At 50.8% G+C, this 57671-nt stretch carries 54 protein-coding genes (2 of these 54 cut by a window edge); 34 read left to right on the top strand and 20 right to left on the bottom strand.

What is annotated here, in order from left to right:
• From C5610_RS00550 to tmpT, 6 genes are all read left to right on the top strand, one after another.
• Nucleotides 1-3680, top strand: the 3' portion of a protein-coding gene (locus C5610_RS00550) for a nitrate reductase subunit alpha (RefSeq protein WP_105305395.1). Its footprint begins 40 nt before the window's first position; the window shows 3680 of its 3720 coding nt (coding positions 41-3720); the start codon falls outside the window, past its left edge; it ends in the stop codon at nt 3678-3680.
• Between the two features lie 20 nt (nt 3681-3700).
• Nucleotides 3701-5236 carry a nitrate reductase subunit beta gene (narH, locus tag C5610_RS00555; RefSeq protein WP_105305396.1) on the top strand — a complete coding sequence of 512 codons (1536 nt, stop codon included), beginning with the start codon at nt 3701-3703 and terminating at the stop codon, nt 5234-5236.
• 4 nt (nt 5237-5240) lie between these two features.
• Nucleotides 5241-5984, top strand: coding sequence for a nitrate reductase molybdenum cofactor assembly chaperone (gene narJ / locus C5610_RS00560; protein WP_105305397.1), 744 nt, complete (start codon nt 5241-5243; stop codon nt 5982-5984).
• 10 nt (nt 5985-5994) lie between these two features.
• The gene (gene narI, locus C5610_RS00565) at nt 5995-6711 is read left to right on the top strand and encodes a respiratory nitrate reductase subunit gamma (RefSeq protein WP_105305398.1); all 717 of its coding nucleotides are present in this window, start codon (nt 5995-5997) and stop codon (nt 6709-6711) included.
• A 45-nt stretch (nt 6712-6756) separates the two neighbouring features.
• Complete coding sequence (locus C5610_RS00570) at nt 6757-7524, top strand: peptidylprolyl isomerase (protein ID WP_105305399.1); 768 nt, start codon at nt 6757-6759, stop codon at nt 7522-7524.
• Between the two features lie 79 nt (nt 7525-7603).
• A complete protein-coding gene (tmpT, locus tag C5610_RS00575; protein WP_105305400.1) occupies nt 7604-8242 on the top strand; it encodes a thiopurine S-methyltransferase in 639 nt (212 codons plus the stop codon).
• On the opposite strand, the gene C5610_RS00580 is transcribed toward tmpT, so the two are convergent.
• Genes C5610_RS00580 through C5610_RS00590 form a run of 3 tightly spaced genes read right to left on the bottom strand, consistent with a single transcriptional unit; the run spans nt 8239 to nt 11921 of the window.
• On the bottom strand, nt 8239-8514 hold the full coding sequence (locus tag C5610_RS00580; RefSeq protein WP_105305401.1) for a hypothetical protein: 276 nt from the start codon (nt 8512-8514) through the stop codon (nt 8239-8241). The genes tmpT and C5610_RS00580 overlap by 4 nt on opposite strands.
• Complete coding sequence (locus C5610_RS00585) at nt 8511-9620, bottom strand: methyl-accepting chemotaxis protein (protein WP_105305402.1); 1110 nt, start codon at nt 9618-9620, stop codon at nt 8511-8513. Before C5610_RS00585 ends, C5610_RS00580 begins: the two co-directional genes overlap by 4 nt.
• A gap of 60 nt (nt 9621-9680) precedes the next feature.
• The gene (locus C5610_RS00590) at nt 9681-11921 is read right to left on the bottom strand and encodes a nitric-oxide reductase large subunit (RefSeq protein WP_105305403.1); all 2241 of its coding nucleotides are present in this window, start codon (nt 11919-11921) and stop codon (nt 9681-9683) included.
• A gap of 316 nt (nt 11922-12237) precedes the next feature.
• Here C5610_RS00590 and nrdG point away from each other — a divergent pair, with 316 nt between their 5' ends.
• From nrdG to nhaD, 4 genes are all read left to right on the top strand, one after another.
• The gene (gene nrdG / locus C5610_RS00595; RefSeq protein WP_105305404.1) at nt 12238-12696 is read left to right on the top strand and encodes an anaerobic ribonucleoside-triphosphate reductase activating protein; all 459 of its coding nucleotides are present in this window, start codon (nt 12238-12240) and stop codon (nt 12694-12696) included.
• A gap of 11 nt (nt 12697-12707) precedes the next feature.
• Complete coding sequence (gene nrdD / locus C5610_RS00600; protein WP_105305405.1) at nt 12708-14546, top strand: anaerobic ribonucleoside-triphosphate reductase; 1839 nt, start codon at nt 12708-12710, stop codon at nt 14544-14546.
• A gap of 107 nt (nt 14547-14653) precedes the next feature.
• Nucleotides 14654-15058 carry a ribonucleotide reductase subunit alpha gene (locus tag C5610_RS00605; RefSeq protein ID WP_105305406.1) on the top strand — a complete coding sequence of 135 codons (405 nt, stop codon included), beginning with the start codon at nt 14654-14656 and terminating at the stop codon, nt 15056-15058.
• A 28-nt stretch (nt 15059-15086) separates the two neighbouring features.
• Entirely contained in the window at nt 15087-16514 is a 1428-nt protein-coding gene (nhaD, locus tag C5610_RS00610; RefSeq protein WP_105305407.1) for a sodium:proton antiporter NhaD, read from the top strand.
• A 408-nt stretch (nt 16515-16922) separates the two neighbouring features.
• On the opposite strand, the gene hemN is transcribed toward nhaD, so the two are convergent.
• Together hemN and C5610_RS00620 are read right to left on the bottom strand one after the other, a co-directional pair.
• A complete protein-coding gene (gene hemN / locus C5610_RS00615) occupies nt 16923-18284 on the bottom strand; it encodes an oxygen-independent coproporphyrinogen III oxidase (RefSeq protein ID WP_105305408.1) in 1362 nt (453 codons plus the stop codon).
• 34 nt (nt 18285-18318) lie between these two features.
• Nucleotides 18319-18816, bottom strand: a complete 498-nt coding sequence (locus C5610_RS00620) for an SCP2 domain-containing protein (RefSeq protein WP_105305409.1) — start codon at nt 18814-18816, stop codon at nt 18319-18321.
• A gap of 110 nt (nt 18817-18926) precedes the next feature.
• Between C5610_RS00620 and C5610_RS00625 the strand changes: the two genes are divergently transcribed.
• Genes C5610_RS00625 through mog form a run of 3 tightly spaced genes read left to right on the top strand, consistent with a single transcriptional unit; the run spans nt 18927 to nt 21352 of the window.
• Nucleotides 18927-19919 carry a peptidase U32 family protein gene (locus C5610_RS00625; protein ID WP_105305410.1) on the top strand — a complete coding sequence of 331 codons (993 nt, stop codon included), beginning with the start codon at nt 18927-18929 and terminating at the stop codon, nt 19917-19919.
• 3 nt (nt 19920-19922) lie between these two features.
• A complete protein-coding gene (locus C5610_RS00630) occupies nt 19923-20798 on the top strand; it encodes a U32 family peptidase (RefSeq protein ID WP_105305411.1) in 876 nt (291 codons plus the stop codon).
• Between the two features lie 23 nt (nt 20799-20821).
• Nucleotides 20822-21352, top strand: coding sequence for a molybdopterin adenylyltransferase (gene mog / locus C5610_RS00635; protein ID WP_105305412.1), 531 nt, complete (start codon nt 20822-20824; stop codon nt 21350-21352).
• A 68-nt stretch (nt 21353-21420) separates the two neighbouring features.
• Here the strand turns inward: mog and C5610_RS13775 are convergent, their stop codons facing one another.
• Together C5610_RS13775 and C5610_RS13780 are read right to left on the bottom strand one after the other, a co-directional pair.
• Entirely contained in the window at nt 21421-21828 is a 408-nt protein-coding gene (locus C5610_RS13775; protein ID WP_316042258.1) for a hypothetical protein, read from the bottom strand.
• On the bottom strand, nt 21828-24089 hold the full coding sequence (locus C5610_RS13780; protein WP_316042259.1) for an MFS transporter: 2262 nt from the start codon (nt 24087-24089) through the stop codon (nt 21828-21830). Before C5610_RS13780 ends, C5610_RS13775 begins: the two co-directional genes overlap by 1 nt.
• Before the next feature lie 304 nt (nt 24090-24393).
• On the opposite strand from C5610_RS13780, the gene C5610_RS00645 reads away from it, so the two are divergent.
• Complete coding sequence (locus C5610_RS00645) at nt 24394-25596, top strand: NnrS family protein (RefSeq protein ID WP_105305413.1); 1203 nt, start codon at nt 24394-24396, stop codon at nt 25594-25596.
• Here C5610_RS00645 and C5610_RS00650 read toward each other — a convergent pair.
• From C5610_RS00650 to norR, 3 genes are read right to left on the bottom strand one after another with little or no spacing between them, the layout of a single operon-like run.
• Nucleotides 25593-26339: a HesA/MoeB/ThiF family protein gene (locus C5610_RS00650; protein ID WP_222843000.1), complete on the bottom strand. Its 747-nt coding sequence runs from the start codon at nt 26337-26339 to the stop codon at nt 25593-25595. The genes C5610_RS00645 and C5610_RS00650 overlap by 4 nt on opposite strands.
• Nucleotides 26320-26730, bottom strand: a complete 411-nt coding sequence (locus C5610_RS00655; RefSeq protein ID WP_222843001.1) for a YbaN family protein — start codon at nt 26728-26730, stop codon at nt 26320-26322. Before C5610_RS00655 ends, C5610_RS00650 begins: the two co-directional genes overlap by 20 nt.
• 2 nt (nt 26731-26732) lie before the next feature.
• Nucleotides 26733-28268 carry a nitric oxide reductase transcriptional regulator NorR gene (gene norR / locus C5610_RS00660; protein WP_105305415.1) on the bottom strand — a complete coding sequence of 512 codons (1536 nt, stop codon included), beginning with the start codon at nt 28266-28268 and terminating at the stop codon, nt 26733-26735.
• Between the two features lie 155 nt (nt 28269-28423).
• Between norR and C5610_RS00665 the strand changes: the two genes are divergently transcribed.
• Nucleotides 28424-28942, top strand: a complete 519-nt coding sequence (locus C5610_RS00665) for a hemerythrin domain-containing protein (RefSeq protein ID WP_105305416.1) — start codon at nt 28424-28426, stop codon at nt 28940-28942.
• A 45-nt stretch (nt 28943-28987) separates the two neighbouring features.
• Here C5610_RS00665 and C5610_RS00670 read toward each other — a convergent pair whose 3' ends face one another.
• Complete coding sequence (locus C5610_RS00670; RefSeq protein WP_105305417.1) at nt 28988-29350, bottom strand: DUF4870 domain-containing protein; 363 nt, start codon at nt 29348-29350, stop codon at nt 28988-28990.
• Nucleotides 29351-29450: 100 nt separating this feature from the next.
• Between C5610_RS00670 and C5610_RS00675 the strand changes: the two genes are divergently transcribed.
• Genes C5610_RS00675 through C5610_RS00700 form a run of 6 tightly spaced genes read left to right on the top strand, consistent with a single transcriptional unit; the run spans nt 29451 to nt 37573 of the window.
• Nucleotides 29451-32123: a M14 metallopeptidase family protein gene (locus tag C5610_RS00675; protein WP_262339931.1), complete on the top strand. Its 2673-nt coding sequence runs from the start codon at nt 29451-29453 to the stop codon at nt 32121-32123.
• Nucleotides 32124-32140: 17 nt separating this feature from the next.
• Nucleotides 32141-33163, top strand: a complete 1023-nt coding sequence (locus C5610_RS00680; protein WP_105305418.1) for a GGDEF domain-containing protein — start codon at nt 32141-32143, stop codon at nt 33161-33163.
• 12 nt (nt 33164-33175) lie between these two features.
• Complete coding sequence (locus C5610_RS00685) at nt 33176-33829, top strand: potassium channel family protein (protein ID WP_105305419.1); 654 nt, start codon at nt 33176-33178, stop codon at nt 33827-33829.
• 3 nt (nt 33830-33832) lie between these two features.
• The gene (locus C5610_RS00690) at nt 33833-35203 is read left to right on the top strand and encodes a TrkH family potassium uptake protein (RefSeq protein WP_105305420.1); all 1371 of its coding nucleotides are present in this window, start codon (nt 33833-33835) and stop codon (nt 35201-35203) included.
• 20 nt (nt 35204-35223) lie between these two features.
• Nucleotides 35224-37116, top strand: a complete 1893-nt coding sequence (locus tag C5610_RS00695) for a methyl-accepting chemotaxis protein (RefSeq protein WP_105305421.1) — start codon at nt 35224-35226, stop codon at nt 37114-37116.
• 19 nt (nt 37117-37135) lie between these two features.
• Complete coding sequence (locus tag C5610_RS00700; RefSeq protein WP_105305422.1) at nt 37136-37573, top strand: DUF4399 domain-containing protein; 438 nt, start codon at nt 37136-37138, stop codon at nt 37571-37573.
• On the opposite strand, the gene dinB is transcribed toward C5610_RS00700, so the two are convergent.
• The gene (gene dinB, locus C5610_RS00705) at nt 37570-38640 is read right to left on the bottom strand and encodes a DNA polymerase IV (RefSeq protein WP_105307654.1); all 1071 of its coding nucleotides are present in this window, start codon (nt 38638-38640) and stop codon (nt 37570-37572) included. The genes C5610_RS00700 and dinB overlap by 4 nt on opposite strands.
• An 81-nt stretch (nt 38641-38721) precedes the next feature.
• Between dinB and C5610_RS00710 the strand changes: the two genes are divergently transcribed.
• Nucleotides 38722-39150, top strand: a complete 429-nt coding sequence (locus tag C5610_RS00710) for a c-type cytochrome (RefSeq protein WP_262339932.1) — start codon at nt 38722-38724, stop codon at nt 39148-39150.
• Nucleotides 39151-39527: 377 nt separating this feature from the next.
• Complete coding sequence (locus tag C5610_RS00715; RefSeq protein WP_262339933.1) at nt 39528-41948, top strand: EAL domain-containing protein; 2421 nt, start codon at nt 39528-39530, stop codon at nt 41946-41948.
• On the opposite strand, the gene rep is transcribed toward C5610_RS00715, so the two are convergent.
• Nucleotides 41945-43963 (bottom strand): DNA helicase Rep, encoded by a 2019-nt coding sequence (gene rep / locus C5610_RS00720; protein ID WP_105305424.1) that lies wholly within the window; start codon nt 43961-43963, stop codon nt 41945-41947. The two genes, C5610_RS00715 and rep, sit on opposite strands and share 4 nt — an antisense overlap.
• 64 nt (nt 43964-44027) lie before the next feature.
• On the opposite strand from rep, the gene C5610_RS00725 reads away from it, so the two are divergent.
• Entirely contained in the window at nt 44028-44276 is a 249-nt protein-coding gene (locus tag C5610_RS00725; protein ID WP_105305425.1) for an accessory factor UbiK family protein, read from the top strand.
• A gap of 6 nt (nt 44277-44282) precedes the next feature.
• Nucleotides 44283-45023, top strand: coding sequence for a ferredoxin--NADP reductase (locus C5610_RS00730; protein WP_105307656.1), 741 nt, complete (start codon nt 44283-44285; stop codon nt 45021-45023).
• Nucleotides 45024-45050: 27 nt separating this feature from the next.
• Here the strand turns inward: C5610_RS00730 and C5610_RS00735 are convergent, their stop codons facing one another.
• Nucleotides 45051-45326, bottom strand: coding sequence for a YebG family protein (locus C5610_RS00735; RefSeq protein ID WP_105305426.1), 276 nt, complete (start codon nt 45324-45326; stop codon nt 45051-45053).
• 158 nt (nt 45327-45484) lie between these two features.
• Between C5610_RS00735 and C5610_RS00740 the strand changes: the two genes are divergently transcribed.
• Nucleotides 45485-47017, top strand: coding sequence for a YifB family Mg chelatase-like AAA ATPase (locus C5610_RS00740; protein ID WP_105305427.1), 1533 nt, complete (start codon nt 45485-45487; stop codon nt 47015-47017).
• On the opposite strand, the gene C5610_RS00745 is transcribed toward C5610_RS00740, so the two are convergent.
• The 4 genes from C5610_RS00745 to ltaE form a co-directional block, all read right to left on the bottom strand.
• Nucleotides 46999-47760 (bottom strand): DUF2063 domain-containing protein, encoded by a 762-nt coding sequence (locus tag C5610_RS00745; RefSeq protein ID WP_105305428.1) that lies wholly within the window; start codon nt 47758-47760, stop codon nt 46999-47001. The genes C5610_RS00740 and C5610_RS00745 overlap by 19 nt on opposite strands.
• A complete protein-coding gene (locus C5610_RS00750) occupies nt 47744-48529 on the bottom strand; it encodes a DUF692 domain-containing protein (protein ID WP_105307657.1) in 786 nt (261 codons plus the stop codon). Before C5610_RS00750 ends, C5610_RS00745 begins: the two co-directional genes overlap by 17 nt.
• Nucleotides 48530-48563: 34 nt before the next feature.
• Nucleotides 48564-49076, bottom strand: coding sequence for a hypothetical protein (locus tag C5610_RS00755; protein WP_105305429.1), 513 nt, complete (start codon nt 49074-49076; stop codon nt 48564-48566).
• Nucleotides 49077-49143: 67 nt separating this feature from the next.
• Nucleotides 49144-50112 (bottom strand): low-specificity L-threonine aldolase, encoded by a 969-nt coding sequence (gene ltaE / locus C5610_RS00760; RefSeq protein ID WP_262340062.1) that lies wholly within the window; start codon nt 50110-50112, stop codon nt 49144-49146.
• A gap of 180 nt (nt 50113-50292) precedes the next feature.
• Here ltaE and C5610_RS00765 point away from each other — a divergent pair, with 180 nt between their 5' ends.
• The 5 genes from C5610_RS00765 to C5610_RS00785 all read left to right on the top strand — a co-directional run bounded on the left by C5610_RS00765 (nt 50293) and on the right by C5610_RS00785 (nt 53930).
• Complete coding sequence (locus C5610_RS00765) at nt 50293-51258, top strand: PLP-dependent cysteine synthase family protein (RefSeq protein ID WP_105305431.1); 966 nt, start codon at nt 50293-50295, stop codon at nt 51256-51258.
• Between the two features lie 12 nt (nt 51259-51270).
• Nucleotides 51271-52443 (top strand): cystathionine gamma-synthase, encoded by a 1173-nt coding sequence (locus C5610_RS00770; protein WP_105305432.1) that lies wholly within the window; start codon nt 51271-51273, stop codon nt 52441-52443.
• 195 nt (nt 52444-52638) lie between these two features.
• Entirely contained in the window at nt 52639-52875 is a 237-nt protein-coding gene (locus C5610_RS00775) for a hypothetical protein (RefSeq protein ID WP_105305433.1), read from the top strand.
• A gap of 14 nt (nt 52876-52889) precedes the next feature.
• Nucleotides 52890-53312 (top strand): VOC family protein, encoded by a 423-nt coding sequence (locus tag C5610_RS00780; RefSeq protein WP_105305434.1) that lies wholly within the window; start codon nt 52890-52892, stop codon nt 53310-53312.
• Nucleotides 53313-53324: 12 nt separating this feature from the next.
• Nucleotides 53325-53930: a YjaG family protein gene (locus C5610_RS00785; RefSeq protein WP_105305435.1), complete on the top strand. Its 606-nt coding sequence runs from the start codon at nt 53325-53327 to the stop codon at nt 53928-53930.
• Here C5610_RS00785 and C5610_RS00790 read toward each other — a convergent pair.
• Complete coding sequence (locus C5610_RS00790; protein WP_105305436.1) at nt 53912-54205, bottom strand: DUF1145 domain-containing protein; 294 nt, start codon at nt 54203-54205, stop codon at nt 53912-53914. The two genes, C5610_RS00785 and C5610_RS00790, sit on opposite strands and share 19 nt — an antisense overlap.
• A gap of 4 nt (nt 54206-54209) precedes the next feature.
• Nucleotides 54210-54776: a 16S rRNA (guanine(966)-N(2))-methyltransferase RsmD gene (rsmD, locus tag C5610_RS00795; protein WP_105305437.1), complete on the bottom strand. Its 567-nt coding sequence runs from the start codon at nt 54774-54776 to the stop codon at nt 54210-54212.
• A 134-nt stretch (nt 54777-54910) separates the two neighbouring features.
• Between rsmD and ftsY the strand changes: the two genes are divergently transcribed.
• The 3 genes in view from ftsY to ftsX are tightly spaced (at most 3 nt apart) and all read left to right on the top strand, a layout consistent with a single transcriptional unit that may run on beyond the window.
• Nucleotides 54911-56128: a signal recognition particle-docking protein FtsY gene (ftsY, locus tag C5610_RS00800; protein WP_105305438.1), complete on the top strand. Its 1218-nt coding sequence runs from the start codon at nt 54911-54913 to the stop codon at nt 56126-56128.
• Nucleotides 56129-56131: 3 nt separating this feature from the next.
• The gene (ftsE, locus tag C5610_RS00805) at nt 56132-56812 is read left to right on the top strand and encodes a cell division ATP-binding protein FtsE (protein WP_105305439.1); all 681 of its coding nucleotides are present in this window, start codon (nt 56132-56134) and stop codon (nt 56810-56812) included.
• Nucleotides 56809-57671, top strand: the 5' portion of a protein-coding gene (ftsX, locus tag C5610_RS00810; RefSeq protein ID WP_105305440.1) for a permease-like cell division protein FtsX. 127 nt of this gene lie beyond the right edge of the window; only the first 863 of its 990 coding nucleotides appear in the window; it begins with the start codon at nt 56809-56811; its stop codon lies beyond the right edge, outside the window. The genes ftsE and ftsX overlap by 4 nt, the downstream gene beginning before the upstream one ends.

Here is a 57671-nt window from a genome sequence, read left to right on the forward strand (position 1 = left end):
ATAAAGAATCTTTTTCTGATGGTCACGGTGTGACTACGGATGAAGACCGTACGTGGGAACAAGGGTACCGCAAGCGTTGGCAGCACGACAAAATCGTGCGCTCTACCCATGGCGTTAACTGTACCGGTTCCTGTAGTTGGAAAATCTATGTCAAAGACGGACTGGTCACCTGGGAAACTCAGCAAACCGACTATCCGCGGACGCGTCCTGACCTGCCGAACCATGAGCCGCGGGGCTGTCCTCGTGGGGCAAGTTATTCTTGGTATATCTACAGTGCCAACCGTCTGAAATACCCTAAAGTACGTCAGCAACTGATGACGCTATGGCGTGAGGCCAAAGAAAAGCATAAGGATCCGGTAAAAGCCTGGGAATCCATTGTCACCGATCCGAAAAAAGCGAAAAGTTATAAGCAAGCCCGTGGTATGGGTGGTTTTGTTCGTGCTGACTGGAAAGAAGTGAATGAAATCATCGCCGCGTCGAACGTTTACACCGCCAAAACCTACGGACCAGACCGTATCAGCGGCTTCTCACCGATCCCGGCGATGTCGATGGTGTCTTACGCTGCCGGCGCACGTTATTTGTCATTGATCGGTGGTAACTGCCTGAGTTTCTACGATTGGTACTGTGACTTACCGCCAGCTTCACCGCAAGTATGGGGTGAGCAGACGGACGTACCGGAATCCGCTGACTGGTATAACTCAAACTACATTATTGTCTGGGGTTCGAACGTCCCTCAAACACGTACACCGGACGCGCACTTCTTAACGGAAGTTCGTTATAAAGGCACCAAAACCTGTGTCATCACGTCGGATTACTCGGAAGCATCAAAATTTGGTGATACCTGGTTAGCACCGCGTCAGGGTACGGACTCGGCACTGGCAATGGCATTTGGTCACGTTATTCTGAAAGAGTTTTACGTGAATAAGCAAAGCCAGTATTTCCACGACTACGTCACTCGCTACACCGACATGCCGATGTTGGTGATGCTGGAGCCGGGTGAAAAAGTTCTGAATCAGGGCCGTTTCCTACGTGCTGCTGACTTGGTTGACAATTTGGGCGAAGAAAACAACCCAGACTGGAAAACCATTGCCATAAACAGCAAAGACCAACGTCTGACCAGCCCGAACGGTTCGATTGGCTATCGCTGGGGCGAGAAAGGTAAGTGGAACCTGGAGCAGAAAGACAAACAAGGTGAGCTGGATCTGCAATTGTCGTTGAAAGACAACCATGACGAAGTGGTTGAAGTCGGCTTCCCATACTTCGGCAGTGCGCCGCACGAGTATGAGTACTTCCAGCACACCGAACATGACGAAGTTCAGGTACGCAAAATTCCGGCTAAAAAAGTTGAGCTGGCCAACGGCGAAACCGCATATGTCGCGACGGTATTTGACCTGATGTTGGCGCAGTATGGCGTTGATAACGGCATTAACGATGAAAATCGCGCCAAAGATTACAGCGATAACGTACCTTACACGCCGGCATGGCAGGAGCACATCACTGGCGTTAAACCAGAAGATGTCATCCGTGTGGCGACAGAGTTCGGCCGCAACGCCGATAAGACCAAAGGCCGTTCCATGGTGATTGTCGGTGCAGCAATCAACCACTGGTATCACATGGACATGAGCTATCGTGGCCTGATCAATATGTTGATGATGTGTGGTTGTATCGGTCAATCCGGTGGTGGCTGGGCACACTATGTTGGCCAGGAAAAACTGCGTCCGCAAACCGGCTGGCAGCCGCTGGCCTTTGGATTGGACTGGCAGCGTCCGCCGCGCCACATGAACGGCACCTCGTTCTTCTACAACCACTCAGATCAGTGGCGCTACGAAAAGCTTGATATGAGCGAAGTGGTATCACCGCTGGCCAATAAGGATAAGTGGAACAGCACTATTCTTGATTACAACACCCGTGCTGAACGTATGGGCTGGCTACCGTCGGCACCGCAGTTGGGAACCAACCCCCTGGGTCTGGTTAAGGCTGCCGAGAAAGCGGGCATGGATGTTAAAGACTACATCGTCGATCAGTTGAAGAAAGGTGACCTTAAGTTTGCCTGTGAGCAACCGGACGATCCGAAGAACTTCCCGCGCAACCTGTTTATCTGGCGTTCAAACCTGCTCGGTTCATCCGGTAAAGGGCATGAGTACATGCTGAAGCACTTACTGGGTACTAAGCACGGTCTGCTGGGCAAAGACCTCGGTGATTTTGGCGGTAAGAAGCCGGAAGACGTGGAATGGGTTGATGAAGCGCCGGAAGGAAAAATCGATCTACTGACCACACTGGATTTCCGTATGTCGACCACGTGTTTGTATTCAGACATCGTGTTGCCGACGGCAACCTGGTACGAAAAAGACGACATGAATACCTCGGATATGCATCCGTTTATTCACCCGTTAACGGCGGCCGTTGATCCGGTTTGGGAAGCACAGTCGGACTGGGACATCTTTAAAGGTATTGCCAAAGACTTTTCGCGCATCAGTCAGGGGCACCTGGGTGTTGAGCAGGATGTTGTGACCGTACCGTTACAACATGACTCGCCGGGTGAGCTGGCACAGCCATACGGTGGTAAAGCATGGTGGAAAGGTGAAGTCGAAGCCATTCCGGGTAAAACCATGCCAAACATTACTGTGGTTGAGCGTGACTATCCGAACACTTATCACCGTTTCACCTCGTTGGGTCCGTTGATGGACGAACTGGGTAACGGCGGTAAAGGCATTAACTGGGATACCAAAGAAGAAGTGGCGTTCCTGGGCAAGCTGAACCGCACGCACGTTGAAGAAGGTGTCAACAAAGGTCGTCCGAAGATCGAAACGGCGATTGATGCCTGTGAAACCATCTTGTCACTGGCACCGGAAACGAACGGTCACGTTGCCGTAAAAGCATGGGCTGCACTGGGCGAACTGACAGGACGCGATCACACTCATTTGGCGAAGCCGAAAGAGGAAGAAAAGATCCGCTTCCGCGATATCGTGGCGCAACCGCGTAAGATCATTTCGTCACCGACCTGGTCAGGTCTGGAAGATGAACATGTCTCTTATAACGCCGGTTACACCAACGTACACGAGCTGATTCCATGGCGCACCATCACCGGACGTCAACAGTTCTATCAGGATCACGAGTGGATGCGTGACTTTGGTGAAACGCTGTGTGCGTACAAGCCACCGATTAACCTGAAAACAGTGGCTCCGGTGCTGAACAAGCGCCAGAACGGCAATAAAGAGATTGTACTGAACTGGATCACGCCGCACCAGAAGTGGGGTATCCACAGTACTTACTCCGACAACCTGTTAATGCAAACCCTATCGCGGGGTGGCCCTATTGTGTGGCTGAGTGAGATCGATGCGAAGGCAGCGGGTGTTGAGGATAACGACTGGATCGAAATCTTTAACGTTAACGGTTCAATATGTGCCCGAGCGGTTGTATCTCAGCGTGTACCAGAAGGTATGAGCATGATGTACCACGCTCAGGAACGTATCTTGAACATGCCTGGATCTGAGCTGACCGGTACCCGTGGTGGTATCCACAACTCAGTAACGCGTGTCGTGATGAAGCCAACCCACATGATCGGTGGTTATGCACAACAGGCATACGGCTTTAACTACTACGGGACAGTAGGCTGTAACCGCGATGAATTCGTGGTGGTCCGCAAGATGGACAAAGTCGACTTCCTGGATACTGAATAAATCGGAGTGAGGACAACACGATGAAAGTAAGAGCTCAAATTGGCATGGTGCTGAATTTGGACAAGTGTATCGGCTGTCATACTTGCTCCATCACCTGCAAAAACGTCTGGACCTCGCGTGAAGGGGTCGAGTATGCCTGGTTCAACAACGTTGAAACCAAGCCGGGTATCGGTTTCCCGAAAGAATGGGAAAACCAGGATAAATGGAACGGCGGTTGGTCGCGCAATAAAAAGGGCAACCTGGAACTTAAGATTGGTAGCAAACGCCGAGTGCTGGCGAACATCTTTGGTAATCCGGACTTACCTGAAATTGACGACTATTACGAGCCGTTTGATTTTGATTATCAACACTTACACACGGCAAAACCGAGTAAACATCAGCCGACCGCCCGCCCGCGGTCACTGATCACCGGTAAACGCATGGAAAAAATCGAATGGGGTCCTAACTGGGAAGAAATTCTTGGCACCGAATTCGAAAAGCGTAAAAAAGATAAAAACTTCGATGACGTTGTACAGAAGGATATTTACGGCCAGTTCGAAAAAACCTTCATGATGTACTTACCACGTCTGTGTGAGCACTGTCTGAACCCTGCGTGTGTCGCAGCTTGTCCATCCGGTGCCATTTACAAGCGTGAAGAAGACGGCATTGTATTGATTGATCAGGACAAGTGTCGTGGCTGGCGGATGTGTGTATCAGGCTGCCCATACAAGAAAATTTACTATAACTGGAAAACCGGTAAGTCCGAAAAGTGTACGTTCTGCTACCCGCGTATCGAAGCCGGTCAGCCGACCACCTGTTCAGAAACGTGTGTTGGCCGTATCCGTTACTTAGGCGTGTTGCTTTACGATGCCGACCGAATCGAAGAGGCGGCAAATACACCAAACGAGCAGGATCTGTACGAAGAACAGTTAGGTATCTTCCTTGACCCGCACGATCCGGAAGTGCATGAAGCGGCGCGTAAAGAAGGTATTGCTGAAAACTGGATTAAAGCGGCACAGCGCTCGCCGGTTTACATGATGGCGATGCAGTGGAAAGTCGCACTGCCATTGCACCCCGAATACCGGACCTTGCCAATGGTTTGGTATGTACCGCCGCTGTCGCCGATTCAAAGCGCAGTAGAAGCCGGTCATGTGGGCATGGACGGAGAAATTCCGGATCTGAAGTCGCTGCGTATTCCGCTGCGTTACCTGGCCAACTTGCTGACGGCGGGCGACGAGAAACCGATCATTCGGGCGCTGGAACGCATGATTGCTATGCGCTCCTACATGCGCTCACACCATGTTGATGGCGTCGAAGACCTGAATGTGCTGAAACAAGTCGGCTTGAGTAAAAATCAGGTTGAAGAAATGTACCGTTACATGGCTTTGGCTGATTACGAAGATCGTTTTGTGATTCCGACCAGCCACCGCGCATACGCCGAAAATGCGTACGACATGAAAGGCGGCTGCGGCTTCAGCTTCGGCAACGGCTGTAGCGATGGCAATAACGGTGTGAACTTGTTTGGCGCGAAGAAGCAAACCGTCCGCCAGGTCATCCCTGTAACGATGAAGGAGTAATCAGATGCAAGTTTTACAGGTTATTTCTTTATTACTGGACTACCCGAAACCCGAGCTGATTGAGGCTCGGGCAGAACTTGAAGGGTTGATTGAGCAGTCCACTCTGGCCGCTAACGACAAAGCCGCGCTATTGGAATTTTTACACAGTCGCTGCGAGATGCGGTTGATGGACTGGCAGTCGGAATACGACAGCTTGTTTGAGCGCGGCCGGGCATTGTCATTGTTGCTGTTCGAACACGTCCATGGTGAATCCCGTGACCGTGGTCAGGCGATGGTTGATTTAAACAATCAATACAAACAGGCCGGGTTGGAATTGGGCGTTAAGGAACTGCCCGATTATATCCCGCTGTACCTGGAGTTTTTATCAACACAAGGCGACGACAACGCGCGTCTGGGTCTGGAAGAAGTGGCACATATTTTGGCACTACTTACGGCTCGTCTGGAACAGCGTGGCAGTAACTACTCACTGTTGTTTGAAGTGCTGTTGCATGCGTCAGGCATCGACATCGATCTCGATGATGTGCGCCGCCAAATTGCGGATGAAAAACGTGACGATACGGCGAAAGCGTTGGACAAAGTCTGGGAAGAGGAAGCGGTTACCTTTACCGGTACGGATCAAACCCAGGGGTGCCCAACCGCACAACATCGTCCGTCAGAAAGCCAGCGCCGCGATCAGTTTGTGCCGTTGAATACGGATGAGCTGTTGCAGTCAGGCAACGCACAGCCACGCAAAGTTTCAGGGATTTAAGGAGAGCATCATGGATTACATTAATATGTTGGCCTTCGGCGTATATCCTTATATTGCCCTGGCTGTATTTTTTATCGGAACCTGGATTCGCTACGACCGCGAACAATATACGTGGAAGACCAGCTCCAGCCAGATTTTGGAAAGTAAACAGCTGCGCAAAGGCAGTCTGCCGTTTCACATCGGTATCATCGGTATTTTCTTTGGTCACCTGGTCGGCTTGCTGACCCCTAAACCAATCTGGCATATGCTGGGCGTAACCAATGAGATGAAACAGTGGGTTGCTATCATTATGGGTGGCATCTTTGGTCTGATCTGCTTGTATGGCTTAGCAATTCTTGTCAACCGTCGCATGAACAACACGCGGGTTCGTGCCAACAGCTCGACCATGGATATTCTGCTGTTGTGGATTTTGCTGGCGCAACTGGTATTGGGTCTGGTGTCGATTTTCTACTCTATCAGCCACGTCACTTACGGTGCTGAAGGTGAGAAAGCAGCGGTTATGGTGGCCTTAATGACCTGGGCTCAGAACATCGTCACCCTGGATCCGGTTGATGCCGTGGCAGCGATCGCCAATACGCCGGTGGATTGGGTGTTCAAGCTGCACGTGGTGTTGGGGATGACCATTTTCCTTATCTTCCCATTTTCGCGACTGGTGCATATGTTCAGCGTACCGGTGCAGTATGTTGCGCGTCAGCACCAAGTGGTGCGGAAAAAGTTCGCCCGCTAAGATTTATGCAGTAGAGGGGACAACAGTCCCCTCAAGGACAGTATTATGATTCAAGTTAATCACGTTGAAATTCCGGAAAAAGCAATCCTGGAAGAAATGCAATATCACCCTGCCGATACTCGCGAAGAAGCGATGAGTAAAGCAGCAGAAGCCCTGGTTATTGGGGAATTGTTTAAACAGCGGGCAAAGGAGCTCGGTATCGAAGTGCTTGATGATGCCGCACAGGGCGCCGAAGATGACTTTATTGAAGTGCTGATTGAACGCGAGGTTGCCCGGCCAAGTGCGGATGAGCAGGCGTGTCGCCAGTATTTTGAGCAAAACCCTGAACGCTTTAAAACGTCACCCATTGTGGAAGCACGGCATATTTTGCTGGCTGCAGCACCGGATGATGATCTCGAACGGGTGAATGCTAAGCGCATGGCCGAGCAGTTAATCGAACAACTGAATCAAGGCGATGATTTTGCTCAGCTTGCACGCCAATACTCATCCTGTCCATCGAAGGAAACCGATGGTAATTTGGGTCAATTGAGCAAAGGGCAAACGGTTCCAGAGTTTGAGCGTCAGTTGTTTACGGCTGACACCGGTATCATGAAATACCCGGTGGAAACCCGCTATGGCTTCCATGTAGTGTCGGTGGATCATAAAATTGAAGGCAAGGCGCTTCCGTACGAAGCGGTACGTGAAAAAGTGGCGGAGTATCTTGAAGAGAAAGTACACCGCAAAGCCGTATCACAATACATTCAGGCACTGGCAAATGAGGCGGAGATTAAAGGTTTCGATTTTGCCAGTACAGGATCGCCGCTGTTGCAATAAAATAGCATCGAACTTGACTGGATCTTTTACACAGTAAAAGGCACCCTTTGCGGGTGCTTTTTTAGTTTAGGAGTAATACATGGAAGCCAGCTTTTGGCATGAACGTTGGCAAAACCAACAGATAGGTTTTCATCGTCCGCAGCCGCATGACATGCTTTGTCGCTATTTTAAAACCTTCGCTAAGCCTGGATCATTGGTATTCGTCCCCTTATGTGGCAAGTCCAACGATCTAATTTGGTTGATGGCTCAGGGCTATCGCGTTTTTGGCGTTGAACTCAGTGAGCTGGCCGTCGCTCAACTGTTCGAGGAAAACGGTCTGACCGCTGAGATCACTCAGCAAGGCGTGTTTAAGCAGTACGCGTGTGGGCAACTGGTGGTCTGGGTTGGTGATTTTTTTGCGTTAACTGCGCAGGACCTTGCTGAGGTTGATGTCTGGTATGATCGTGCCGCCATGATAGCGTTGCCGCCGGAAATGCGCAGCCGTTACGTTAAGCAGTTAAGTGAACAATTACCGCCCGCAGCGCAGGGGTTGTTGATTACACTGCAATACCCGGTTGGTTTTCGGCAGGGGCCACCGTTTTCAGTCACCGAAGGTGAGGTGGAATCCGGTTTTGGCCAGCGCTTCAGTATTGAACAGTTGGAGTCCGACGAAGGCGTGATCAACGGTACCTCAACCGAGGAAAACCCCGTAACTGAACACGTTTATCTACTCAGTTAGTTCATCAAATGATTACGCTGTAAGATTTTTTTTGTGCGGCGTGCCAGTTTTTCCATAAACACCAGGTCAGCCAGGGTCGGTTCAGCCAAGTCGTTATCGAGATCGGCTTGCCACTGGCTGACTTCGGCATCAAGCATTTCCATCATTTTTTTCGAACACCCGCGGCAAATGCCCTGGCACATATCCGCCTCTTTTAAACCGAATGGAATGTGTTCGCGAATGGTATCCAGTAGCTGGTACATGGCTGTTTTGGTATTTGGTTTACGGCTCATACCTCCTCCAGTAAGTTCTCCGACATCGTCTGGATGTGTTCATTAACCTCGCGATTGTATTGCTCCATTTCAGCGAGTTTTTGTTGTGCAAGCGGGCGATTGTTCGTTTGTACGGCGTCGACTACCGCTTGAGCGCATTGATGCACTTGATCATGCGGGGCTTCGATGGCCTGATAGCTGTGATGAGATTTAAACCGTTGTCGAAACAGCTCAGAATAGTACCACCGGCCAATACCGCAGGCGTTTGAGTCGACCACATCACACTGTTCCGCCGCGAGGGTGCCGAGATAGACCCGGTAGACGTCCATTCTTAACTGCATTTCTTCAATATTCGCCAGTTCAATTTGAGCCAGTAAGGCGCTATTGGAAATGCTGCCGCTCAGCTGTTTAATGTGCTGATTTTCTTCTGCTAACGAAGCCAGATAGTGCTTTGTGGACGCAATATTGTCGCGCGTCGTTTGCATCGCCTCAATACTGCGGCTATGACTTGCATCAACCCCCAGCACAATTTGTCCGACTTTGTCGTTAATGCGGTCGGTGAGCTCCGTGGTGCGTTGTGATAAAGCTCTTACCTCGTTTGCGACGACGGTAAAGCCGCGACCATGTTCGCCGGCACGTGCCGCTTCGATGTTGGCGTTCAAACTCAGTAAGTTGGTGGTCTCGGCAACGCCTCTGACGTCGGCGCTGGTTTTTTCAATTTCCTGAGTGTGATGTTTCAATGCAGAAACGCTTTCTGAGGTGGCTTCAATGTCATCGACAATGGCGCTCAGGTTGCCTACCACAGCAGACATGGTTGACTCCCCGGTCTGATTATTCTGATCAATGGTCAGCAGCGTTTCGCGTTCGCGTTGCAACAATTCACTTAGCCGCGAAAAGGTATTCTGGTAGCCGGCTAATGACTGCGTGAAATTTTCGATGAATGCAAATCGCTGGTGAACGTCAGCGAGTTCTTGCTGCTGTCTGGATACGATGGTGTTAGCGGACTCAAGTTCAGATCTCAGCTGTTGGTTGTCTGACTCAAGCTGAGCGATACGCTGGGTTAAATCCTGTTGTTTGCTGGAACATTGTAGGCGGTTTACGTAACCCAACTTTTCGATTAACTGCATGGCTCCTCCTAAAGTGCATAAGCGGGTTTCCGCGGAGGGCGGAAACCCGGCCGTATGAGGTTAAGCGGACTTGTGCTTCAAGCCTTTAACCACTTGCCAGCTGATGGCTAGCGCACCGACGATGAAGATCATATCGCCAACGGTACGGAACCAACGCAGGCCTTGCAGTAGCGGTTGTTGCATGAAGGCTTCGCTACGTGCATACCAGAGACCTTCGGTCGCGGCGGCGTAGAACTGAATGAAGCCAACCGGCAACAAACTGGTGAAGAGCATCAGGCACAAGCCGATGTTCATGGTCCAGAACGCCATTTTCATGAGCTTGTCGTCAAACTGAAGAGTTGGACGAATGTAGCGCAGTACCAGTAGCACAAAGCCCAGTGCCAGGAAGCCGTAGACCCCGAACAGCGCTGCGTGCGCGTGGGTTGGCGTGGTGTTCAGGCCTTGGACGTAATAGAGCGAGATCGGTGGGTTGATCATGAAACCAAGCACACCGGCGCCGAGCATATTCCAGAAGGCAACCGCGACGAAGCACATGAGTGGCCATTTGAGGCGTTGCATCCAGTCGGCTTTTTTCTGCAGGCTGTAGTTTTCCCAGGCTTCCCAGCCCAGCACAATCAACGGTACCACTTCCAGCGCTGAGAACGTCGCACCAACGGCCATGACCGGCGTGGTGGTGCCAGAGAAGTACAAGTGGTGGAAGGTACCGGGAACGCCACCAAGCATGAACAGCGATGCTGAAGCCAGTGAAGCCACGGTCGCCATACGGCGTGATACCAGCCCCATATTGTGGAAGATGAACGCGAGTGCGGCGGTGGCGAAAACTTCAAAGAATCCTTCTACCCACAGGTGGACAATCCACCAGCGCCAGTATTCCATGATAGAAATATGGGTACGTTCACCGTAGAAGAAACCAGCGCCGTAGAACAGCCCGATGGCAACCACGGAAGCGGTGAATAACGCCAATAGGTTCTTATCGCCTTTTACCTTGAACGCACCGGCAACGCCGCGCATCATCAGTACCAGCCAGAAGACGATGCCAAGGAATTTACCAATCTGCCATAGACGTCCCAGATCGACGTATTCATAACCTTGGTGGCCGAGCCAGAAGTTCAAATGCTCAGGCATGATCTGTGCGATGGCAAGATAGTTACCGATAAAGGTACCGGCGACCACCAGCACTAATGCCCAGAATAAGATGTCGACGCCCAGTTTCTGGTATTTCGGATCTTTGCCACCGTTAATGATGGGGGCCAAAAATAAACCTGCCGCCAGGAATCCCGTCGCGATCCAGAACAGCGCGGCTTGAATGTGCCAGGTTCTGACCAATGAATACGGGAACCACTGTGATACGTCGATGCCATAAAACTCCTGGCCTTCAACCGTATAGTGCGCGGTAAAGCCACCCAGTAATACTTGCAGTGAGAACAGTGCGACAACGATAAATAAGTATTTACCTAAGGCTTTTTGCGATGGCGTCAGTTTAATCTTGGTTAACGGGTCTTCTTTGGGTGCGGCGGGGTCGTCCTCGTCGTGATTACGCAGGAATGCCCAGCCCCAAATCAATCCGCCAACACCAGCAATCAGCAAAATCACACTGACGATCGACCAGATGATGTTCTCTGCGCTCGGAACGTTGTCGATTAACTGCTCATGAGGCCAGTTGTTGGTGTAGGTAACGTCTGCATCCGGGCGTTCGGTTGCGGCTGCCCATGCGGTCCAAAAGAAGAAATCGGTCATTACCGCGCGGCGTTCTGCCGAAGGTAACGTGTTTTCCTTCATCGCGTAGCTGACACGGGTAGGGCGAAGCTCAGGGTCATCGCTGAACAGGCGTGAATAATAATCTGCGGTCTGCTCAATGGCTTGTACCCGGCGATCACTCAAGATCACGCGGTTGCTGTCTTTATCGTAAGTATTGGTACGATACTCTTGCTTCAGTTCATACTGCAGCTGGTTTTGCTGAGCGCCTGTCAGAGAGTCATAGGGTTGATTGAAGACTTCCTGCGCGCGAATTTCTAACCAGGCGATCAACTCGCGATGCAACCAATCGGCTGTCCAGTCGGGCGCCTGATACGCGCCGTGGCCCCAAATAGAGCCCAACTGCATGCCGCCCACAGACTGCCATGCGGTTTGCCCGTCCAGAATACTATCCTCCGTGGCGATAATCTTGCCTTGCGGGGTAACAAACTGATCAGGGATAGGGGGAGCCTCACGATAAACTTCTTTACCAAAGTACCCCAAAATGCCAAAGGTAATAGCGAGGATACAAATGAGTATCCACCATAACTTACGATACCCGGCCATTCACGACCTCCTTTAATTGCTTTTGTTGTAGCGCTAAAAATGTGTGCACTTCTCTAGAGCAATTAACAGGCCAATAGTTAACCTTATGAAATAAAACTAATTTTTATGAGTCTAGGTGATTCCTACCATACTGGTTGGGGTTTATTTTACCGACAGGGTTAAATTAACCCTCTCTAAGAAAACTCAGGGAATTCAAACAGTAAGCAATAGCCTCATGAATCGTTGACACTGATCAACGCAAAAGCCCAAAAACAGATTAGCCTTAAACACAATATCTAGTGCTAATAAGAAGTTTAATAACTATATATGGTGTTTTATGCGCGATGCGTTGTTTCGTTACTGTAGCGAGGAAGTGGTCTTTCAGGAAGTCCCTGGCGAGGTGTCTTTGGCTTATACCATGACCGGCTGCCCTGTTGGGTGTAAAGGCTGCCACAGTGCCGATACCTGGGCCGTCGGTTCCGGTCTGGAGTTAACCCTGGATTATCTGGCGCAGCAACTTAATCGTTACCAGGGGTTTATTACCTGTTTGGCGTTTATGGGCGGAGAATGGCGGCCTGAGATGCTGAAGGCGTGTCTGAAGCTGGCTCGCCGTCGGGGAATAAAAACCTGCTTGTATACGGGCTATGACAACGTGTCCATTCAACTGCGTGAGCACCTGGATTTTCTAAAAACCGGCCCCTGGGTGAAAGAACTCGGCGGGCTCGACAGCCCTACAACAAATCAGAAGTTTTATGATTTGCGCAACCAGCAAGTGCTGAATGTTGCGTTTCAATAAGGAGAATAATTATGTTGCGCTTAACCGAACAGCAAGTCACCGGCAAAGTTAATTTTATTAACGACTACCTGCACGCCCAGAATGCGGCTGACGGTTCAAAGATGGACGCCAACGCCAATGTCACGCAAAAGAACATTGCCACCTTGGAAGCCGAATTAATGAAGGACTTTTTTGTCCAGGTTAACCGCAAACAGGTCAGTAATAAGATTGCTGAGTTATTCGATGAAGACCTGGCCAGAGAGTACGTTCGTCAAATTGAAGATCATGAAATCTACGTGCACGATGAAACCAGCCTAAAACCCTATTGTGTTTCGGTCACCATGTACCCATTTTTGCGTGACGGACTCACTAAGCTCGGGGGCGAATCGCAGGCGCCGAAGCATCTGGAATCCTTTTGCGGTACCTTCGTGAACTTTGTGTTCGCGGTCAGCTCGCAGTTTGCCGGTGCCGTTGCGACGGTCGAGTTTCTTACCTATTTTGACTATTTTGCCCGCAAAGATTACGGCGACAACTACTTAGCCACACATCGCCACGAAATTGCTAATCATCTTCAGCATGTGGTTTATGCTCTGAATCAACCCGCCGCAGCACGAGGGTATCAAAGCGTATTCTGGAATATTTCCATTTACGATAAGCATTATTTTGAATCGATGTTTGGCGATTTTGTGTTTCCTGCCGACTTTACCAAGCCACAGTGGGAGTCGGTTAGTGCATTGCAGGACTTTTTCCTCGACTGGTTTAACAAGGAACGCGAGAAAACCATTCTGACGTTCCCGGTCGTGACCGTGGCAATGTTAACGGACAATGGCCAGTGTAAAGACCAGACGTTTGCTAAAAAAATGGCAGCGGAACTTTCGCAGGGCAGCTCATTCTTTATTTACTTGTCAGATAACGCAGACTCACTGGCATCGTGTTGCCGTTTGCGGAATGAAATCAGTGATAACACGTTTTCCTACACCCTGGGTGCCGGAGGTGTCGCGACCGGGTCGATCAATGTCATTACCATCAACATGAATCGTCTGGTTCAGGATGGCCGCGATCTGGAAACCGAAGTACAGAAAATTCATAAATATCAGGTTGCATACCGGGCAATGATGGAAGAATACAAAGGTGCAGGGTTACTTACCGTTTATGATGCGGGCTTCATCAGTCTCGATAAACAGTTCTTAACGATTGGCATTAACGGTATGGCGGAAGCTGCCGAATCGCAGGGCATTACGGTGGGTAACAACGACGCCTATAAACGTTTTGTTCAGCAGCATTTGAAGGTCATTTATGATGCCAACAAACAGGCGAAACTGACCTATGGCTATCTGTTTAACACCGAGTTTGTGCCGGCTGAAAACCTTGGTGTGAAAAATTCAAAATGGGACAAAGCAGACGGTTATCAGGTGACACGCGACTGTTATAACTCCTATTTTTATGTGGTTGAAGACGAGCAAACCAACGCCCTGGATAAATTTATTCTGCACGGCAAGGAGTTAATTGACTACCTCGACGGCGGCTCGGCACTGCACTTGAACCTGGATGAAAAGCTGACCACGGATGGTTACCTATCGTTGATCAATTTGGCCGCAAAAACCGGCTGTAATTACTTCTGCATTAACGTAAAAATTACGATCTGTAACCGCTGTGAACACATTGATAAGCGTACCTTAGCGCACTGCCCGGATTGTGGATCTCCGGATATCGACTACGGTACCCGGGTCATCGGATACCTAAAGCGAGTATCAGCCTTTAGCTCCGGACGTCGTCAGGAACACGCGTTGCGGCATTACCACCGTAAGCAACCGGCTGAAGTTGCCGTAGGTGCTGCACAAGCCAACGAAGGCATGCGACAGGCGAGCTAATTGCGGGACTACCACTAAAGAGGGACATTATGTCCCTCTTTTTATTAACATATTGTGCTTTGGCTTGTGCTACTATCCGCGCGAATTTATAACCAACAGGTGAGCCTATGGACATCACAAGCTACCAAGATTTTATTCAAATGGCCAAACAGCAACCCGAGCCACAGCGTTTGTTGTTTGTGCTGGCAAAGGCACAACTGCCGGATCAGCCGACGGATGCACAAAAATCACAGTTTGAGCAACAAGCCGGCGGTAATCTGGAGCCCGTTTTGTGTGTTGATAAGCTCCCCGAGGAAGTCGAGTCGTTCGAGACCTTGGTTGAAGAGTCAAAGCGCACGGATATTGACTGGGATATCGCTTTTGTCAGTGCCATGGACGGGCGTGGCGGTCACCCTGCATCCAGTGATGAAGCGACTCAGCCATTAGAGATGATGGTGCAACAAATACAAGCCGGCATGATCAAGCACTTTTTAACCATTAACAAACAGGGAGAGTTGGTGCAGGTTATGTAGTGTCTACAGCCTGCGCCTGACCAGCGCTATGACAAAACTACTGCTTACCGTTATCACGTTGTTCTTTTCGGTATCAGTACTGGCAGCAGGATCCCCTGCTGACCGTATCGATCTCACCTCGACGAATATTGGCTTTGCTGCCATCGTTATCTTTATCCTCGCCTACATCCTGGTCATGGGGGAAGAAAAACTCCATATGCGCAAATCCAAGCCGGTGCTGGTTGCTGCCGGTATCATATGGATATTGATAGGATTTGTTTACACCGGCGATAAAGCCCCGCTCGCCGAGGAAGCGTTTCGGCATAACTTGCTGGAATTTGCCGAACTGATGTTATTCCTGTTAGTGGCAATGACCTACATTAATGCGATGGAAGAACGCCGTCTATTTGATGCGTTACGAGCCTGGTTGCTAAAGAAGGGCTTCAGTTACCGAAAACTGTTCTGGATAACGGGCATATTGGCATTCTTTATTTCGCCGATCGCCGATAACCTGACTACGGCATTGCTCATGTGTGCGGTGGTCATGAAAGTTGCCGAAGGTGATAAGAAGTTTGTTGCGTTGTGTTGCACCAGCATCGTTATCGCAGCCAATGCCGGTGGAGCGTTCAGTCCATTCGGTGACATCACGACGTTGATGGTTTGGCAGGCTGGTCAGGTCACCTTTACGGAGTTTCTGAGATTATTCCTGCCATCGGTAGCAAACTACTTGATCCCAGCACTGATCATGAGTGTGTTTATCGAAAACAAATACCCAAGCACTCTGCATACAGAGGTCGAATTAAAACGTGGTGCGCTGCGCATTACCTTTTTATTTCTGCTCACCGTAGCCACGGCGGTTACTTGCCATATCTGGCTGCATCTGCCACCGGTTCTTGGCATGATGATGGGACTGGGCTATTTGCAGTTCTTTGGCTACTTCTTGCGCATGACCTTACCTGGCTCGTTAGCACGCAAACGCGCAATGGCCGAACGTGCCGGCGACCAGAAACGGTTAGAACAACTCGGCGGCATTGTGCCTTTTGATGTCTTTAGCCGGGTATCACGGGCAGAATGGGATACCTTATTGTTCTTCTACGGTATTGTGCTTTGCGTCGGTGGCCTCGGCTTTATGGGGTATCTGAGCATGCTGTCAGAAACCTTATACGGTGACTTTAGCCATACTATGGCGAACAGTATTCTGGGCATCGTATCAGCGGTGATTGATAACATCCCGGTGATGTTCGCGGTACTGTCGATGGAACCCGAGATGTCACATGGTCAATGGTTACTTATCACCCTGACCGCCGGTACCGGTGGTAGTCTGCTGTCTATTGGCTCGGCAGCGGGTGTCGCGCTGATGGGACAGGCCCGTGGCTATTACACCTTCGCCTCACACTTAAAGTGGACGCCGGTTATCGCGTTGGGGTATATCGCGAGTATCCTGTTGCATCTGTGGCTGAATAAGAGCGTTTTTTAAGCTCGCTGCGCTCGCGGTTTGGGCTCGCTGCTTTCGCGGTCTGGGCTCGCTGCACTCGCGGTTTGGGCTCACTGCGTTCGCGGTTTGGGCTCGCTGCGTTCGCGGTTTGGGCTCACTGCGCTCGCGGTCTGGGCTCACTGCGTTCGCGGTTTGGGCTCACTGCGCTCGCGGTCTGGGCTCACTGCGTTCGCGGTTTGGGCTCGCTGCGTTCGCGGTTTGGGCTCACTGCGCTCGCGGTTTGGGCTCACTGCGTTCGCGGTTTAGATTCGCTATGCTCATGGTGTATCGCGAAGCCCAAACCGGCGCAGCCCTACGCCGCGAGCAAAGCGAGCCTAAACCGGCGCAGCCCTACGCCGCGAGCAAAGCGAGCCTAAACCGGCGCAGCCCTACACCGCGAGCAAAGCGAGCCTAAACCACCTTCGAGTAGCGGTTCTGACCGTGGTCGAGGTATTCGTCGAAGCAGGCGCAGATGCTGCGGACCCACAGTCGGCCTAAATCGGTAACACGGAGTTTTTTGTCCGAAACGTCGACCAGGCCGTCCTCAATAAATGGTTTTAATAGCGGAATGGCTTCGGCAAAGTGCGCCCAGAAGTCGTCGAGCTGCCATTGTGCTTTAAACGCTTCAATATCTAATTCGAAGTGACAAATCACTTGTGAAATCAGCGCAGCCCGCAGCTTATCCTCATCGTTAAGCGCCATGCCTTTGATAATCGGGCGCTGACCACTATCAATCATTTTGTAATAGGCCGGTAGCTCTTTCTCGTGCTGCCATAGCACGCCGTTTACCTGACTGATGGACGAAACACCAAGCCCCAGCAAGGCATCCTGACCGTCGGTTGTGTAGCCCTGGAAATTACGTTGTAAACGACCCTCTCGCTGCGCAATTGCCAAGCCATCATCGGCTTTGGCAAAGTGATCCATACCAATAAACTGATAGCCGGCTTCACTAAGCTGGGTAATCGCCTGTTCCAGTAAGCTCAACTTCACTGAGGGGCGCGGAATTGACTCCTCAGGGATTTTCCGCTGACCAGCAAACCGTTGTGGTAAATGGGCATAACTGAATACCGAAATACGATCGGGATCCATCTCGATGACCTGCTCAATGGACTTTTTAAATGTTTCCGGCTGTTGATAAGGCAAACCGTAGATAAGATCCAGATTAATCGATTCAAAACCCAACGCTTTGCTCAATTTGAGCTGATGACGGATCAGGTCGACATCCTGTACCCGGTTAATGGCAATTTGTACTTTCGTATCGAAATCCTGCACCCCATAACTAACGCGGTTAAAGCCCAACGTGCGCAGGTGACGTAGTTTTTCGTCACTGCAACTGCGTGGATCGATTTCGATGCTGACTTCGGCATTATCGACAAAACGAAAATGCTGGTGAACAAGCGCCATCAAGCGAGTCAATTGTTGTTCCGTCAAAAAGGTTGGCGTGCCGCCGCCAAGATGGATTTGACGAATCCGTTTGTCGGCGACCAAAGGCTGATACATCGCCATCTCTTTGGCTAAATAGTCGAGGTATTTATCGGCTTTATGCTGGTGCCGCGTAATCACTTTATTGCAACCACAGTAGTAACAAAGCTTGTGGCAAAACGGCAAATGAAGGTACAGGCACAACTCGTCTCCGGCCGCTTGCAACGCGTGGTCAATGCGTCCCCGATCGAACTGATCGGACAGCATCAATGCGGTCGGATAGGAGGTGTAGCGAGGGCCGTTAATGTTGTACTTATCGATTAACTTTTTATCCCACTGAATGACTGACATAACGACCTCTTGACTCTTGTCAAAGCAACTGGTTTTACGATGAGACTATTATTTCATCTTTTCTTTGCTGTAAATAGGACGCCAGTTTATCACCGAGGCGGAATAACGGCTGCGGCAGCTTTTGATCTACCTCAATAGTGTCAAGGAAATTTTTAAGGGATAGTCCCAGTTCCGTATTACCTTCGACGCGTAGCTGACGCCGAAAGAACAGTGTGTCGGGATCCACCTTATTATGAATTAATAACAAGAAATCGGTGCTGTTGGCGCTCATCCGTGCATCGGCCGAAGCCGCTTCTGAACGCACGCGAAGACGTTTGTTGACTAGGCTCACAGAGAACGACAGGGATACATCCAATACCTCAATAGCGACGGATTTGTCCCTCAAAAAATCAAGTTCATCGGCGTCGATTTCGGTCGCAAAAAGTCGATTTAACAGCAACTCAATCGGTTTTAATTTAAGGCTGGCAGGGATGAATTGATGGGCCATAGCAAACCCTTGAAACGCGCGCGCTACCCCTTTGTTGGTATCCATTATTATCTCACTCTTTTAAATAAATATTTGGAATGTGTCTTTATAATAGATCACGTGAAATTCGCTTTTATTAACCTAAATAAAAAACTGAACAAAAACTCGAGGCCGTTATGGAATTATTATGTCCTGCAGGCAGTATTCCCGCATTAAAAGCGGCGATTGAAAACGGCGCGGACGCGGTTTACGTCGGCTTAAAAGATGAAACCAATGCCCGCCATTTCGCGGGGCTGAACTTAAATGCGCTTAAGCTGGCGGAAGCTGCCGACTATGTTCACCGGCACGGCAAGAAACTGCACGTTGCCATTAATACCTTTGCCCACGCCAATAATTGGACAAAGTGGCGGGATGCGGTAGACGGGGCGGTAGCCGCCGGTGCCGATGTACTGATCATTTCAGATATTGCGGTATTGGGCTATGCCGCTGAGCGCTATCCACGGATTGAGCGGCACTTAAGTGTTCAGGCGTCAGCCACCAATGCGGGAGCCATTGAATTCTATCGTCAGTACGGTATCAGCCGGGTGGTATTACCGCGCGTATTATCGATGCAGCAAGTGCGGGCGTTAGCGCGAACCACCGATATCGAGTTGGAAGTCTTTGCGTTTGGCAGTCTCTGCATTATGGCCGAGGGCCGTTGCTATTTGAGTTCTTACATGACCGGAGAATCGCCAAACACCGCTGGCGCCTGCTCTCCGGCGGCTTATGTTGAATGGGAGCATCAGGGTAGCCGGCTGGAGTCGCGTTTAAACGGTGTGGTGATTGACCGTTTTGGCGAAGGCGAAAATGCTGGCTATCCGACCCTGTGTAAAGGGCGTTTCCAGGTCGATGATGAACTCTACAATGTGCTCGAAGAACCGACCAGCTTAAACACCTTGAGCCTGCTACCGCAACTTCACAAAGAGGGCATTGCGTCGCTAAAAATCGAAGGGCGACAACGCAGTCCGGCTTATGTCGCACAAATTACCAAGGTATGGCGGCAGGCGATTGACCGGGTCATGCAAAACCCGGAACAGTTTGAAGTAGAGCACGAGTGGGACCGCGTATTGTCATCGCTATCTGAAGGCAGCCAAACGACGTTAGGCGCCTATCACCGAAAGTGGAAGTAAATTATGCAAATTGCATTAGGACCGATTTTATATTTTTGGCCAAAAGCCAAAGTAAAAGCCTTTTACCGGCAGGTGGCTGAATCTGATGTCGACCGGGTGTACCTGGGCGAAACCGTCTGCAGTAAACGCCGTGAACTGAACCTGGATGACTATCTAACCATTGCCCATGAACTTCGTGAGGCCGGTAAACAGGTATGTCTGTCGACCATGACCTTACTTGAAGCGCCGGCGGAGCTGGCGCAAATGGCAAAATATTGCAACAACGGAGAGTTCGAGGTTGAAGCCAATGACGTCGGTGCGATCCCATACTTGCGCGAGCATGGGGTTAACTTCACTGTTGGTTCTGCAGTCAATATCTATAACCATGAGGCACTGCGCCGCTTTGTGGATATGGGCATGAATCATTGGGTGACACCCTATGAGTTGTCTCAGCAATGGCTGAGTGACATTTTGAAACAGCCACAGGTCAGCTCGGTACGAAATCTGTTTCAGACCGAAGTGTTTGCCTTGGGTCATATGCCGTTGGCCTGGTCAGGACGCTGTTTTACAGCGCGCTCAGAAAACCGACCCAAAGATCAGTGTGAACTTTGCTGCATTAAATACCCACAGGGGCGCACGGTAAAGAGCCAGGACGGCAAACAGGTTTTCGTGCTGAACGGCATACAAACGCAGTCTGGTACACGTTACAATTTGATCAATCAATTGCCGTCAATGCAGGGATTGGTTGACCGCGTTCGCATCAGTCCACAGCCCGAGGGCACCTTCGACTGGATTGAACGTTTCAGAGCAAATATGGATGGCAGCCAGCCGCTGAAGCTGAGTGATAAAGAGAGTAATGGCTACTGGTTGCAACTGGCTGGTATGGTAAAGGCCAGCTAACGTGGAATAACGATTGAGGAATTATGGAAGCAGCACGTATCGGAATTGTAACCGTCAGCGACCGCGCCAGCCGCGGTCAATATGAAGATCTGTCCGGACCGGCAATACAGGAAACGCTGACAGCGTATTTGACGTCCTCCTGGGAACCGGTTTATCGAGTCATAGAAGATGAGCAGGCGCTGATAGAAGCTACTTTGCGGGAGCTTGTTGACGAGCAACGCTGCTGTTTGGTGGTAACCACCGGCGGAACCGGTCCGGCTAAGCGCGATGTCACACCGGAAGCCACCGAAGCCGTTTGCGACCGGATGATGCCGGGCTTTGGAGAGTTAATGCGTCAGGAGTCGTTAAAATACGTACCGACGGCTATTTTATCGCGCCAAACGGCCGGCTTGCGGGGTTCGTCATTGATCATCAACTTACCGGGTAAACCGAAAGCCATTCGTCAGTGCTTAGACGCCGTGTTTCCGGCAGTGCCTTACTGCATTGACTTAATGGAAGGCCCGTACTTAACCTGTGACGAGTCGGTAATAAAGCCGTTCCGACCGAAGAAGTAGTTTAACGTAAATCAAAAAAGCCCGGTCACTTTAATTTGAAGTGACCGGGCTTTTTTATTGCCAGATCCTTAACAAGGATCTGGTGCATTTTTGCGAGAGTAGAACCACCAAGTTATTACAGCACAGACTGCGTAAAAGATGATAAAGCTCACTAAAGCCGCGGAAACGCCACCGGTTAAGCTGATGGACGTACCGTACGCTTTCGGAATAAAGAAACCACCGTAGGCAGCAAATGCTGAAATAAAGCCAATGACTGCAGCGGACTCTTTGTTGCCTTCCTTAATGGCCTGGTCGGTATCGCCGAGTTCACGTTTGCGTTGGTTTAAGAAGATGACCGGTACCATACGGAACGTTGAGCCATTACCGATACCGGTTGCGATAAACAGCAACATAAACGCCGCGAAGAAGCCCCAGAAATTGCCTTCTGTACCCGCAATTGGCAGGAAGTAGATGACGCCAAGGACACCGACAATCATTAACAAGAAGTTCCAGAAGGTAACCCGGGCGCCGCCCAGCTTATCAGCGATGATCCCCCGGCAGGTCGGGCAAGGGCGCCAACCAGCGGCCCGAGGAAGGCATAGGCGGTAGGATCGACTTCAGGGAACAGCATCCCGGACAGCAGTGGGAAGCCCGCGGCGAAACCGATGAAGCTACCAAAGGTGCCGAGATACAGGATGCACATGATCCAGTTATGGCTGCGTTTAAAAATAACCGCTTGGTCGCTGAATGACGCCTTGGCTGACGAGATGTCGTTCATGCCAAACCAGGCGGCTACAGAGGCGATCACAATCAATGGCACCCACAGGAAGGCAGCATTTTGCAGCCAGATTTCCTGACCGGCATTCGCGCCTTGTTGTACCACCAGTGGATCACCTTCAATGCCTCCAAATACACTGGCTGCGATAACTAACGGCGCCAGTAGTTGCATACCGGAAACACCCAGGTTACCAAGGCCGGCGTTCATCCCCAGAGCGCCGCCTTTTTCCTTCTGTGGATAGAAGAAGCTGATGTTTGACATGCTGGAGGAGAAGTTACCGCCGCCAAAACCACACAGTAGTGCCAGGATCAGCATGATCATGTATGGCGTATCGGTATTTTGTACGGCAAAGCCAATCCACACGCATGGAATCAGCAGTGAGGCAGTGGATATGGCGGTCCAGCGTCTGCCGCCGAAGATTGGCACCATGAAGCTGTAGAAAATCCTCAGGGTAGCACCGGACAACGCTGGCAATGCGGCTAACCAGAATAACTCGTTTTGGCTGTACGGGAAGCCCAGCGCGGGCATTTTAACCACCAGAATACTCCAGATGGTCCAGACCGCGAACGCCAGGAATAAGTTCGGGATGGAAATCCACAGGTTCCGGGTAGCAATACGTTTGCCTTTTTCTTTCCAGAAGGTTTCGTCTTCCGGACGCCAGTCATCCAGCACCATTGAGTTCGGGGTAGACAATTCCGGCAGATCCCGCTCTTCACGATCTTCACGGTATTCAACGCGCTCTGCTTTAAGAATGGCAAAGTGCATCCAGGCTAACGCCCCCGCGGCAATGACAAACAACAGCATGAAACTGCTTTGCCAAACGCCGATAACGTCATTCAGCATACCGAAGGTAAGCGGTAATAAGAAGCCGCCTAAACCACCGATCATACCAACCACGCCACCAACCGCGCCGACGCTTTTCGGGTAGTAAACGGGAATGTGCTTGAACACCGCTGCTTTACCCAGCGACATGAAAAAGCCCAGCACAAACGTCAGGAAGACAAAGCCAACTAAGGTCACTTCTAAGTGAAAGTTGTAGACTTGATCAACCCCCTGAACGGCGTACTGTGTGCTTGGATAGCTTAACAGGAAGGTACAAATTACGGACGCGATAAAGGTCCAGTACATGACCCGACGGGCGCCGTATTTGTCGGACATCCAGCCGCCAAGAATACGAAACAGTGAGGCCGGAATGGTATACATCGCGGCAATCATACCGGCGGTTTTTACATCCAGATGATAAACGCCGATAAGATAATGCGGAAGCCACAGCGCAAGCGCAACGAACGCGCCGAAAACAAAGAAATAATACAAGGAAAAGCGCCAGACCCGCAGATCTCCCAGCGGTGACAACTGTTCCCAGAAGCCTTGCTGTTGTTTCTCCTGACGGGCATTTTTCAGCGGATCTTCTTTGGCGAGTACGAAGAACGTGATGCCGGCGATGGCAAGCACTGTCGCGTAAATTTGTGCAGTACCCTGCCAACCGAGTGCGATCAGCAAAAAGGGCGCACCAAAGTTAGTCACCGCTGAGCCGACATTACCGGCGCCAAAAATACCCAGCGCGGTACCTTGCTTCTCTTTAGCGTCATCAAACCAGGCAGCGGTGTAGGTAACACCCACAATAAAAGAGCCGCCGGCAAGACCAACCCCAAGTGCGGCAACCAGCAACATGATGTAGCTGTCGGCAAAGGTCAGTAAATAGACACAGGCCGATGTCAGCAACATTAAGATGGCAAACACCTTTTTGCCACCGAAGCGGTCGGTCCAAATGCCGAGAAACATCCGACTGATGGAACCGGTTAATACCGGCGTTGCCATCAACAAACCGAGTTGAGTATCGGTAAGATTAAAATCGTCCTTAATCTGTATACCGATGATGGAAAAAATCGTCCAGACGGCAAAACACAAGGTAAACGCAAGCGTTGAGAGCAACAATGCGTAATTGCGTTGGCCGGGCGATGTTGATACGGACTGGTTCATTAAAAACCTCCTAATAAGCCCTGTTATCGATACCACTTACTTTACGGGGTTTTTAAATAAATTACTTTATAATCAAGGCTATAGAGCTTTATTTGACGGCTGTTTAACTACCTATTGTGGGTAAAGACAGAAGCTTTGAAAAAGGCCAGTTTACGCGCGTTGTTATCACTTTTTGGGTAGTTGGGTTAGGTCAGCCGGGGTTTCGATAATCTTTGGGGTACTACACTATTTTCAGCAATAAAGGGTGGTTTTAATGTGCATTAAAAATGTATGATAATGCTAATTGAGCCAAGAGGACAGGATCATGCAAGTTACACAGCTAGATAAAGAAATGGCAATGGCACCCATTCTGCGCCAGGCTTACCGGCCGATGTTTTTATTCGGCTCTATTTTCAGTGCCATCGCCATTCTATTGTGGGGGTTAGCGCTGAGTGGGACGCTAGAGCTGCCGGTGTACGGCAACATCCTGTTCTGGCACAGTCATGAAATGATTTACGGCTTTGTCGTAGCCATTGTATTGGGGTTCTTATTAACAGCGGTTCAGAACTGGACCGGTATGCGTGCAACACATGGCGCAACACTGGGTATTCTCGCGTTGCTGTGGAGTGCCGGGCGGTTGCTGATGTTGTTTGGCGAAGGGTTACCCTGGTGGCTGGTCATGAGCGTTGATGTTGCGCTACTACCGGTCGCGGCCATTTTGTTCGCACGGTTGGTATTGAAAGTGAACCAAACGCGCAATCTGTTTTTTATTCCCATTCTTTTGTTGTTGGCGGTGTCCAGCGCGTTGATGCACGTTGGCTATCAATTTAAGCAATACGAGTGGCAAACCCTGGGCGCTTATAACGGTGTGTTCTTGGTTACGCTGTTGATGGCCATCATCGGCGGCCGGGTGATGCCGATGTTTACAGCCAATGGCACCATGACCAAAAAAGTATTGCCGATTGGCTGGTTGGAAAGCTTGTCCATTGGGCTGCTGTGGCTGCTGTTTGCGGTGCACTTTTTTAATCTCACCTTGTACATTCCGGACCTTTGGCTCGGGGCACTTTTTGCCGTTGCTGCGCTGGCGCACTTTGTTCGCGTGTTGCGTTGGAAAATCTGGTTAACCTTCCGCGTACCGTTACTTTGGTCTTTGCACATTGCCTATTGGTTTATCCCGCTTGGGTTGGCATTACTGGCTGCGCATTACTGGGGAGCCGAAATCACTCGCAGTACCGCCATGCATGCACTCACTGCCGGAGCGATGGGTAACATGATTTTAGCGATGATGGCGCGCGTGTCGCTAGGCCACAGTGGTAGGCCGTTACAGCCAAAACCGATCATGTCGCTGGCATTTGCGTTGATGGTGATTGCCGGGTTAACTCGTGTTCTGGGCGTCAGTGTATGGCCGCAGTGGACAACCGACTGGCTGTTAATCAGCAGCTACGCCTGGACCGCCGCATTGCTGATTTTTGTAATGGTTTACGTGCGTATCTTTTTAACCCCGCGGGCTGATGGCAACCCAGGTTAACCACAAGCCGGGCAGTTTGGAAACGGGCTGAGTTTAAAGCGTTGCCACTCTGCGTTTAAGCCGTCAAACATTAATAGCTGACCAAACAGGGGCTTACCGGCCCCTGTTAAGATCTTCAGCGCTTCCAGTGCCTGCATACTGCCGACTACGCCAACCAGAGGAGAAGCTACGCCGGACTCCGTGCAGCTTAGACTTTGCTCACCAAACAGCCGACTAAAACACTGATAACAGGGGTCGCCGGGCTGCATAGAAAACGCCGCAAGTTGCCCTTCAAAGCGGATGGCAGAGCCGGAAACCAGCGGTATGCTGTGCTTAACACAAAACTCATTGACCAGATTGCGGGTGGTCAGGTTATCGCAACAATCGATGATCAGATCAATGGGCTGTTCGAGTGACGCCAGTGTGTCGGCATCGGCCCAACCATGAATCGCGCGCAGTTGTGTTTCACTGTTGAGTTGTTGCAACTGCTGTTGAGCGGTTTCGGCCTTGCTGCCACCAACGTCTTGTTCGCGGTATAGCGGCTGACGCTGCAGATTGCTTCGCTCGATAGTATCAGCATCAATGATGGTAACGCTGCCAACGCCAGCACTGACGAGGTACGGTAATACCGCGCAACCCAAGCCGCCGGCACCAATCACAACCACCTGACTGTTCAGTAGTCGTTCCTGACCTTCCATGTCGATAGCAGGCAGAACAATGTGGCGGTTATAACGAAGCATTTGCTCATGCGTCAGTGTTTTCATGATCGTTGCCCTTTATCGTTTCAACAAGGTCGGGACGGGTCCACAGCCAACTGCCGACGCTGACCAAAATGACACCAACCGTGATTTTAAGCCATACCGGCGGCCACTGGATAAACCACAGAATAATGTAGCCACCGGTCATCATCAGGATAGCCGCCCACTTGGCGCTACGACGGACGCTGCGGGTTTCGCGCCAGGCACGAATGTCGGCACCGTATTTGGGGTGTTCGAGGAGTTTTCGCTCCAGTGACGGCCAGCCTTTGCTGGCTGCCCATAAGGCGACGATTAAAAAAGGTACCGTTGGCATTACAGGTAATAGCAACCCGATAAAGCCCAGCGCGACAAAACTGAGCGCCAGACAACGCCAGAATACTGTGGTCATCCACTGCATGACTATTTGATTCCCAAGCGACTCGCAAGTTTATGAAGGTTGCTTGAGTCTACACCTAAACGCTTCGCGGCTCGACTCCAGTTGCCATCTTCCAATGTCAGCGCCTGACGGATCATTTGTTTCTGCGTAAACTCTACGGCGTCACGCAAGCTGATGTCTTCATTGGCCGCCAGCACGGTATCCTGCAGATCCCGCCTTTGCGTGGCGGCTACCGACGGCATGGTCAAGTCCAGCGTATCATCATCGATGGTCGCAATGCTGTTGTGATCAACCCCAACGCTCAACAGTTTGATGGCAGCGCGGCTAATGACATGCTCGAGTTCTCGGATGTTGCCCGGCCAGCGATATTGCTTCAGTGCCAATTCGGCCGTGGACGATAGGCGCAGCGCACGCAACCCCAGACGACTCCGGTTTAACTCGAGAAAATGACCAGCGAGCAACAAAATATCGTCCTCGCGTTCCCGCAGAGGTGGTATGGGAATAGGGTAGACCGATAAGCGGTGATAAAGGTCGGCGCGAAATTGCTCGTCCCGCACTTGTTGCTTTAAATTACGGTTGGTTGCGGCAACAATGCGAACATCGACTTGGCGCGGCTTATCGGAGCCCAGCCGCTGCACCTCGCCATTCTGCAAAACCCGCAGTAATTTGGCTTGAATCGACAGCGGTAGCTCGCCAACTTCATCGAGAAATAATGTGCCACCGTGAGCCGCCTCAAAGCGTCCACCGCGTTCGCTGCTGGCACCGGAGAATGCGCCTTTACTATGACCAAATAATTCGGACTCAGCTAACGATTCAGGTAAAGCGGCACAGTTAACGTAAATCATTGGTTTATCCGCACGCGTTGAGTGGCGATGCAGCTCGCGGGCAAACAACTCTTTACCAACGCCGGTCTCGCCCAATAGCAAGACCGGTAAATCGGCTTTAGCGACCGCATGCAGCTCTGCCAAAATTTGTTGTAATGCCGGGCTGTTACCAATGATTTCCGAGTCGGTACGGGTTGAAACGCTTGCTTCCGGTGATGACAGTGGTTGGTTCTGGCGTAGCGCTCTAACCTGTTGCTCCAGAGAACCAACGCGAATGGCTGCCTCGACAATCAGGCTAAAACGCTGTAGCTCAACCGTGGATTGATCATTAAAGGTACCCGGCTGTAATGCATCCAGCGTGAGCACGCCCCAACATTGACCTTCAACGTATAAACTGATGCCCATACAATCGTGCACGGGTAATGCATCCCCCGGTTGTTCTGCCAATAGCCCGTCATAGGGATCAGGAAGGCTGGTGCTTGGCTCAAACAGCACTGGATTACGCGATGACAGCAGGGTGGCAAGACGTGGATGTTGCGCGATGACAAAGCGACGTCCCAAGGCTTCATCAACCAACCCATGCATGGCAACCGGCTTTAGCGCATCGCTGTCGCGTTTTAACAGGACAACGGCGCCACAATGAAAGTGCTGGCGCAAGGTTTTCACCAAATTTTGCAGGCGCACCGCCGCCGGTACATCGGTGACAAGATCCGCTAAAAGGCTTTGTTGCAGCATGGTTATTTTTACACTATCGGTTAAATGTACCCTTATTCACTGGGTGAATCATACCGTGCTGGCCTGCAACCTCAATATCCACAAGGGGGTAGAAGTTGGCCTGAATTGTGCAAACGTCATTGCTGTCCGTTTTTAGATGACTATAAGAGGTTAATATGACAGCAAGCATTGTCAGTGAGTGGTCAGGAAAATCAAATCGCGAATTGATTGAATTTATCGTTGAACGTTTCCATCAGGTGCATCGCCAACAGTTGCCTGAATTAAAGCAACTGGCGCTGAAAATCGAAGAAGTGCACGGCGACCATGATGAGGCTCCGCACGGCCTGGCTGAGCACCTGGATAATATGCTTCATGAGCTGGAAAGCCACATGATGAAGGAGGAACAAATTTTATTTCCGATGCTGGCGCGCGATATTTATCCCAGCGGCCCGATTTCAGTGATGGAAGAAGAGCATGTTCAGCACGAGCAGGACATTAACAAGATCAGCGCTCTGACCAATAATTTAACCTTACCAGAGGGTGCCTGTGGTAGTTGGCAAGCTTTATACCGCGGACTTGGCGAGTTGGTCGACGATCTTAACCAGCACATTGAATTAGAAAATACCGTGCTTTTCGTCGAGCGCGAAAGTACACCAACACACGGCAAAGATTTTTGTTGCGGCTCCTGCCAGTAATGCCTGGGTTGAAAAAAAGGCTACCGAGTCGGTAGCCTTTTGTCGCTATTTAAAGAAAGGAATGCTTAGTAGGTAAGGTTTCAGCATACCTTGCTTCGCTTGAACCGCGGCCAGCACTATCATCACAATGGAAAACAGTGCAAACAACAGTACGGCCACCAGACTCAGTATCGGCATCACCAAAAAACTCAGCAGAATACCAATCCCATATAGGCCCAGGCTGAGCATCCAGTTAAAAATAAACTTGCCATGGCGGTCAATAAAGTCGTTATCGCGTTTTAAAAACCACATCACAATTGGCGCGAGCCAACCAATAAAGGGTATGATAAAAGTCGCGAATTGTGATAAATGCATCAACATTGCGTAATTTGTTTGTTCATCCGTGATGCGGCTAATTGTATCGTCCATTGATTCCTTTCTCCCTTTAAAAAAATTCTTAACAGCTTCACAACGTGCTAATCTGCTTTTACATTAGGTAGAACCAAAAATGATAAAAACAGGTTAGTACATGAGCGTAATGAAAAAGTTGTTCCTCACACTCAGCGTTGCGGCCGCAAGCGCGGCAGTAGCCTCGGATCAGTTAAGTGGCGCAGCGTCCATGCTGCCCGAAGCAAACTATAGCAACGGAAAAGCATCTGTCGAGGAGGTTTTAGGCTACTCAATCGGTACGAAAATAACCTCTCCGGAGGCCATGAGCCGGTATTTCGAGGCGTTGGCGGCGGCGTTCCCCGATCAGGTGAAACTACTGGATTACGGCAAAAGCTGGGAAGGGCGTACGCTCTACTACGCCGTTATCTCAAGTGCGGAGAATATGGCCAACTTTGATAACTTCGTTGGCAATATGCAGCGTTTAGCGGACCCCCGTAAAACCAGCCAGCAAGAGGCGCAACGACTGATCGCTGAAACCCCAGCCAGCATTTGGTTATCCTACGGCGTGCACGGCAATGAGATCTCCTCTCCGGAGGCGGCGATGATGACGGCTTATCATCTGCTCAATGATCAACGTCCACAAACCAAGGACTGGTTACAAAACACGGTGGTCTTCATCGATCCGTTGCAAAACCCGGATGGCCGCGCGCGCTTTGTACAGCGCTATTACATGACGGCAGGACTCGAGCACTCGGCGGATCGCCGCAGTGCTGAACACAATGAACCCTGGCCCAGTGGCCGCACCAACCACTACTTGTTTGATATGAACCGCGACTGGATCGCGTTGACGCAACCAGAAATTAAAGGGCAAGTCGATGCTCTGCTGAAGTATTACCCATTGGTTTTCGTTGACTTGCACGAGATGGGTGGCGATTCGACCTACTATTTTACCCCTGAAGCACGGCCTTATAACCCACTGATAACCGAACAGCAACGGGAAACCTTGAACTGGATTGGTAAAAACAATGCCTCGTGGTTTGATAAGAAGGGCTTTGATTACTTTACCCGCGAGATTTTTGATGCTTTCTACCCAGGCTATGGCGCAAGCTGGCCGTTGTACCACGGCTCCGTGGCGATGACCTATGAAATGGCCTCGGCACGAGGCCACCGCTTTGAGCGTAAAGACGGCTCTATTCTGACCTACGCCGATGGTGTTCAGCAGCACTTTGTTGCGTCACTTTCGACCATAGAAACGGTCTCAGAGCGTCGTCAGGCACTGTTAGAAAAGTTTTGGAATTACCGGCTTAGCGCGATAAAAGCGGGTGAAGATGACGAACAACGAGCATTAATTGTGGCCGCTGATGATGACCCTGCGGCGGCGCGAAAACTGGCGTCGTTGTTGGTTGAACAAGGCGCTGACGTGCAGCAGGCGCAGGAAAACTTTCGCGTGTGCGGAACCGATTACCCTGCTGGAAGTTATATCATCGATAAAGCACAGCCGGCCTACCGTATGATCAGTACCTTGATGGATGAACAGGTCGATATGGCTAGGGACTTCATTGAGGAACAGGAACAACGACGCAATAATAACTTACCGGATCAGATTTATGATGTAACCGGTTGGTCGTTGCCGTTAATGTTCAATGTTGATGTGGACGGTTGTGACGATGTGCCACGCGTCGACAGCGTTGCCGTTAGCGAAGGTCGTATCGCCCCCGGACAACTACTGAATGCCGATGCTGAGGTTGGTTATCTGGTACGTTGGGGTGACATGAACGCCGGTCGTTTGGTGACCGCGGCACTGCGGCAAGGGCTGCAACTAAAACAAAGCGAGTTAGCTTTTACTCACGAGCAGGCCGGCAAGTACCCAAGCGGCTCACTGGTGATTACCCATGCTGATAACCCTGATGTGGAACTGCCAACGGTACTGGCACAGCTGGCTGAACAAACCGGCGCAACGATTCAGGGAGTGGATACCAGTTGGATCACCGAAGGACCAAACTTTGGCTCGGGTAATGTGCATGGCTTGTTTGCGCCCAACATTGGTATGGCGTGGGATGAACCTGTCAGCCAGTACAATGCCGGCCACACGCGGTATGTGATTGAGCGGCAAATGAATTATCCGGTGACGGCGATTCGCACCGATGACTTGCGCGGCGGCGATCTAGCTGGCTTTGATGTCTTTATTTTACCGGCAAGTGCCGGTTATGACCGCGTCTTTAATGCGGAAACGGTGGCGGCGTTCAAACGCTGGGTGGCCGACGGTGGTGTGTTAGTGACCTTGGGAAATGCTTCCGGCTGGGCCGCTGAAGCTGGTCTGTTAAACACCAAAGTTGAACGGGCTATCCCAAAAGAGGGGGTTGAAAAGCCTGCGGAAGAAACGCGCGTTGACGGCACGGAAATCACCTCAAAAGCGCAGTTGATGACTGAGATTCAGGCTCATGGCGTAAACCCTGACTGGGTATCCGGAGCATTGGTGAATGCCGACGTTGATAAGGACCACTTTTTAGCCGCCGGTTTAAAACAACGTTTAGTCAGCTTGTTTAATGGTAATACCATTTTGGCTCCGATTGATATCAATCATGGCCGCAATATTGCCTGGTTTGCCGACAAAGAAGCGTTAATCGCCAGCGGCTTTTTATGGGATGAGACGCAACAACAACTCCCTTACAAGCCTCTGTTAATCTGGCAACCGATGGGTGAAGGCATGGTGATCAGCTTCACTCAGGAACCGACCTATCGAGCTTATATGGACGGTTTGAATATGGCACTGATGAACGCCTTGTTCCTGGCGCCGGCGACCACCCGCTAATGGACGGAGATGCGTAGATGGAGATTACGCAGAAAAAATACCAAGCCAAAGCTCAGAACACCACAGAGGATGTGGTTTCTGGCTTTACTCGGAAGGTAGCGAATTATACCCAGTGGGGCGCGGCCGTGGTCGTGGCTCCGCTGGCGATTGTTCAGGGGGTAGCGGGGCACTGGTTGATGACTGCCTGGCTCGCCGCGTTTTGTGTTTACTCGTTAAGTCTGGCGTTGATTTCGCGCCACCAAAATCTGAAGCAAAGGCAATTACTGGCTTTTGTTTCCATGCTCGCACTGGCAGCCAGTTACTCGACCTTCATCAACGGCATTAATGGCTTTGTCTGGTCGTTTCCGGTGATGGCTTCGATTGTGTTTTTACTGCGTCGAAAATGGGCCGTTGTTTCTGCCTTTACTTTCTTTGTGCTTATGGTCATTGCGGCGGTGGTTGCGATGCCGCTTGATATTGCCTGGCGCGGCTCGCTGTCACTGGCTGCGGTGTTAGTGTTGACACTGACCTTGCTGTTTTTGCTGGAAACAATGCAGCGCAGCTTTACCCGTTTGGCAACCACCGACACCCTAACCGGAGTCTATAACCGTAAAAGCCTCAACAGCCGGCTCGACCAGGTTCTTGCATTGTACAAACGCAATCAGCAACCGGTTTCAGTGGTCATTTGCGATATTGACTGGTTTAAACCGATTAATGATAAATATGGGCATTTACAAGGTGACCGTTTGTTAGTACAGGCGGCTAAGTTGATCCGCCAGTCGGTGCGGTTGAGTGACAGTGTGTATCGGGTGGGTGGCGAAGAGTTTCTCATTTTGATGCCGGAAACGGATGCTGGTGGTGCGGCCAAAGCCGCTGAACAGCTACGCCTGCGCTTTGCCGCGAACGAGTTTAAGCTAAAAGGTGCAAGCCCGAAGATGACGTTGTCAGCGGGTGTGGCCCAGTTACGTACGGGGGAACACTGGACCGACTGGCTTGAACGGGCGGATAAATGTCTGTATCAGGCAAAGGAATCGGGGCGTAATCAGGTCGTTAACGATTAAGAGAGGGGTAATATGGCACAGTTTGGGATTGTTGGTCTGGGTCGATTTGGTGCCAGAACCGCATTGGAGTTGCTGGATCTTGGCCATGACGTAATTGGTGTGGATTCGGATGAGAAGAGTGTTGATGCCATAGCGGATCATTTAACGCACGCAGCGATTGCCGATGTGACGGATGAGCGCGCCCTACGCGAACTCAGCCTGGAAGAATGTGATGTTGTGCTGGTCGCGATTGGCGAGGATTTGCAGGCCAGCCTTTTATGCGTCTTGCACCTTAAAAGTATTGGGGTGAAAGAAATCTGGGCAAAAGCGACATCAAAAGAGCATCACCAGATTTTGTCCAAGCTCGGCGTAACCCGCATCATTCATCCGGAAGAGGAAATGGGCATCCGGGTGGCGCAGGCACTGAATTACCCCATGGTTAACGAGTATATGTCGCTTGGCCATAACTGGTATTGTGTCGAAATTGACGTGAGTTCAGAATTGGATGGCAAAACCATTGAAGACATCTTACCGGATGAGCTTGAGCACTTTCACCTATTGCTGCTGAAACGCAGAGACGAAGTAACCGCTAATCCTTCTACGTCGGTGACACTGCAGGGCAATGAAACCCTGGTGATTGCGGGTAGTCTGAAAGCACTGAAATCAATGGCGCCCAAGTTGAAATAACCGATGAAGCAGTGGTTACCTTCTTTTAGCTTTTTATACCAAAAGCGGCCGCGTACACGCCGACGTTCCATTAATCTGAGTCCACCGGTGATTCTGGCCAGTGGCTTTTTGGGTTTGATCGTGCTGGGCACCTTGTTGCTGAAATTGCCGTTTGCCACCGAGCAACCGATTACTTGGTTGGAAAGTTTGTTTACGGCGACATCCGCGGTAACGGTAACAGGGCTGGTCGTAGTGGATACCGGTGCAACGTTTTCCGGGTTTGGCCTTTCCGTCATCACGCTGCTGATCCAGGCCGGCGGACTGGGGTTTATGACCTTCGCCGTGGTTGCCGCGATTTCCTTGGGTGGACAGGTCGGGCTAAAGCAACAAATGCTGGCGAAAGAGGTTATGCAACAAACCAGCCTGGGTAGCATTAAAAAAACAGCATTTGCCGTTGTGACCCTGGCACTGGTTGCGGAGGCCATCGCCATCGTTGTAATGACAGTGTACTGGACAGCCGAGAAAGGTTTTGTCAACGCGTTACTGGAGTCCGTCTTTTATGCGGTGTCGGCATTCAACAGTGCGGGGTTTGTGCTTACCCCCAATGGTCTAGTGGATTACCAGGCTGAGCGCACCATTACTCTGCTGATCAGTGTTTTATTTGTGATTGGCGGACTGGGGTTCTCGGTCATCAACAACATTTACGAAAAGCGTCGCTGGAACCGGTTTTCGGTCTATTCCAAAGCCATTTTAATAGCGACATTGCTGATTAATGCGGTTGCCATGGCCATTTTATGGTTGCTGGAGAGCGGCAACCCCGCAACAATCGGCAATATGCCGTGGTATGATCAAGCGGTCAACGCCTGGTTTCAGGCGGTGACGCCGAGATCGGCCGGATTTAATACCGTCGACACCGGTGCGATGACCGAAGCCAGCGCCGTATTTACGCTACTGTTGATGTTTATCGGTGGTGGTTCGATGAGTACAGCCGGCGGCATTAAATTGGGTACCTTTATCATTTTATTGCTGGCTACCTATACCTTTTTACGTCGTCGCGAGGCGGTTACCCTGGGTGACCGCACAATACCGCAGGACCTGGTGATGAAAGCGCTGGCGGTGACCATTGTTTACCTGGGTCTCATCTTTGCCGGTATATTTGCGCTAATGATTTTGAATTCGCTGCCGTTTATAGATATAGCCTTTGAGGTTTTATCGGCGTCGGCAACGGTCGGGCTATCCAGAGGTATCACAGCCGAGGTGACCGATAGCAGCCAGCTCATTTTGATTTTTCTGATGTTTGCCGGTCGTTTGGGACCGTTAACATTAGGCTATTTTGTGGCGACACCGAAAAAACGCCACGTACGCTATCCGGATACGGACATTCAGGTCGGCTAAAATAACGAGTAACGTGAACTATGTTGAAGTCTCTCAAGTTTAACCAAAAAGTAATATTGGCAGCGTCCTTAATTCTGGTGCTGGTATTGGGTGTTTTTACGCTCACCAATTTTTATCAGATGTCGAGTCAGGTGCGCGCCGACTTACAGGCTCAGATGCAGGCGTTATCCGGTTCGGTCTCAAATAATATATCGCACTGGCTAAATGACCGTATGCGTATTATCCGTGCGACAGCCAATGCCTATTCGGATACCGACAGCATTGAACAAGCATTAGCCAAAGTTCAGCAGTCAAAAGCGGCCGGCGATTTTAAAAATGTTTATTATGGGCTGACGGACGGTACTTTTATTCTTGACGATACTTCAATTGATTTACCGGATGATTATGATGCGCGCAGCCGCCCCTGGTACCAACTGGCATTGGAGGAAAATCAGCCGACCTATACCAAGCCGTACATCGACGTCACCACCAATGAACTGACCATTTCGGCCGTCGTGCCGATGCGCGAAAATGGACGTCTATTGGGCGTAGCCGGCGGTGACATGATGCTGGATACCATTTCCGCTATCGTGAATGATGTCGACTTTATGGGGCTTGGATTTGCGTTTTTGGTCAACAATAAGGGCAGCATTTTAAGCCACCCGGAGACCGACATGGTGGACTCTAATTTGTCCGATTATCTGGGGTCCAAGGTACCGATGACCAGTGACTTTAACGGCTACCGCATTGACGGTGTGGATCGTCTGGTGTCGTTTAGAAAGGTTGAAGGAATTGACGGTGTTGACTGGTATCTTGCGGTTGCTATTGATGAAGAGCAGGCATATGCCGCCGTGTCATCGTTCGCCTGGACGGCCATTGTCTACATGGTTATCGGTATCATTGCTGTGGTGCTGTTGTTGAGTTGGTTGCTGCGGTTATTACTCAAACCACTGCAACGTCTGAACCATGCCGTAACCGATATGGCTCGGGGCGAGGGTGATCTGACACAACGGTTACCGGTCGAGTCCGATGATGAATTTGGGCGCTTGTCACAGCGTATGAATGAGTTTATCCGTAAGATTCATTCAGCCATCAGTGACGTAAGAAAAGCGTCCACCCAGTTAGAAAAGAATGTTGCCGCGATGGTGAAAGCCAATCAGGACTCGGTTAACCTCGGTGATGAACAGGCACAGCGCACCAATACCGTGGCAACGGCGATTAATGAGCTTGGTGCCAGCGCCAATGATATTTCCGACAGCGCCTCGAATGCTTCTGAGCGGGCGTCGGAGGCAAATCATAAATCGACCGAAGCGCGGCATGCGCTGAGCGAAAATATGCAGCAGATACAGCACCTTTCGCGGCGCATGCAGGAGTCTGCGCAGGCGATTACGGAGCTGGATGAAAATACGCAAAATATCGGCCAGATCCTGGAAGTCATAAAAGGGATTACCGAACAGACCAATTTGCTTGCCCTAAACGCCGCCATTGAAGCCGCGCGAGCCGGTGAGGCCGGACGTGGCTTTGCGGTCGTCGCCGATGAAGTCCGTAGTTTGGCGCAACGTACGGCGGACTCAGCGGGTGAAATCGAAGCGATGATAGAACGTGTTCGCCAAGGCACCAAAACCGTTGTTGGTGTCATTAAAGAGAGCGAAGCAACCAGTGACGCTTGTGTGAAATCTGCGGAACAATCGTCTCAGCACATGGCAGAAATCGATGCCATTATCGGCAAAATTGATGACGTTAACCACTCCGTGGCTTCAGCGACCGAACAGCAGAATTCTGTGATTAAGTCGCTGGATGAAGACATTACTAACATCAGTCAGTTGAACGAACAGAATCAAACGAACCTGCGCCGTACCAACGATGCCTGTCAACAGTTACAACGGGAATTTGATCGTTTAGAATCCTTAGTCAGTAAATTTAAATTAGAATAACTCGATTAAGGAGAACAACATGAAAGGTGCATTATTGGTTGGCGCATTGGCAATGCTCGGCGGTCCGGTGCTGGCAACAGCCGAAGCGCAGGAAATGTCGCGTTCAGAGTCTGCTGAAGGAGCGCAGGCGTATATTATTTCGCCTCAGAATGGCGAAGTCGTAGGTCGTACCTTTAAGGTCAAGTTTGGGTTGACGGGAATGGGCGTAGCGCCGGCAGGCGTTGACGTGAAACACACCGGTCACCATCACCTGCTGATCGATAAAGACGAGCTACCGGCGCTGGGTCAACCGATGGGTGGGGATGTGATTCACTTCGGTGGCGGACAAACAGAAACTACAGTTACGCTGGAACCCGGTGAGCATACCCTGCAACTGATTTTAGGTGATAAAAACCACGTGCCTCACGAACCTGTGGTGATGTCCGAAAAAATCACCATCACTGTTAAAGACGACTAATCTAAGTCCAACTCTAACTGCTGTTGTTGCTCGGGGTCAGGTAAGGCGACGCTGACCCCAAGCAATCGCACCCCTTTATCCGCACCGCGAGACCAGGCTTCCTGCAACAGTTGATAGAAAAGGCTGGGGGATACTCGCTGACTGCTGCGCGACACAGTGGTTTGGGTAAAATCGGAAAATTTTAGTTTAACCGTCTGCGAACGAATCGGTTGTTGATGCCAGTGCGTGACTCGCAACCGTTGTTTTAGCTTGGGTAACAGCTGTTGCTGGCAGTAATCTTGTGCCGTACCAAGCTGTGTCATGTCGGCGGCCAGCGTTTGTTCTACACCGACGCTTTTGCGGATCCGTTCGGTAACCACCGGACGAAGGTCAATGCCCAGGCAACGCTGGTGTAACACATAACCGGCCTTATCTCCGACGATTTGCTGTAAATGGGGCATTTCTATTGCCTGAATATCAGCTCCGCATAAAAGTCCGTGTTGTGCGAGCACTTGCTGACTCTTTGGCCCTACACCCGGTATCCGTTTTAATTCAAGTCGAGCGATATAGTTCAATACCTGATCCGGAGTGACCAGAAACTGGCCATCGGGTTTGCGCTCGTCACTGGCGATTTTCGCGACCATTTTTTGATTAGAGATACCGGCCGATCCGGTAATGCCCAACGCTCTTATCTTGTCGCGGAGCGCTTGAACGGTGAGCGACGCACTGCCTTTAAAGAGCGTATTCTCGGTGAGATCTAAATAAAACTCGTCAATGGAGGCGGGTTCAATAACGTCAGTAACTTCACTGAGCAGTGCCAGAACTCGCTTTGACATCTCTCGGTAGCGGGCCGGATCAGGTTTTACGAAGATGAGCTGCGGACACAAACGGCGCGCGTGGCTGCCGGGCATGGCACTCTTTACCCCATAACGACGAGCAATATAATTGGCGGTTGCGACCACGCCGCGTTCACCGCCCCCGCCGACTGCAAAGGGTTTGTGCCGCAGCGATGGATCCCGTAACACCTCAACGGATGCAAAGAACGCGTCGAGATCGAGTAGAGCAATTTTTCGCGTAAGCTCAGCCAAGTGTTTATCCTGTGCGCATTTGTGGTTATAATCAGCCCACAAACTGGGTATGATGATCACCAGCCACTTTAGGAGAAACCAGTGAAACGTATTAAATCTCTAGCATCCAAAGGCCTTATTGCCTCTATCGCTGCATTGTTTGCTGTTGCTGCTGGCGCAGCCTCGGTTCAAGACAAAATGTCTAAGGAAGCGATCGAGAAGCGTATTGAACCGCTTGCCCAACATTATGTGGCTGGAGAAGAAAGCGATCAACAGGCAGATGCCGGTGGTACGCGTTCAGGTGAAGCCGTTTACAACCAATTTTGTGCGGCGTGCCATACATCAGGTGTGATGGGTGCACCCAAAATCAATAACGCCGGAGACTGGGAAGCACGCCTGGAGCAGGGCATGGAAACCGTATTGCGTCATGCCATTGAAGGCTATAATGCGATGCCTCCAAAAGGTACCTGTTCGGACTGCTCAGACGAAGAAATTCAAGCTGCTATCGACTACATGACAGCTGATATTTAAGTAAAGCCGGTTACCGAAACAGATTCTGACTAAAGCCACCTTTAAGAGGTGGCTTTTTTTTGCCAATATTACACCTTGAACAAATATTCACCGTAAGTCTTGCATCTTTTAAACGGCTGTTTATACTTTACGTTTGTTACAAATGGTAACATCAGAGCGTTTTTTTATATGATGTGAAACTTATTTTATATTTAAGGGAATGTTAATTGGTGAATGGCGCGAAGCCACAACAAACGTCACAACAACTTGAGGCCGAAAACCTCAGGCTTAGGAAAGTCGTATCTCGACTTAAGCAACTGACCCATAAATATCGCTCCGCAGAAGTCATACAAAACGCCTTATTTCAAATTTCCGAGCTGGCCGCTCAAGTGCGCAACATGGATAGTTTTTACCGCTCTGTGCATGAGATCATTGGCAAACTCATGTTCGCGAAAAACTTTTATATCTGTCTTTATGATGCGCAAAAGGAAGTAGTTAATTTTGTCTACTTCGTTGACGAAGTCGATCAGGACACATTATTTGAAGAATTACCCGTCGAGAAACTGAGTGCCGGTCTTACCGGTTATATTCTACGAACCGGTGAGCCGTTGCTGTGTCCGCCGGAGGTGTACCAGCAGTTGATCGAGAACGGCGACGTTAAAGAGATGGGGGCAGCTCACGTCGACTGGCTCGGTGTACCACTAAAAAGTGGTGACCATGTGATCGGTGTGATGGTGGTGCAGAGCTACAATGACGCCTTTCGCTACGATGAGAAAGATGAAGAACTGCTTACCTTTGTGTCGCAACACGTTGTCAATGCCCTGGAACGTCTCAAACAGCGTGAGTTAATGCAAAACGAGATTGAGCATCAGACCGCTGAGTTACGGCATGCGAACGAGAGCTTGATGCGTGAAATCACTGAGCGTGAGAAGGCGGAACAACAAACGGCAGCCCTCTTTGCCATCTCCGAGCTGACCAATACGTCCGATAATATGGCGACTTTTTACAAGAGCCTGCATGCCGAGATCAGTAAACTGATCCATGCGGATAACTTCTATGTCGCTTTGCTGTCTCCCGATAAGAAATACCTGCATTTTCCCTATCACGTTGACGTGACCGGAGCGCAGGCCGAACGTCGGCGAGTCAGTCGCGGTTTAACAGAGTATGTCATTCGTGAGCAACGTTCATTGTTTCTTAATGCGCGTTCCCGGCAACAACTGATTGAGGACGGTCAGGTGACACCGGGCACCGGAGGCGGCAAGTTGGCCAAACAATGGCTCGGATCGCCGTTGATGCTAAAAGGTGAGGTGTTTGGCGTTATCGCGGTACAAACCTATGACAGTGAGTTTTTGTATCGCAATGACGATCTTGAGCTACTCAACTTTGTATCGCAACACGTTGCTGTGGCTATTGACCGGAAGCGATCCGCTGAAGAAATTCAGCGGGTAAACCAGTTTCTGGAAAAGAAAGTGACCGAGCGCACTGAGGAACTGGTGTCTGAAATTGAACGCCGCAAGAAGATCGAAGCTCGGTTGTTTCACGATGCGCATCACGACAGTTTAACCGGACTGCCCAACCGCGCCTTATTTACCGAGCGTCTTCAACAGGCGGTGGCCCACAAAAAGCGTCATCCGGAACATCACTTTGCGGTGTTGTTTCTCGACTTGGACCGTTTTAAAAACATCAACGACACACTGGGGCACTCCGCCGGCGATGAGTTTTTATTGGATGTTGCTAAACGAGTCAGTGACTGTACCCGAGAGAATGACATGGTCGCGCGCTTAGGCGGCGACGAGTTTGTGGTACTGCTGGACACTATGACGTCCGTTGACGACGCCAAAGACGTTGCAAAGCGAATGATTAAGAGTCTTGCTGAACCTTTCTTGTTAAACGGTCAGGAGCATTACTCAGGCGCTAGTGTGGGTATCGCGTTGTGTCAGGGTGAGCACGATTCAGTGGAACGACTGCTGCGCGACGCCGATGCGGCGATGTATCAGGCTAAAACACAAGGCCGCGGTCGCTATGTGTTATTTGATGAGTACATGCACCAATCGCTGGTGGATTCGGTAAAACGTGAAACGGCGTTACGTCATGCGAAAATAGAAGAAGATTTTGACATTGAATATCAGGATATTATCGAGCTGACAACGAATCAGTTGGTGGGCATTGAAATGCAAATACGCTGGAATGACTCCCATCATGATATATCGACCGACGAATTCGTGGCGCTGGCAGAGAAAACCGGTCTTATTATGAAGCTGGACCGCTATGTCTTAAAACGTTGCTGCGAGCGTCTTAACCAAACGCGGCAACAGGAATTGCCATGCCTGCATGTGAACTTGTCAGCACGGCATTTGCTAAAAGCGGGATACATCAATCAGCTGATCGAGCTGGTAAAGCGTTACGACATTGCGCCCGATCGTATCGCGCTGGAGTTTTCGGAAACTGCGTTAACGCAAAATGACCGTCGTTCTCTGGCAAGTTTAAGACGGCTGTCGGAGCTTGGCTTTACGTTGGTTATCGATCACTTCGGGCGTGGTGCAGGACCGTTGCAGTATTTGTACAATTATCCGTTTTCGATACTGAAGCTCGATCACAATTATGTCGCGCGACTTAAAAGTAATGAGCGCGCCCGTGCGATGTTAAAGCACGTCGTCACACTGTGTGATGAGCTCGGCATTCGCCTTTATGCGGCGGGTCTCGATTCTGAACAAGAATACGCCAACATCACTCAACTCGGTGTAAGTGTTGGCCAGGGCAATTATGTTACCGACGGTGTGCGTTCGCAGAACCGTGCCGATAAACGTTCAACGGCTTAGCGATCCTTTTTTAACGCGTTTTTTAACATTTCCAGTCCGCGGCTGCGCTGCTCTTCCTGTTCCTGTTCCGATTTTTGTTTGCGCTGATGTTCCCACTCTAAATCGTCCTGTGGCAATTCGTGCAAAAAGCGGCTGGGCTGAGGTTGTATAACCTCGCCAAACTGTCGGCGTTCACGCGCCATGGTGAAGGTGAGCTGGTGCTGAGCCCGGGTAATACCCACGTAGGCGAGACGACGCTCCTCTTCGACATCATCGAGGTCGATACTGCTTTGATGGGGTAATAAGCCTTCCTCCATGCCGACCAAAAATACCTGGGGAAACTCGAGGCCTTTTGACGCGTGCAGCGTCATCAATTGCACCTGATCAAAGTTCTCGTCTTCTTCGTTGCGCGACATCATGTCACGTAAGCAGAGTCGACTGACGACCTGATCCAGGCTCATCGGTTCGTTCTCGTCGTTACCGTCGAGCATCTCGCTGACCCAGCGGTGCAGTTCATGAATATTCTTAATCCGCATTTCTGCAGCTTTTGCACTCGGGCTTTGCTCAAATAGCCAGTCTTCGTAGCCGATGTCGCTGAGCAACTGACGCACGGCCTCCTGCGCGTCCGGTTGATGCTCGGCACGGCGCGCGAGCGTCGTCATCATACTGACAAAGGTATCCAGCGCGTTAAATACATTGCTGCTCAGTAAGGTTTTGACGTGTGGTGACTGTGCGGCTTCGAACAGGCTGCAGCCGAGTTCTTTCGACAGTTCACCGATGCGTTCAATGGTTTGTGGGCCAATACCGCGCCGGGGTACATTAATAATACGCAAAAACGCCGTGTCGTCGGTTGGGTTAACCAACAACCGGAAGTAGGCCATGATGTCTTTGATTTCTGCCCGCGCAAAGAACGACTGGCCACCGGTAATTTTGTAGGGAATGCGGTTATTCATCAGCGCCTTTTCAAACAAACGAGCTTGATGATTGCCGCGGTACAGAATCGCGAATTCGTGGTAGGGCGTTTTGCGCAAAAAGCGTTGTTTTACAATTTCTGCGACGACCCGTTCTGCCTCGTGTTCTTCATTTCGGCCATACAACACGCGCATGGGTACGCCGTATTCCATATCGGAAAAAAGTTTCTTTTCAAAGACGTGTGGGTTGTTTTCGATAAGAATGTTAGCCGCTTTCAGAATACGGCCGTGGGAGCGGTAATTTTGCTCCAGTTTTACCACCTTAAGCGCGGGAAAGTCTTTTTGCAGCAAGGCCAGATTTTGTGGTTGCGCGCCGCGCCAGGAATAAATCGATTGATCGTCGTCACCGACCACCGTAAAGCGCGCCCGTTCACCGACCAGCAGTTTCACTAACTGATATTGACTGGTGTTGGTATCCTGATACTCATCCACCAGTAGGTATTGGTATTTTTTCTGCCAGCGTTTGCGAACGGCTTCATTGGTTTGCAACAGCATGGTCGGCAACCGAATTAAATCATCAAAATCAACCGCGTTGCACGCGGTTAAATTACGCTGGTAGTCCGTGTACACGGCGGCAAAATCCCGTTCTTCCGGCGTGGCAGCCTGGCGCAACGCAAGCTCCGGTGTCAGCATATCGTTCTTCCAGTTGCTGATTTGGTGCGCGCAACGTTGAATCAGTTGTTTATCGCCGTCCCATTGCTCTTCAGTCAGCGCTTTCAACAATGCAAAGGTATCCTGGTCATCAAACAGAGAGAAGCCGGCTTTTAATCCTAAGGCGCTGAGTTCTCTACGGATGATGTTCAGGCCGAGCGTATGGAAGGTCGATACGGTGAGGCCGCGGGCACCCTGTTTACCCATGGTTTGAGCGACCCGTTCCTTCATTTCTCGTGCGGCCTTGTTGGTAAAGGTTACCGCCGCAATCTGCCGCGCCGTATAAATTCTTTCACGGATGAGATAAGCGATTTTTTCAGTGATAACGCGGGTCTTGCCACTGCCGGCGCCGGCCAGCACCAGCATCGGGCCCTGAATATAGTGAACTGCTTGTTGCTGGCGCTCGTTTAACATTAAACAGACCTTAAAAGGAGTGGTAGACTAGTGAAGCAACGGATTTTACCGAAAGGATAAGACAATGGACAATAAAACCATCGAAAACATTGCAAAGCAAATCAGTGAGAGTATGCCGGCAGGTGTCAAAGAAATGGCTGGCAATGTTGAACAACGGGTTAAGCAAACGCTGCAAACCCAATTAGCAAAACTCGACTTGGTGACGCGAGAAGAAATGGACGTACAACAACAAATGCTATTACGCCTGCGCGAGCGCGTTGAGCTTTTAGAACAGCAATTGGCAGAACAACAAACGGACAAACAAAAGGACTGATTGCCCGTGGTGCAATTAATTAACGGTAAAGTGGTTGAGAACTATCGCTGGAGCGATAGTGTGTTCAGTTTACGCATTATTGCTGAACCCTTTGACTTTAAGGCTGGCCAGTTTGTGCGATTGGGGCTCCCGGGCGGTGATGCCAAAGCGTTGCGGGCTTATTCACTGGCAAGCCCGCCGGGTGCGTCGGTGATTGACTTTGTCATTGCTGAAGTCGCTGATGGGCTCACCAGCCCGCAACTGGCCAAGCTAAAACCTGGTGACTCGGTAACCATTACACAACCGGCAAGTGGCTTTTTTACCCTTGATGAAGTGCCTGACGGTGACGATTTGTGGCTGCTGTCAACGGGTACCGGTATCGGCCCCTTTATATCCATGCTGCATACCGAGCAGCCCTGGCGCCGGTTTCGGCGTATTAATCTGGTTCACGGAGTTCGCACAGCCGCGGATCTGGTGTATCAGGAGCAGATTCAGCACTGGCAACAACAGTATCCGGACCGTCTCGGTTATCAGCCGGTGATAACCCGTGAACAGATACCGGGCGCCTTAAACGAACGAATTCCACAACTGCTCGAGTCTGGCAAGCTGGAAGCGGCTTTAGCGACATCACTGACAACTAATAGCCAAGTGATGTTGTGTGGTAATCCGGATATGATCACTGAATGCCGAGGGGTACTGGCAGCGAAAGGACTCGCCAAAAACACCCGCCGTAAACCGGGCAATGTGACCTCTGAAAATTATTGGTAAGTCAGTTGCTGATGCTGGCTGCGTTGGTTAGCCAGCATCACTCTCCGCCGGCTTAGGCGCTTTCTTTTTCGTCGGCTTTTTCGCACCAAGAGCAATTAATACTTGCTCGCGTTCGCGCGCCAGGAAAAACGCTAAATTTTCCAATGTTTGCTCATCGCTGACGGTTTCACTGCGCGCCAATAATGGCACTAGCTCATCCACCATGTCCAACATCTTGTCGTGGGCATCGGCTTCCGCTTTGGTGTTAAACGTCATTTTTTCCTCTCCGTCACGCACAACAACGTATTGGGTTACTACCGGCATGAATCATCCTCGTGGGTATTAAGAATACTGGTTATTTATACAGTTGAATGGGCTTGAATGCAACCTTTGTATCATGCATTTGCTGACACAGAAATCAGCGATCTCCCCGCAGAGCCAGTCAATAATAGCGCTATACTTCGCTGTTTTGAGAGGTAGCTATGGCGTTAGCAACGGTGTTTACGCGAGCAAGTCTGGGTATTGATGCCCCGGAAATCCGAGTCGAAGTGGACTTAGCCAGAGGGTTGCCCGGGTTTGCTATTGTCGGGTTACCGACCGCAACCATTCGTGAAGCTAAAGATCGGGTAAAGGCCGCGCTGATGAACGCCGGTTTAGAGTTTCCACAGGCGACCAAAATTACCGTCAACCTCTCGCCCGCCGACGTGCCAAAACAGGGAGCTCGCTATGAGTTAGCCATTGCGGTGGGGATCCTGGTTGCATCGGGGCAGGTGCCCGATTCGGCGATCATGAACACTGAGTTTTACGGCGAACTGGCCTTGAATGGTGAGCTACTGCCGGTTACCGGTCTGGTGCCAGCGTTGTTGGCTTGTCGTAGCGCAAAACGAACCGCGTTTATTCCGTTAAAAAATGAAACCGATGCCGGCTTGATTCAAGGACAGACCGCGTATCTGGTACCGGATTTAATCGGCGTGTTTGAGCACCTTCATCAACACAATGGTCTTCGCAAGGCAACACCCATCGACTGGCAGCTTACGGAACCGACAAGCAGTGGCGATCTTGCCGAAGTGATGGGGCAGGAGCAGGCAAAACGGGCATTAACGCTCGCGGCAGCAGGGCGCCACCATATCCTCTTTGTCGGCCCACCCGGCACCGGTAAAACCATGCTTGCACAACGATTGATGAGTTTAATGCCAGCGTTAACGGAACAAGAAGCGCTGGAGTTGGCCTCGATCCGCTCCATCGCGCAGCAGCCGGGAACGTTGCAAGACTGGCGGGTGCGTGAATTTCGTGCCCCTCACCACTCGTGCTCAGCGGCTGCCTTGGTCGGCGGCGGATCGCCGCCGCGACCGGGCGAAATCAGCCTGGCGCATAATAGCGTCTTGTTCCTGGATGAATTACCTGAGTTTTCTCGTCATGTTCTGGATTCTTTGCGAGAACCGTTAGAAAGCGGTCACGTCACCATCAGTCGTGCCGCTCATCACGTCCGTTTTCCGGCAAATTTTCAACTGATCTGCGCGTTAAATCCGTCACCCTGCGGTCAGTTTGACGGCTGCCTGGCCAGTTGTCGTTCGACCCCGGATCAAATCATGAACTATTTAAACAAATTATCCGGCCCGTTACTGGATCGGATTGATATTCAGGTTGCGGTACCGCGAGAAACATCGAGTTTGCGGGTAAACGCGCGCAAGCATTCCCCCCTAAACAGTCGGCAACTGAAAGCACAGGTTAGCGCCGCTCGCGAGCGGCAATTGGCCCGTCAGGGCTGTCTCAACAGTGACCTTCGTGCAAACGCGGTGCTCGACTACAGTCAACTGAGTGATGGGGATCATGAGTTTCTGATAGCCGCGATTGAAAAGCTCAAGCTCTCTCACCGCGCCTATCATCGAACGTTGCGGCTGGCGCGTAGCATTGCGGATTTGGAGAACGAGGAGCGGGTGCAGAAGTCCCATTTAGCAGAGGCCATGGGCTATCGTGCGTTGGATCAATTAATTGATCAGGTGCGTTCGTTGTGAGCGCCTAAAATGGCGCCCCATTCATACAGCTCAGACAGTGCTTGCTGTGCGTGGCTCTGAAAGTTCTCATCTGCCGTTACACCGAGCTGTGCGGCGAGCTGTTCGATGGCATCCTGACCCGACGAGATGTCCTTTTGTTGCAGTTGCTGCCAGAGCAGCCCGAACACCGGGTTCATTAGGCGAAAACCGATACTCATATCGAGTTTGCGGTAAACCAGTATCAGCGTATCTTTTTTGTCATTCACCGACGGTTGGTTGTCTGCGCTGATCTCATGTACTGGGTATTCGTAACTTAACAACCACGCGGCGTCAGACAACACCGGCTTACCCGTAAGCAGGTCGTCGTTAAGCTGCTGCCGAACCGCTAACGTATCCTGTGGGATGTTGTCCAGTGCCAGCTCTACCCATTCGTAGTGCATTAGCTCCAACAGGCAATCGGGTTCGGCGGTATTCACTGAATCACTCTCGCGTAAGAACGACAAAAACTCAGCGGCAATCTCATTAAAATACGGCGACTGGCTGCGATGATGAATTAAAAACTGGCGTACCGCCTGCTGCCACCAGTCATCACCCATGATTGAGCAGGCTACGGGAAAGGCGGAACGGGTAAAACCGAGCAGATTATTAAAAATCAGTTCCCGGTAGACTGCCATCCGGCGCGGCTCAATATCAGCCATGTCATGTTCAGCGGGATTGCGGATGGCCGCCGTAAACTGCTGTTGAGTATTACGAAAGGACGGCATGTTGCAACGCCTGAGTTTTGCGGATGGTTGCCAATTCGTTACTGAGCGTATTGAGCGATGGAATATTAAAATCGCGCTCCAGCAGCGTTGGATGACAGCCCACGTGTTGGTAACTGTTATCCAGAAGTTTCCAGACGGGATCAATAACATCCGCGCCATGGGTATCTATGATCAAATCCGGTTGTTGCTGATAATGCCCGGCAATGTGCATATAGCGAACGCGCTCTGCAGGTAATCCCGCGATGAATTCTCTGGCGTCATAGCCATGATTGATGCTATTAACATAAACGTTGTTGACGTCCAGCAACAAGCCGCAATCGGCTTCCGTCAGTACCGCATTAATGAATTCCAGTTCGGTCATGTCATGGCTGGGCATGGCATAAAACGAGACATTTTCCAGTACCAATGGTCGCTCGAGTATGTCACTGACTGTGCGGATGCGTTGGCTAACATGAGACACGGCATCTGTGGTGAAAGGAATTGGCATGAGGTCGTACAAATGCCCGTCATCAGAGCAGTAGCTCAAATGCTCGGAATAGAGATCGATATTGTATTCGTCCAGAAAGGTTTTCAGACGTTTTAAAAAAGCATGATCAAGGGGAGCAAAACTGCCAATCGACAATGACAGCCCGTGAGTGGTAAACGGCACACGCTCACGCAACGCCCGTAACTGATGTTGCAAACGGGGGCCGGTATTCATCCAGTTTTCCGGCGCAATTTCGAGAAAGTCGAACGGGAGCTGATCGCATTCGATCAGCTCCTGGTACATCGAGCGGCGATAGCCCAGTCCTACGCTGTCGCTATTAAGCGGCACCGCACTTACCTTCACCGCATTTGCCTTCTTTGTCTTTTTTCTCTTTTGCCTGCTTGGCTTTTTCGGACATCATGGCTTCACCACACTTTCCTTCGCCACATTTGCCTTCCATGTCCTTTTGTTCTTTTGCTTGCTTGGCTTTTTCAGCCATCATGGCCTCGCCGCATTTCCCTTCACCGCACTTGCCTTCCATGTCCTTTTGCTCTTTCATCTGCTTGGCTTTTCGCTTGGCTTTTTCGGCCATCATGGCCTCGCCGCATTTCCCTTCACCACACTTACCTTCTTCCATCATTTTATGTTCAGCTTTGCTTTTGGCTTTGTCTTTTGCCTCTTCAGACTTCTGATTACCGCCGCAGTTGCCTTCCTTTTGAGCCGCCACTTCGTAGCCGGAACTGAGTTCAACGGATGCAAAGGGATTATCGGCGGCGTTCGCCGGCATGGCAGAACCCAGCGCTAATGCAGCACCGACTGAAGCGATAAGAGGTTTAACGGATTGACTCATGGTATGTTCCTTTTGTTTGGACTCTGTCCGTTAATCATAGCCAACGGCGACAGAGATCACCTAACGGTTAGCGTAAAAATTCTGCAAAACTGCTGATAAATTGTTCAAGCATCGGCCGCTCCGCATTCAAGTGCGTGACCAGGCGCAGCTTTTTCCCGCTCGGGATAACGATATTGCGTTGCGCCATAAACTGTTGTAGCTGCAAGCCCAGTTCCGCTGATGGCAGTTCAAGATAGACCATGTTGGTTTGTGCCGGATGGGTGGTGATAGCGTGTTGGCCAGCAATACCGGCCAGTTCTTCAGCAAGCCAGGCCGCGTTCGCATGGTCTTGTTTAAGACGTTCGATATGGTGATCCAACGCGTAGTCGATAGCCGCAGCAATTACGCCTGCTTGACGCATACCACCGCCGACCATTTTACGCCAGCGTCGCGCGCGGGCGATAAAATCAGCGTTGCCCACCAGTAACGATCCCACTGGAGCGCCTAAGCCTTTTGAGCAGCAAATCGATACGCTGTCGAACGGTGCCGCAAGCTCGGCAAAGCTTCGATCGGATGCTACCACTGCATTGGCGAGACGGGCGCCGTCCAAATGCATTGCTAAGCCATGTTGATCGGCAATGCGGCGAGCTGTATTAAAGTAGGCCTGATCAATCACCTTGCCGGCATGGGTGTTTTCAAACGCCAGTAGACGGGTAATCGGGAAGTGCGGATCATCAGGCTTAATGCGGCTGACCAGAACGTCCAGGTCGAGCGTACCGTCCGCCTGCACTTCTAATGGTTGAGGCACGATGCCACCAACAACGGCTGCACCGCCAGCTTCATACCGGTAGGTGTGGTATTCCTGCCCGACGATATATTCTTCGCCGTTGCGGCAATGGGCTAACAGGCCGCACAAATTACTTTGGGTTCCTGACGCACAAAGCAGGGCTGACTCTTTGCCGAGCATGGTGGCAACGCGTTGTTCCAGCGCATTGATGGTGGGATCCTCTCCGTAAACATCATCGCCGACTGGCGCATTTGCCATAGCCTCACGCATCGCGGGTGTGGGTTGGGTAACGGTATCACTGCGTAAATCGAGGCGTTTCACTCTATCTCTCCATTATTGTATTCGTTATAACCTCAAGCAAAGCATTCTAAGCCTGTGGTTGTTATGCAAGCCAAGTATAGGGATAATGAGCGTAATTCAAACAGACACTCAATAAAAAAGCGACCGCATATGAAAGTTTTCGATAACGTTTTGGAAATGATTGGCAACACGCCTCTGGTGCGTGTGAATAATTTAGACACCGGCCCATGTGAGTTGTATTTAAAACTAGAGTTACAAAATCCGGGCGGTTCGATTAAAGATCGCATCGCGGTAGAAATGATTAATGCTGCTGAGCGCGACGGAAAGTTGAAAGCCGGTGACACCATCATCGAGGCCACCGCAGGCAATACCGGTCTGGGTTTGGCATTGGTGGCCGCCAGTAAAGGTTACCCGTTAAAAATCGTCATGCCCGATAAAATGAGTCAGGAAAAGGTCAATAACCTGCGCGCGATGGGCGCCGAAGTCGTGCAAACGCGCTCTGATGTGCAGAAGGGTCACCCCGAGTACTATCAGGATATGGCCGCACGAATGGCCGCAGAGAATGGCTGGTTTTACGTGAATCAATTCGAAAACCCCGCCAACGTCGAGGCCCACTACAAGACCACCGGGCCAGAAATCTGGCAGCAAATGAATGGCGATATTGACGCCTTCGTCTGTGGTGTTGGCTCTGGCGGAACGCTTACAGGCATTGGCCGTTATTTGCGTGAACACAAAGCCGACGTCGATATGGTGTTAGCGGATCCGGCAGGTTCGATTCTCGAGCCGTTGGTGAATCGCGGCGAACACGTGGAAGCCGGAAGTTGGCTTGCTGAAGGTATCGGTGAAGATTTTGTTCCGACGATCTGTGATATTTCGATTGCCAACAAAGCCTATGCAATCAGCGACAAAGAAGGTATGCAGACGGCTCGTAAAGTGTTGGAAAAAGAAGGCGTTATGGTGGGTTCATCCAGCGGCACTCTGATTGCTGCAGCACTGCGTTACTGTCAGGAGCAGACAGAGAAAAAACGTGTGGTGACGTTGGCTTGCGATACCGGTAACCGTTATTTATCCAAGTTGTTTAACGACGACTGGATGCGTGAAAACAATTTGCTGTAAAAGAGGCGGAACATGGCGAACGATAAAACAATGAAATTTGCGACTAAGGCGATTCATGGTGGACAGGCTCCTGAGCCCGTGACCGGCGCAGTGATGCCGCCGATTTTTACCAGCTCAACCTATGCTCAGGAGAGCCCGGGTAAGCATAAAGGTTTTGAGTATTCTCGCTCACATAACCCCACGCGGTTTGCCTGGGAGCGCGCGGTAGCCAGTCTCGAAGGCGGTCAGCAGGGCTTGGCGTTTGCCTCTGGTATGGCAGCAACATCAACCATTCTGGAGTTGCTCGACAGTGGTGACCATGTGGTGGCGATGGACGATTTGTATGGCGGCAGTTTCCGCCTGTTTGACAAAGTGCGTGGCCGTTCCGCAGGCTTACAGTTCAGCTATGTTGACTTGGCCGATTTGGACCAGGTTGCACAGGCAATTAAGCCGGAAACCCGTATGATTTGGGTTGAAACGCCCAGTAACCCGATGCTGAAACTGGTCGACATCAAGGCCATTGTAAAGCTTGCCAAAGAACGCAACCCAGACATTATTGTGGTGGTGGATAACACCTTCGCTACACCCTTTAACCAGCGGCCGCTGGAGCAGGGCGCTGATATCGTGATGCACTCTGCGACGAAATACCTCAACGGTCACTCGGATATGGTCGGCGGTATTGCGGTTGTCGGTGATAATGATGATCTGGTCGAACGTATGTTGTTTTTACAAAATTCGGTCGGTGCCGTGGCCGGACCGTTTGATGCTTACCTGGCGCTGAGAGGCGTGAAAACGCTGGCGTTGCGCATGCGCCATCACAATCAGGCAGCGTTGGAGTTAGCGCAATGGCTGGAACAGCATCCGAAGATCGAAAAAGTGATCTATCCGGGCTTGCCAAGTCATCCACAGCATGAACTGGCCAAGCAACAAATGGACGGTTTTGGCGGCATGATTTCCATTCTGCTGAAAGGTGATTTGGAAGCGGCACGCAAGTTCCTGGAAACGGTGGAAGTGTTTGCATTGGCCGAAAGCCTGGGAGGCGTTGAATCGCTGATCGAACACCCGGCCATTATGACGCACGCATCGGTTCCAAAAGAAAACCGTGAGAAGCTGGGTATTCTGGATAATTTCGTGCGAGTGTCGGTTGGTATTGAAGATCTGGACGATCTCAAAGCCGATCTGGAACGGGCGTTAAATGCCTTTTAATCGACAATAACGATTAAAATAGTTTAAATTGATATGTAAAGCCGGCTAAAAAGCCGGCTTTTTTCGTTAAAAATCATGAATTTATACAAAATTTTACAGTTTAGTCATAATTGAGTAGTCTTACTGCATCAGCAATTGCTGATGGTAAAACGATAACAACAAAGCAAACAGACACAGATAAGAAGGATACATCCTATGCTATTGAGCCTACTGGTATTGCAGGGACTCGTAGCTGCGTTGTTGTTCTACGGATTGGTAGGGCAATATCAGCAAAAACCACTTTGGAATCTGTTAGCCGTATTAACGGCCGGTTTTATTCCGCCGTTAAATTGGATCCTGCTGATGACAGCGATCGGCGTAAGAATGTGGAAGCGTTCACCGCAGACCTCATCAACCCGTTCGACCTCAGCGACAACTCATCTTAGCCACTAAATTAAGAGGGCGGTATGAACGCAGTACGTCCCTTCCATCTTGCGATTCCAGTCACCTCGCTCGATAATGCCCGCCGTTTTTACGGTGATGTCATGGGTCTTGAGCAAGGCCGTAGCAGTGATCACTGGATCGATTGGAATTTCTACGGGCACCAATTCGTCACTCACGTGGCTCCGGATGTCGCCGGTCTGAAAAATCATAATGGCGTGGACGGTCACGCTGTGCCGGTACCGCATTTTGGCGTGGTGCTGTTACGTGATGATTGGGAAGCTCTTGCCGAACGCGTCCGTGCCGCGGGTATTGAATTTGTTATCGAACCCTATATTCGCTTCAAAGGAAAGCCGGGCGAACAGGGCACCATGTTCTTCTACGATTATTGTGGTAACGCCCTGGAGTTTAAAACCTTCAAGAGCGATGACGATATTTTCGCGACCTAAATAGGATGTCCCTTGGCTGAGCTAAATACCTTCCAGCGCATTCGTGATTTAGACTGGGATCATCAAGTGCTGCTGGCGCTGTATCTGTGCGAACGCATGGTACCCAACTACGAATTTTTCTGCCACATCACGCAATTTGGTGACGCTAAGCCGTTGCGCGGCGCGCTTAATGCGTGTTGGGATCATGTTGCACAACCGAAGCAGGTTAAAGTCAACTTTGGCCGCTGGCAGGAAAAAGTGGATGAAGTGACCCCAAGCGAGCATGGCCACGATATGCTCGGTGTCTATCCGGCGATGGATGCGTGTACTGCAATCAGCATCTTGTTGCAGGGCTTACTGGATAAAAATGCCGGTAATTTGCTGGATGTTGCCAAAGTGTCGCAAGCCAGCGTGGTGAAATTTATCGAGCTGAATGATGCCGAACAAGTTCCCGCCGACGAACTGCAACAGCATGTTGATGAACATGAGTTGTATCAATATGAGATTGCCATGCAACAGGCGATGGTAAGCTTTTTAGAGAGCCAACCGGCCGTCAGTGCCGCACTGATTAAACAAGTACGGCAGATGGTCATTGATGAAGGTGTGTCGAATCTGGGGCTTCAGTTAGAGGAAGACTGATGGTCATTGGTGCGCTTGAAAATGGCCAGCCAGGCAAAAATACCAAACGCCAGAATCTGCCAACTGTCGCCTTTTTTCCAAAGCATTTGTGGCTTCATGATAGCGACGAAGGTACCGAGTAACAGTAAGTGCATGATCACCATAACGGCCAACAGTAGCGCGACCAGAGCGTAAGTCTGCGAGCCGATGTCGCCGGCAAATCCGGCTAATACAGCAAACAATGCCAGCCAAATCACCGCAAAGACGCATTTTCCGATAATAATTGCAGTTTTCATTAGGTTACCTTTTTTGTAATAGACAGAATTGCACCGCACCATGGCGTTTTTCCTTGATCACCTGCCAACGCGTTGCACTGCTGGGCGAAAAGTCGTGTTCGGTTTCTAAATAGATCAGTGTGTCAGTGCTCACTTGTGGGCAGTTTAGCAGGCGTTCGAGGGTCTGATCGGCCAAGCCTTGGGCGAAGGGCGGATCGACGAAGACGATATCCCAATGTGGTGGCAATGAGGAAGGCGATTGCAATAATGCCAGTGCATCAGTCACAAGTACTCGGGCGTTGGTTGCCTTGAGTGTATTCAGATTCTCGCTGAGTTGCGTCGCGACCCGTTTATCCCGTTCGATAAGAAGAACCTCTGCTGCACCGCGGGAAGCGGCTTCGAGGCCAAGCCCCCCGGCACCGGCGAACAGATCCACTACAACCGCGTCAGCCATATCAAACTGAAGCCAGTTAAACAGTGTTTCGCGCACTCGATCTGTGGTTGGACGCAATCCGTCGCTATCGAGTATGGGCAATTTCCGTCCTCGCCATTGGCCGCCAATGATCCTTAATTGTCCAGCATTTTTGCGCAATTTGACCTCTCCGGGTATTCACTCCATCGTCAGTTACGAAAGAGCGTGGTAAACTTAGCGCATAGTTTACTCGTTACGGCGCCGTTGTTCCAAGGCAAACAGCCAGGACAAAGAAATTCCAAGGTTAAGCAATTATGGCAAAAGGTTCGTTGTTCTCGATTTTTAAGAAAAAGCACAAGAAAACTGCTGAGCAAGAAACTCCGCAAAGCGCTGCCGAGCAGGATACACAGCCTCAGCATACGCCGCTGAAAAGTGCGGACACGCCATCCGCTGTGGACGATTGCGCACAGGTGACGGCAGACTCGGCCGCCGGTAAGGGCTTGCCAGCGGTTGAACCGGAAGCTCCGAAAGCGCACTCTGCGGCTGAGCCCAAGGCGGAGGAACCGCCCAAACCGGAGAAGAAAAAAGGGTTTTGGCAACGGTTAACGCAAGGTCTTAAAAAAACCTCCGGTTCTATCGGTTCTGGCTTGTTCGGCATTTTCCGCGGTAAGAAAATCGATGATGAGTTATTTGAAGAGCTTGAAACACAGTTATTAATGGCCGATTTGGGGGTCAGTACCACCACCAAAATCATCGACAATCTGACTCAGCAGGCGGATCGAAAGCAACTGAATGATGCCGAAGCGCTGTATGAGCTGTTGCAAGAGCAACTGGCGGAGATCCTAAAACCGGTTGATAAGCCGTTAGAGATCCCGCCATCGGACAGCCCGTTTGTGATCTTGATGACCGGCGTTAACGGCGTGGGTAAGACCACCACCATTGGCAAACTGGCCAAGCAGTTCAAAAACGAAGGCAAGTCGGTGATGCTGGCGGCCGGTGACACCTTCCGCGCTGCGGCGGTAGAGCAGTTGGAAATATGGGGTGAACGAAACGATATTCCGGTGATCGCCCAACAAACCGGCTCGGACAGTGCATCGGTGCTGTTTGATGCACTGCAGGCGGCCAAAGCGCGTAACATTGATGTGTTGATCGCGGACACCGCCGGACGTTTGCAGAATAAAGCAAACCTGATGGAAGAACTGAAAAAGATCGTGCGGGTAATGAAGAAGCTCGATCCCAATGCGCCACATGAAGTCATGCTAACCCTTGATGCCGGCACCGGCCAAAACGCCATCAGTCAGGCAAAACTGTTTACCGAGGCGGTTGGTGTATCCGGAATTGTGATGACCAAACTGGACGGTACCGCGAAAGGCGGTGTTATCTTTGCGGTTGCTGATCAATTTGCGATACCGATTCGCTACATTGGTGTGGGCGAGCAATTAGACGATTTACGCCCTTTTGTGGCGAAAGACTTTATCCAGGCATTGTTTGACCGTAAGCTAGAGTCTGAATCGGATAACACAACTGAGTAAACCATGATTCGCTTTGAGCAGGTCAGTAAAACCTATCCCGGCGGCCATCAGGCGCTGAGTCACGTTGATTTTCACATAAAACCGGGTGAAATGGCGTTCCTGACGGGGCATTCCGGAGCGGGCAAAAGTACCTTACTAAAACTTATCAGTATCATGGAACGACCCACCGCCGGGCGGGTTTTGATAAACGGTCATGATTTACGCAAAATTAAGTCGTCACAGGTGCCGTTTGTACGTCGTGATATCGGCATGATCTTTCAAGATCATCGCTTGCTGATGGATAAGTCGGTGTTTGACAATGTCGCGCTGCCGTTAATTATCGAAGGCTATAGCGTGCAAGAGGCACGCAAACGGGTGTTGGCTGCGCTGGAAAAAGTCGGTCTGGCGGATAAGTACCGGCATTACCCGCAAATGCTTTCAGGCGGCGAACAACAGCGTGTCGGCATTGCTCGCGCCATAGTCAATAAACCACCGTTGTTATTGGCCGATGAACCAACCGGCAACCTCGATCCGAAGTTATCGATGGAAATCATCCGCTTGTTTGAATCCTTTAACAAAGTGGGTGTCGCGGTGCTTATCGCGACCCATGATCTGGGGCTGATAGCTCGCTTGAAATACCGTACGCTGACGCTCAAAGAAGGTCGGTTGATCAATGACGGACTGGAAGAGGAGCCATTGGCATGAGTCTGTTGTTCGGTAACCGGGAAAGCGTGGCGGGCGCGCAACAACGACAAAAGCTGGCGTGGTACCGGCGCGCGTTAATGGTGCCGGTGCATCATCTGCAGCAGGCCGTCGCCAGCCTTGGTGAACTGTGGCGTAACCCCTTTGCGTCGTTACTGACCATGGCCGTGCTCGGTTTAAGTCTGACTTTACCGTCAGCGCTTTATGTGCTGGTTAAGAATACCTCAGCGATATCCGGTGAATGGCAACAAGCGTCACAAATGTCGCTGTTTTTACGCAAAGACCTGGATGAGCAAACGCGGCAAACGTTAAAAACACAATGGGAATTAGATCCTCGTATTGATGAGGTGACGTTGATTACCAAAGAGCAAGGTTTAGCCGAGTTCAGACAGCGTTCCGGCTTCGGCGAAACGCTGGATTATCTTGAAAATAACCCATTGCCGGACGTTTTGTTGGTGATTCCGGCGGAAAGCTTTCGTGCGCCGGAAAAAGCGGAATCGTTGTTGGCGGAATTAGAAAGTGCCCGCGAGGTTGAGTTTGGCAAGCTGGACGTGCAGTGGCTGGAGCGATTACAGGCGTTGCTGAATCTGGCGAAAGATATTTTGGGCGGCCTTGGCCTGCTGTTGTGTTTGTCGGTGGTACTGATTGTTGGTAATACCATCCGCTTAAATATCCTCAGCCAACGTGAGGCGATCGTCGTCATGAAGCTGGTGGGCGCCACCAATGCCTTTATTCAACGGCCGTTTTTATACACCGGTGTATGGTACGGATTTGTTGGAGGCATATTGGCCTGGCTGGCAACGGCCCTACTCATATGGTGGGTTGAGTCGTCGGTGTTAACGGTCACCGAACTTTATGACAC

The sequence above is a fragment of the Idiomarina sp. OT37-5b genome (assembly GCF_002968395.1).
In the GTDB taxonomy this organism is placed as follows: domain Bacteria; phylum Pseudomonadota; class Gammaproteobacteria; order Enterobacterales; family Alteromonadaceae; genus Idiomarina; species Idiomarina aquatica.

Coding starts and splice junctions, on each gene's coding strand:
- narH (WP_105305396.1), top strand. CDS start 3,701: ATGAAAGTAAGAGCTCAAATTGGCATGGTGCTGAATTTGGACAAGTGT.
- narJ (WP_105305397.1), top strand. CDS start 5,241: ATGCAAGTTTTACAGGTTATTTCTTTATTACTGGACTACCCGAAACCC.
- narI (WP_105305398.1), top strand. CDS start 5,995: ATGGATTACATTAATATGTTGGCCTTCGGCGTATATCCTTATATTGCC.
- C5610_RS00570 (WP_105305399.1), top strand. CDS start 6,757: ATGATTCAAGTTAATCACGTTGAAATTCCGGAAAAAGCAATCCTGGAA.
- tmpT (WP_105305400.1), top strand. CDS start 7,604: ATGGAAGCCAGCTTTTGGCATGAACGTTGGCAAAACCAACAGATAGGT.
- C5610_RS00580 (WP_105305401.1), bottom strand. CDS start 8,514: ATGAGCCGTAAACCAAATACCAAAACAGCCATGTACCAGCTACTGGAT.
- C5610_RS00585 (WP_105305402.1), bottom strand. CDS start 9,620: ATGCAGTTAATCGAAAAGTTGGGTTACGTAAACCGCCTACAATGTTCC.
- C5610_RS00590 (WP_105305403.1), bottom strand. CDS start 11,921: ATGGCCGGGTATCGTAAGTTATGGTGGATACTCATTTGTATCCTCGCT.
- nrdG (WP_105305404.1), top strand. CDS start 12,238: ATGCGCGATGCGTTGTTTCGTTACTGTAGCGAGGAAGTGGTCTTTCAG.
- nrdD (WP_105305405.1), top strand. CDS start 12,708: ATGTTGCGCTTAACCGAACAGCAAGTCACCGGCAAAGTTAATTTTATT.
- C5610_RS00605 (WP_105305406.1), top strand. CDS start 14,654: ATGGACATCACAAGCTACCAAGATTTTATTCAAATGGCCAAACAGCAA.
- nhaD (WP_105305407.1), top strand. CDS start 15,087: ATGACAAAACTACTGCTTACCGTTATCACGTTGTTCTTTTCGGTATCA.
- hemN (WP_105305408.1), bottom strand. CDS start 18,284: ATGTCAGTCATTCAGTGGGATAAAAAGTTAATCGATAAGTACAACATT.
- C5610_RS00620 (WP_105305409.1), bottom strand. CDS start 18,816: ATGGATACCAACAAAGGGGTAGCGCGCGCGTTTCAAGGGTTTGCTATG.
- C5610_RS00625 (WP_105305410.1), top strand. CDS start 18,927: ATGGAATTATTATGTCCTGCAGGCAGTATTCCCGCATTAAAAGCGGCG.
- C5610_RS00630 (WP_105305411.1), top strand. CDS start 19,923: ATGCAAATTGCATTAGGACCGATTTTATATTTTTGGCCAAAAGCCAAA.
- mog (WP_105305412.1), top strand. CDS start 20,822: ATGGAAGCAGCACGTATCGGAATTGTAACCGTCAGCGACCGCGCCAGC.
- C5610_RS13775 (WP_316042258.1), bottom strand. CDS start 21,828: ATGATTGTCGGTGTCCTTGGCGTCATCTACTTCCTGCCAATTGCGGGT.
- C5610_RS13780 (WP_316042259.1), bottom strand. CDS start 24,089: ATGAACCAGTCCGTATCAACATCGCCCGGCCAACGCAATTACGCATTG.
- C5610_RS00645 (WP_105305413.1), top strand. CDS start 24,394: ATGCAAGTTACACAGCTAGATAAAGAAATGGCAATGGCACCCATTCTG.
- C5610_RS00650 (WP_222843000.1), bottom strand. CDS start 26,339: ATGAAAACACTGACGCATGAGCAAATGCTTCGTTATAACCGCCACATT.
- C5610_RS00655 (WP_222843001.1), bottom strand. CDS start 26,730: ATGCAGTGGATGACCACAGTATTCTGGCGTTGTCTGGCGCTCAGTTTT.
- norR (WP_105305415.1), bottom strand. CDS start 28,268: ATGCTGCAACAAAGCCTTTTAGCGGATCTTGTCACCGATGTACCGGCG.
- C5610_RS00665 (WP_105305416.1), top strand. CDS start 28,424: ATGACAGCAAGCATTGTCAGTGAGTGGTCAGGAAAATCAAATCGCGAA.
- C5610_RS00670 (WP_105305417.1), bottom strand. CDS start 29,350: ATGGACGATACAATTAGCCGCATCACGGATGAACAAACAAATTACGCA.
- C5610_RS00675 (WP_262339931.1), top strand. CDS start 29,451: ATGAGCGTAATGAAAAAGTTGTTCCTCACACTCAGCGTTGCGGCCGCA.
- C5610_RS00680 (WP_105305418.1), top strand. CDS start 32,141: ATGGAGATTACGCAGAAAAAATACCAAGCCAAAGCTCAGAACACCACA.
- C5610_RS00685 (WP_105305419.1), top strand. CDS start 33,176: ATGGCACAGTTTGGGATTGTTGGTCTGGGTCGATTTGGTGCCAGAACC.
- C5610_RS00690 (WP_105305420.1), top strand. CDS start 33,833: ATGAAGCAGTGGTTACCTTCTTTTAGCTTTTTATACCAAAAGCGGCCG.
- C5610_RS00695 (WP_105305421.1), top strand. CDS start 35,224: ATGTTGAAGTCTCTCAAGTTTAACCAAAAAGTAATATTGGCAGCGTCC.
- C5610_RS00700 (WP_105305422.1), top strand. CDS start 37,136: ATGAAAGGTGCATTATTGGTTGGCGCATTGGCAATGCTCGGCGGTCCG.
- C5610_RS00715 (WP_262339933.1), top strand. CDS start 39,528: ATGGATAGTTTTTACCGCTCTGTGCATGAGATCATTGGCAAACTCATG.
- rep (WP_105305424.1), bottom strand. CDS start 43,963: ATGTTAAACGAGCGCCAGCAACAAGCAGTTCACTATATTCAGGGCCCG.
- C5610_RS00725 (WP_105305425.1), top strand. CDS start 44,028: ATGGACAATAAAACCATCGAAAACATTGCAAAGCAAATCAGTGAGAGT.
- C5610_RS00735 (WP_105305426.1), bottom strand. CDS start 45,326: ATGCCGGTAGTAACCCAATACGTTGTTGTGCGTGACGGAGAGGAAAAA.
- C5610_RS00740 (WP_105305427.1), top strand. CDS start 45,485: ATGGCGTTAGCAACGGTGTTTACGCGAGCAAGTCTGGGTATTGATGCC.
- C5610_RS00745 (WP_105305428.1), bottom strand. CDS start 47,760: ATGCCGTCCTTTCGTAATACTCAACAGCAGTTTACGGCGGCCATCCGC.
- C5610_RS00750 (WP_105307657.1), bottom strand. CDS start 48,529: ATGTACCAGGAGCTGATCGAATGCGATCAGCTCCCGTTCGACTTTCTC.
- C5610_RS00755 (WP_105305429.1), bottom strand. CDS start 49,076: ATGAGTCAATCCGTTAAACCTCTTATCGCTTCAGTCGGTGCTGCATTA.
- ltaE (WP_262340062.1), bottom strand. CDS start 50,112: ATGCGTGAGGCTATGGCAAATGCGCCAGTCGGCGATGATGTTTACGGA.
- C5610_RS00765 (WP_105305431.1), top strand. CDS start 50,293: ATGAAAGTTTTCGATAACGTTTTGGAAATGATTGGCAACACGCCTCTG.
- C5610_RS00770 (WP_105305432.1), top strand. CDS start 51,271: ATGGCGAACGATAAAACAATGAAATTTGCGACTAAGGCGATTCATGGT.
- C5610_RS00775 (WP_105305433.1), top strand. CDS start 52,639: ATGCTATTGAGCCTACTGGTATTGCAGGGACTCGTAGCTGCGTTGTTG.
- C5610_RS00780 (WP_105305434.1), top strand. CDS start 52,890: ATGAACGCAGTACGTCCCTTCCATCTTGCGATTCCAGTCACCTCGCTC.
- C5610_RS00790 (WP_105305436.1), bottom strand. CDS start 54,205: ATGAAAACTGCAATTATTATCGGAAAATGCGTCTTTGCGGTGATTTGG.
- ftsY (WP_105305438.1), top strand. CDS start 54,911: ATGGCAAAAGGTTCGTTGTTCTCGATTTTTAAGAAAAAGCACAAGAAA.
- ftsE (WP_105305439.1), top strand. CDS start 56,132: ATGATTCGCTTTGAGCAGGTCAGTAAAACCTATCCCGGCGGCCATCAG.